The sequence below is a fragment of the Allomuricauda sp. M10 genome (genome assembly GCF_020782875.1).
Lineage (GTDB): Bacteria > Bacteroidota > Bacteroidia > Flavobacteriales > Flavobacteriaceae > Flagellimonas.
On the sequence record NZ_JAJGBN010000001.1, the window covers coordinates 516,711 to 574,381 of the forward strand.

The following is a 57,671-nucleotide window of genomic DNA, read 5'->3' on the forward strand; positions in this document are numbered from 1 at the left end:
CTGGTACCACTAGCTTTTCTGTAACTTCGGCTGGAACCTATTCTATTTTGGTTGAAGATGCCAACGGCTGTCAACGAAGTGCTTCGGTGGATGTACAGGATATTCCACCGCCCGTTTTCAATATTGTGGAGCAAGATGCCAATTGTGGTGGTGCCAATGATGGTAGGGTTACCGTTAACGTGACCAATGGATTTGGCTACGAAATTGAGTATAGTATCAACAATGGGGCTACTTTTCAGATAAGCAATGTGTTTTCCAACTTGGCTCCAGGTTCCTATAATGTGGTATTGAGGTATGAACAAGATTCTTTTACCTGTACTACTGCACCCCAATCGGCAACGATTGGTACACCTTCTACCATTACGGCCACAGCTACTCCAAATACAGTTCCTTCCTGTACCAATGAAACTGGTGGACAAATTACTATTTCCGGGGTATCCGGTGGAACGGCACCTTATGAATACAGTATAGGTTCCGGTTTTGGTACCAACCCGGTATTTCCAAATTTGGGTGTGGGAACCTACACGCCAATGGTACGTGATGCCAATGGTTGTGTACAGACCCTTCCTGATGTGGTGTTCAATACCTTGAACAAGCCTACGGACCTTGCTTTTAGCATTTCTAGTTTGAACTGTATCACCACCACGGCTTCTGTTGATGTTTTGGTAACCGGTGGAACAGGACCTTATACTTATGAAATTATCGCTCCAGCGCCTAGTGCCATCAACAATGGGAACAACAGTACCTTTACGGGATTGGGATTGGGCACTTATACCTTTAGGGTAACGGATAATGTGGGTTGCTCCTATGATGAAAATTATGCCATTACCGATATCAGCTCCATTGGAGTTGCCGCCCAACAGACCAAGGTGGTTACCTGTGTTGGTGATTCGGATGGTGAAGGACGATATTTGGTGGATGGATTTAATTCAACCTACAGCTATAGCATCGATGCTGGTCCAGTTTTCTCAGGGCAAAGCAGTGGTATTGTACCTTTAACTGGATTATCAGCGGGTAGTTATGTCATTTCCGTGACCGATGAAGAAACCAATTGTACCGATACAGCTACTTTGGTCATCGAAGAACCTTCAACTGCTTTTGCCATTTCTAGTTTGGATGTTACCGCCATGAGCTGCCAGAATGGAAATATTGGTGCCGTGCGCATCAGCACCGTTGGAGGCTGGGGAGGTAATCGCTATACCCTGATTCAACCCGATAGTTCCGTGCGTGGACCTAAAAATGGTAGCACATTCTCCAATCTTTCACAAGATGGAACCTATCAAGTTAGTGTAACCGATGCCAACGGATGTACGGTTACCGATAGTTTTACCTTGACCCGTTTGGATGCTCCAACCTTGACGCTTGACAATGGAGCTTCGGATTTCTGTTATGACAATTTTACGGCTTCTACTTTAGTAGTCAATGCTTCAGGTGGATTGGCGCCTTATCAATACCGAATCAATGGCGGCGCTTTGGGAGCAAGCAATAGCTTTTCTGGATTAACCCCAGGTACTTATACGATTGAAGTGGTGGATGCCAACGATTGTAGGGACACGGTTACGGCTACCATTGCACCTCAGGTTATTGCAAATGCTGTTACCATTCAAGAGTTGGATTGTGCGGGACCTCCCGGACAAATCCGGGTGAACATAAGTAATGGCTATACTTCTGGTGGCAATTATGATATTTATGAAGTAAGTATCAACGGGGCACCGTATACTTCGGACAATAACAATATTACAGGGACCTCCTTTGTGTACAGCATACCCAATGATGGCTCCATTATTTCGGACACCACATTCCAGTTTATGGTAAGGGATAGCCGCGGATGTACCACGGAATCCAATATTGTGACCATTTCACCGCCAGAGACCATTGCCGGTTCTGCTGTAGGAATCGATACCCAATGCGGGGATAATACCAGTGGTATCGTACAATTGATACCCGATACCACCCAAGGGGTACCTCCTTATGAATTTAGTAACGATAACGGAGCCACATTTGGAAGTCAAAACTTCTTTTCTGGTTATGGACCCGGTACCCATGGTGGTTTCGTGATCCGTGATAGTAGAGGGTGTGTGAGCCCAGAATATACCGTAACCATCGGGGCCAGTGATCCTTTGGATGCCACTGCGACCCCAACCAATGCCATTTGTTCTGCTGGGGCAGTGAACGGTTCCATTTCTACAACCATCAACAATGGAGTAGCACCGTTTGATTATATTTTATTGGATGTTGCCGGTAATTTGGTGGCTTCCTCCACAGGAACAGCAAGTACCACGGTGAACTTTCCAAATCTTCCTTTGGGCAATTATACCGTAGTGACAACTGATGCTTCAGGTTGCGAGGATCGTGACGAAGTGATCATCGATCAAAATCAGTTGGATTTGATTCCTTTGGATCCAGATCCTTCCATTTGTTCCGATACTTCCTTCCCCTACCGTGTACAAGCAACAGGAGGAACGGCACCGTACGAATTCAGATTGGTTGGTGAACCAACCTTTAATCCTGCTACTTCAGGAGGTGATACCTATGACTTTACCGGTCAGGTGGTTCCAGGTGTTACCTATTTTGTTGAAGTGAGGGATGCCAATGGCTGCACCTATATTGAAGAAATTGATCCTATTGGACCATCCAATCCAGTTGCGGTGGTTGCTACCACAACAGCGGCATCCTGTAATGTTTCGGGTAGTGGTTCCATCGATTTTGAAGTTAGTGGAATATCCGGAGCTGGGAATTTTACGCTCACTTTACAAAATACCGACACGGGCGCAACTGTTTCCGGACCTACTAGCTATACTGGCGAAACAATACCATATAATGGAACCTTTAACGGATTGGCCCCAGGTAATTACCAAATAGTGGTCCGCGATGATGTAAATGGTTGTAGCGGAAGTACCTTGGTATTCATCAGCTTTAGCTCGCCATCCATCACCATTGATAATTTTGTGGAAGCAACCTGTAATGCAGGAGCTTTGGTCACCGTAAGGGGATTCGGGGGAACGGCACCTTTCAATTATGCCTATGTACCTTCAGGAAGCCCTGCACCGACTGTTTTTGCAGCAGCAACCACTTTTGAAATTCCCGGTCCTTACCCTACGGATTATGATTTCTATGTTCAAGATGCCAACGGTTGTACGGCGCTGACCACATTGACCGTGACACAGGAAGCAGGTGTACCTAATCCCGTCATCGATGTGATAAACCAGTGTACCGCAACCAGTGGTTACCAAATTAATATGGTTTCTCCCTTATCCACCGGATCTGGGCTACCCGACGAAACATTCCAGTACAACATAGGTAGTGGATTCCAAACAGGGACCACTTTTATAGTACCCAATCCTGGAACCTATGTGATCACCGTTAGGGATGGTAATGGTTGTACCAATACGGTCACCGCCGAAGTATTCGATTTCTTTGCCATTTCTGCAGATGCTACTTCTTTCCCGACCTGTAATGCTGGGGATGGAGTGATCACCGTGAACACCACAGGTGGTAGTGGCAATTTTGAGTTTCAACTTAGGGATGCCGGTACTTTGGCCAATATTGGGCCTGCACAGAGCTCCAATATCTTCAATAGTGTATTGCCAGGGGATTACAATATTTTGGTTACGGACCTTAGTTCCAATACTTTCCCTTTGTGTTCCGATGAAGCCATTGTAAATGTATCCACAGTAAACAGCCCTGTGATCACGGCAACTCCAAGCAGCGATGTAACCTGTTTTGGAGCGGATAATGGAACCATTTCGGTTGAATTGCAACCAGGAAGCGATACGGATACCCCATTGAGCTACATTTTGTATGTTGGGTCTACATCAACTATCGTGGCCGGACCGCAAGGTTCTCCGGTTTTTGATGACCTTCCTCCTAATATATATCAAGTTGAGGTGGTATCGGACAGGGGTTGTACCGATCGTTCAAGTAACATTTTGATTGATGAGCCAACAGAGTTGATGGCCAATGCCGTGAACACCCAATTCAGTTGTAATCCGTCCAGTAACCAATTCAGTACGGCTACGATTACCATTTATACCGATACTAATGGGGATGGCTCGGGAGCTGCTACAGGAACTGGTCCTTACACCTATAGTATGAATGATGGTACCCCACAATTTGATGGTACCAACTTCCAGACGAGCAATACCTTTGAAGTCATTGACAATGGTACCAACCAGACCATTATTTTAACAGCAAGGGATCAAAATGGTTGTGAGGAAACGTCAACGGTGACAATCAACACGCCGACGGATATCACTTTCAGTTATAATGTGAACCAAATTACCTGTGATGCTTCGGGAACCGGCGTTGCCCCGGGTTCCATCGATATCATCATCAACGAAGGTCCTGGAAACTACGAAGTGGAAATCTTGCCTTTGGGCTCGGAACCTGCAAGAAGTTCCGGTGGTACCGATCGCGTTACTTGGGATATCGCTACCCCAGGGGATTACATTTTTGCCGTTACCGATGTGGGCAGTGGCGGATGTACCTATTTGACCACAACCATCAACATGCCCGAATATAACAACATCGAGGCTATCATTGCTGAAGTACAACCTGTTACCTGTTTCAACGGAAATGACGGGGTAATCAGTTTGCAGATCAACAATTATAGTGGCGTTTATAATTATGAGGTATTCAGCAGAAACAGTTCAGGAGTTGAAACTTCTACCGGTGTGACGGGTACTTTTGATACCAATGCGCCGATAAATACACCAGAATTAATCCCCAATGTGCCCGCAGGTAACCTTGTGGTACATATTGAAGCCGTAGCATCACCATTCTGTGATGAGATCAGTAATGTGGTAACCGTTAGATCTCCGGACAGAGCATTGACCGTGAGTGCTGTCCAAACTTCTCCGGTAACCTGTAATGTTCCTGGTTATGGAGAGATTACAGTTGCTGGTGACGGTGGTTGGGGAACCTATCAATACCAATTGATGGATTCTGTAGGGAATATATTGGTCGATTATCCAAATACCAATCCCGTGTTCGAAAACTTGTCGACTGATACCTATACCATCAATGTTAGGGATTTGAGGGGATGTGAATCTTCTACAAACATCAATTTACCATTGCCAACACCGATTGCTGCGGATATCCAAATCGTGCAACAATTGGCCTGTAACAATGATAACAACGGTATCATTGAAGCCTATAACGTGGGTGGAGGACAAGGTCCAGGCAATTATTTGTACCAGTTGAACCGAATTACTGATGGTACCAATAGTGGGCTTCAGACTATCCCAACATTTGCCAATTTGTCGGCAGGGGACTATACCATTACCATTTTTGATGGATGGAACTGTAGTTTTACCACCGTACCGATCACTGTTCAGGATCCTGAAATTGTGGTTGCGGAATTGGTGGAACTTCAACCTCCAGGTTGTGGGGATTTGGGTAGAATGGAACTTATGGTTACCAATCCGGAGCCAGGGGTGGATTACTTCTATCGCAGATCGGGTACTTCTGATTCCTTTATTCCCTTTGGGGCTGGAATGACCAGCGTGGAGATTGCTGCGGATATCACGTTGGATCCAGGTCCTTTCCAATATGATGTGCAAAATTCCAACGGTTGTCCTTTTGAAAGATCCAACCAGATTTCGTTGGATCCTGCCGCACCTTTGGTCATTGCCTTGGATTTGACCAACGCGACCATCAATTGTGCCGGGGAAGCAACAGGTATCATCCGTTCGGAAGCTTTTGGAGGTATTGGTAATTACATTTATACTTTGGTGAATTCGAACACATTACCACCCAATGCCTCAACCATTGTCAGACCAGCGCAAACTTCAGGTATTTTTAGGGAATTGAATCCAGGAACCTATTATGTATATGCAGAAAGTGGAGGATGTACCGCAATTTCCGATCCAATCGTCATCGACCCAAAACCACCTTTGGTATTGGAATATTTGGAAGCCGTACCTGTAATGTGTGCCGGTGATGCCAACGGACAGATTATTATTGAGGCCAGTGGAGGTACTGGGGCCATCCGATATTCCATTTCTGATAATTTGAGTGAGTTTTTTGAAGGAAACGACCCGAACAATCCCAATAGAAAAATCTTCAACGATTTGGCTCCCAGAACGTATGACATCATCATTCAAGATGATTTGGGCTGTACCATCACCAGAACCGTTGAGATAACCCAACCCATGGAATTGTTGGCAGGGGTAATTTCCACCACTCCGGAAACCTGTATGGGCGATGGTGACGGAACTATGACCCTTCAGGTGTCAGGCGGAACCGCGCCATATTACACTAGTGTTAACTCTGCGGAGGATGCCGATTTTGTGCAAAACGATACCATGTTCTTCGAGAATCTTCAAGGTGGTGAAACCTATGTGATTTTTGTAAGGGATGCCAATGGATGCCAGACCAATGTGGTGGCCGAAATAGGCATTGGTGTGGATATTGTGGCCGAACCTGTTGTGGAATATGGCTGCGAAGGAATCTTCCCGAATAGTACCACCACCATCAACATTGCGGATAGTTCGCAACTTTCAGATCTTCTCTTCTCTTTGGATGTGGATGATGTGGAAATGGCTACCGATCAGCGCGTGTTTGGAGATCTTCCTGCTGGCGAACATACCGTCTACATTTATCACGCCAACGGATGTGTAACGTTTGTGGAGTTCTCCATTGATGCATACGAACCATTGACTTTGGAAGCCATCAAAACAGGGCCAAATGAGGTGACCGCCATGGCCACGGGTGGATTTGGAGGCTATGAGTATTTCTTCCAAGGGGAATCCTACGGAGAAGTGAACGTGTTCAACATCAATGTCGATTCCAATATCAGCATCATGGTGCGAGACCAAAATGGTTGTGTGGCCAATCTGGTTATGCCGTTCAATTTTGAAGGGATGCCTACAATGCCGCCGTTCTTCACCCCGGATGGTGACAACCTTAACGATTATTGGTATCCAGGAAATAGGGAGTATTTCCCAGATATCGATGTGATTATCTATGACCGTTATGGCAGGGTAGTGGCGCGTTTGGATCAAGTGAAGAAATGGGATGGTAATTATGATGGAAAACCTTTGCCTACTGGGGATTACTGGTATGTGGTAAATGCCAACGACAGGGAAAAGCAAAGATTTGTGGGCCATTTCACCTTGTATCGTTGATAGAAGGCAGTTATGATAGGACAGTTGTCATTTTTTACCGTTTTTGCGCCAAGAATGCCATTGTAAACTGATTTAAATCATAGTATATCAGGTATTTGTGATGTAGTTTAGGTTGCTTGTGGATAATGGAGCTCTAATTTCCCTTTCGTAAGTATTTAACTTAAAAACAAAGATCATGAAAAAGCTATTGTTAGTTCTTTTTGTGATGGGAATTGTAGCGCCTATGCAATCTCAAATCATTAAGACAGAGGAATTGTCAGAGGTAATTGTGTATGCCACGAATTACAAGTATCTGAACAATATTGATACCAAGGAGGAGGCATCCATTCCTGTGGAAATGTTAAGACGTAAAGTAGCAGCTTTTGATGTTAAGGAATCTGGGTATTATCAAGATGATTACGATGTTTATAATATCGAATTCTACATTCCAGAAGGTAAGATCCTAGCTGCATATGACAAGGACGGAAAAATTATCCGTACTGCCGAAAGATTCAACAACATTAACCTGCCCAATTCTGTAAAAGAGGCCATTTTGGAAAGATTCCCAGGTTGGACCATCACCAAGGACACTTACATCACCACGTATTATGATAAGAAGGGTGTCACTAAAAAATACAAATTAAAATTGGAAAACGGGGACAAGGTGTTGCGGGTGAAAATGGATGAAACCGGTGAGTTTCTATAGCCGAATAGGTGAGGTTGATTATTATGAACCATAAGACAAACGAAACGAATGTAAATGATAAAGGTTGGGAGAAAATAGGCGCCCCAGCGTTATTCTTTAATATGGTAGGCATCAATTATGGTAAATAGAAATTTAAAAATTTATTGAATGGCCCAACGAGCTAGCTCATTGGGCCATATTTTTTTGGACCAGTTCCAAATCCAAGATTTTTTTGAGGAGAAGATTGAACTTACATAAGCGACAAAAGTTTTAAAAGGTCTGGATAGAAATCTCAACAAAATTTTTATTTTTGCAATCCGTTTTCGGGATGTGGTCCTTCGGCAAGATCAGGATAAACTGCACCACTGGTTACAGTTATTCTTGGGCAAGTTCAAAAGCCACGATCATCAGAAAACGAATTTAATAATCGGGATGTGGCGCAGTCTGGTAGCGTACACGCATGGGGTGCGTGTGGTCGCTGGTTCGAATCCAGTCATCCCGACGAACCACTAAATAGGTGGTATCAAAGCACTGTCAACTGACTGATTGACAGTGCTTTTTGTTTTTATTGCATTCAATTGAATTCATTTAAAACCATATAAAAGGTGTAGAGTTCGGTGAATGGTTCGGTACGTTCATTGTGCATAATTTAGATAGCGTTTGACGCTGTTCATGGGTGTTTTGCAAACCTGTTTTGTCAAACCCGAAAATTATGTACTATGCGCAATTCCAACACTTTAAAAGTACTTCTCTTCACGCGGGACATTTCAAATAATCCCCAAAAGTTGACCATTTATGCCCGTATTACCGTCAATGGGAAAAGGGCGGAAATCAGTTTGAAACGTTATACCTCAGTGAATGAATGGGATGAAAACAAAGGAAGGCTTCATGGCCTGACCCACAAGGCCCGTTTATTGAACAGCTATCTTGATGAGGTGTATGCCTCAATCATGGACACCCACAAGGTATTGTTGCGAGAAGAAAAGGTAATCACAGCCCAAGCCATTAAGGCCCGCTATCTAGGACAGGACGAGCAACATAATACCCTACTTGAACTTATCGAGTACCATAATAAAACCCAAAAGAGTGTACTTCGCTCGGGAACGATGAAGAACTATTATGGGACCAAAAAGTATCTACTACGTTTTTTGGAATCCAAATACAAACTCCCCGACATCCGATTGAAACAATTGAACTATAAGTTCATCACGGATTTTGAACACTATCTATTGAACGGCCCACAACTCCAAAAGGGAAAGAAATGTACCAATAATGGCGCTATGAAACACTTGGAGCGTTTAATGAAAATGGTCAAGCTGGGCGTTAAGTTGGAATGGTTGGACAAAGACCCTTTCATTAACTATAAGCTTAGATTTCATAAAACTGAACGAAGTTATCTTACTGAAAGGGAACTTAGGCGCATTGAAGAAACTGACTTCACTGGAGCAGGCTATGAAAAGGTCAAAGATGTATTCCTTTTCGCCTGTTATACTGGCCTATCCTATATCGATGTCCGGGAACTTGAAAAGAATCAACTTGTACTTGGTATTGATGGAAACCAATGGATCTATACCAAAAGGGAAAAAACATCAGAAAGTGTAAAACTTCCCCTATTGCCCAAAGCAAAAGAAATCATTGAAAAGTATTGGGACAGTCCAGAGACCGATACTAAAATACTACCTGTGCTCTCCAACCAGAAGACAAACAAATATCTAAAAGAGATTGCCAAGGCCTGTGGTATTTACAAGACCATATCCTTTCATTCAGCCAGGCACACTTTTGCAACAACGGTAACCCTTTCCAATGGAGTGCCGATAGAAACCGTTTCAAAAATGCTCGGCCATACCAAACTGTCCACTACCCAAATCTATGCCAGAGTATTGGAACATAAGATAGGAGAGGACATGCAAAACCTTATAGAACATATGCAGACCAAAAAAGCAGCCGAAGGATGATCAGGTTGTATTTATTCGGTCCCGCTTGCGGGACGAAGGAATAGCAAGAGGGTGATGCGCAGATTGCGCCATCACGGTTGTTTTCGGGTCTTCAACAAGTTGAAAACCAGTTAATTGAATGGGTTTTGGAATACTGTGCAAAAACAGGGGCTACAGTAGACTTTTCCCAAATCTACAGTAAACCCTTTGGGAAGCCCTGTAAGCACTGGAGATTTTTGACGAAAAAATTGACGCAATTTCACTAAAAAACAAAATCGTACCTATGGAAAAGCAATCAACAAACGGTAGAACAAAGAAAGGAAGCGGTGGTTATTCCAATATTACCATAAAGAAAGAAACGGCCACACGCTTTCGCAGCTATTCCAAAAAGTTCAACAAATCCCATAGTGAGGTATTGGATGGAATGATACAATACTTCAAGGAGAACAACCTTGACCCTTTTGGAGAGGGAACAAAGATTATCCTTGAAAGCATCAAAAAACTGGAGCGTCAGATGATGAAAAAATTTGATAGGCTCATCGCCATTATCAAGAACATGGAAAAGACAAGTATCCGGCCCACCTATGAAATGGTACTTATTCTTTACGAGGCCTATGTAAAGGATGGGAGGAAACCGAGACGGGAACCCGTCAAGATACAGGAAGAACGAATGGACTTTTTGGAGCCAAGGAATACCGTTCCGAAAACAGAGCACGATAGAATGCTGCAAGAATTCAATGAATATAGAAAGCATTGTAATAAAATCCTCAACAATGTGGAAAAGGTGGAGCCGATGTTGGGAAAGCCATATCTAAAGATCAATATGGGCACCGGGGATTTTGAAAGTTTGAAGTCTCAATTAAAATAGTGCCCATGTACCTTACCATCTCAGCACAGAAAATGGGCAGTACCTACAACTCCAGTGTAGGGAACTACGTGGACTATCTGGAAAAGGAAAACGAGGATAGATTACCCGAACCAAGGGAAGAATTCTTTGACCAAGAAAATGACAGCGTAAGCCCTGAAAAGGTGATGGAGGAAATCGATGCCAATACGGCCAAACTAAGGCAGAAAGATCCGAAGTTCTATTCCATTGTGGTCAGTCCCAATAAAAGGGAACTAAAGGCGATTGGCAATGACCCAAACATGCTCAGGGAATATACAAGGAAGCTCATGGAGGACTATGCCAAGAGTTTCCACAGGAACCAAGAGGTCAAGGCCGAGAACTTGAAATACTATGCCAAGATCGAACATGAACGCACCTATCGTGGCTTTGACAAACAGGTTCAGGAGAATGCACCTTACAGAGGTGAAATTGCTAGGCTCAGGAACGAGATACGGAAAGTGGAGCGGGGAGAGTCCATCGGCAATGTCAAAGAGCTTGAAAAGAGTATCGTAGAGCAAGAAAGATTGGCCCCACACAAACAGAACGGACAGTTAGTGGCCGCAGGGATGAAAAAGGAAGGGCCACAGACCCATATCCATATCATAGTAAGCAGAAGGGACATTACTAACACCTATACGCTTTCCCCTATGGCCAAGCACAAGGCATCCGAAGTGGAACTGAACGGAAAGACCGTCAAAAGAGGTTTTGATAGGGACAGCTTTTATCAAGCAGCAGAAAAGACCTTTGACAGGACAACAGGGTTCAAGAGGAACTATGTGGAATCCTATGTTGGGAGAAAGGCCCATGCCAAGGAACCGGGGAAGTTCTTTGCCAAGGTGATGGGATTGCCCACTAAGGAAAAGGACATGGCCTTTAAACTTCTTAAAACGATGGGCGTCAAAGCACCAAGTTTACCGACCAATAAAGTGCAAATGGCGGCCAAGATCATCAAGGCTCTTGGAAGGGGCATTGATAAGGCCAGAGGTGCAGGTGAGGACATGGGCTACTGAAAACCAAAAAGTAGGTTGCGCCCTATCGGGTTTTTGCTATACGCTTATCTACCGGAACACTACAAAAACCCGACAGGATCCATGCGCAAAAGTTGAGGGTAAGATTTGGGGTTATTTTTTTCTAATTTTAAACAGTTCGGTTCTAAGGAAGCTTGCAGTCATGGACCGGTTTCATTCAATTTGTTCCAAATGAAAGGTGGTCTGTAAATAGGTGTTTCTACTTTTGGGATCTTGTTGTTTTTCGAAGGAAATATGTGAGATGACACCATAGTTTCCCTGACCCTCTAGGCCATGGGCTACCTTGAGGATATCCGGAAAACCACCTTCCAATGTAAACTGGTAGGTCTTGGTGGTTATCGGACCATCAATGATTATATGGGGTACTTTGAAATCCAAAATCTTGATTCGATGTTCCATTCCTTGTTGGTTCAGGAAATGTAAAAGACTGTTTTGGAGGATGGTCGGTTCAAGATCCATTTGTTCGAACTGCAAATCGAGGGAGGATTCTTTTTCGGAAAGCTGATCCAATTCGTGGAACACGTTTTGGGCCAAAACCTTTTGTTCTTCTTGATTTTTTTGGTCTTTCCATAATTCAAATGTCTTGCTTATGGCAAGGAAATAACTAGCCACCAAAGTCAGTATGAATCCCAGTATCAGTATTTTATTTCTATTGTCCAGTCGCATCTAGGGCAATTTTTAGGAGGAAATGGTCCGTATTTGTAGTGGTATACTCGTATCCCTGGATTTCAACAGCTCCGATTCCATCCATTTGTTCTAGATTGGCCGTCCATTCCGAAAAGGCCATTTTATCCTTTGTGAAACCGGAAACCAAGATTTGACCTTTTTCCAATGATATTGGTTTTTTTTGCTGGATTGGTCGTAGCAAGGGTTGGTAGTCCAACACTTCCAGCAGGACCGTTTCCGGTATACTACTGCCGATTTGGTCCAAGAACTTGGTTACATGTGTGTTGTTAGATCCCAGAATGGAGGACAGTTTTTTTTCCTTATCCAAGACCCTGGCCTTTACTTTTTGTACAAGTTCGGCCTGTTGTTCCAAATCAATGGGGCCTTGTAGGTCCGTGCTTAGTGACCTGTAATGGGAAAATACCAGAAAATTAATGATCAAAATAGTCAGGATGGAACCAAGCCCCAAACATAGCCCCATTTTATAGAACCGCCCATTTTTAAACCTATTCGCCAATATGGAATTGATCCCTGACATGTTATGTTTTTCATTGGAGGGAAAAAGGAACCTTAAAATACTGGCAAAGCCTAAAAGGTGCACTTTTGGCAGCTCCAAGCCCTGAACATCCATTTTCTCTTTGTTAAGGACTGCAATATGTTTTAACGGTTGATTTTCATTGGTACCTTCTCCAAGAATGAAATTGGACCCTTGAATGGGAAGGCCATGAAAGGGAAGAACGAGCTCGATATCCGATATTCCCAAAGAAACGTGGGTTGGAAATATTCCATATCCTTCAAGTTCATCCAAAAGAGTATCCACAATGGTCTTTTTTGTTATGGAAACCATCCGGAAGGAATGGGAATCGAATACTTGATAGTAAAAAAGTTCCATATCCAAGTTTGGAAACGCCTGATGGACCGAATGATCAGGAGTTCCAGTTGCTTCCATTGGAGCCGCTTTGGTCAGTACCTTTCCAGTATTCAGAACAACTTGAAGTACATAGTTTTTTGCGATGCTCTTTGATAGCTCCTCGAATGAGACAAATGTCTTGGAGGACATTATATCCAGTTCACCTTTTTTGCGCCGTAAATGAAGTAGGGCAAAGTTGGTCTGACCATTTACCTCAAAGATTTCCAATCCCTGATAAGTATTGCCTTCCATGATATTTTTGACCCAGTTCTTCAAAATCAATAGATTACGGTGGGTTTGATCAATATGGTCAATTTTTGTTTGGTGTCCTCACGCTTACGTTGGCTAAAAAGCCATTTGATCACCGGTATCCTGGCCAACAGGGGAACACCGCTTCCAGAATCATTTTTGATCTTTTCCTCCAATCCACCCAAGATGGCAAGGTCCTGGTTCTGCATACGGATGATGGAGCTGAATTCCCTAGATGTCAATCCCGGCGGTGCATCCTCCTCAATGCGTTCCCCACTGAAATCGGATTGGATTACATTGATGTCCAAGGTTACCTGGCCATTACCGGAAACCAAGGGTTTGATACTTACACCCAGTTCAGCATCGATAGGCGCATAGTTCCTGATCTCGGAGGTGGTAGGTACTTGGGAGCCGAAAAAATTCTGGTTGGTGATCACGTAATAGGTGGTCTCCCCAATAGACAGATTGGCCCTATGTCCGTTAAGGGTTGAGAGCTTGGGAGTAGATCTAATTTTGATGTTTCCGTTCTCCTCGAGAGCTTTGATCGTGGCAAAGAATTCGGGCACCACTTTTCCAATGTTGAAGGATCCGAAACCGTCAAACCCACCAATCACTTTATTGACAGTTTTTGCACCCAAGGTAAGATCGGTTCCTGGGAATAGGCTGCCCTGTGTTTGTGCCGGTTCATCCCCGATGCCCCAACTGATACCCGTTTCCACGGTGGATGACCTACGTACCTCGATGATCATGACCTCGATCAGGACGACCGGTACCGGTTTGTCAATTTCGGTGATGAAACTTTTAAACCTCTCGATATTGGCGGAAGGGCCACTTACAAAAAAACTGTTGAGTTCAAAATCAACACGGATGTCCAGTTCCGATTTGATTTCATCAGGAAGTATACTGACCAATGCCTCGGCCGTATCCGTATAATTGCCAAACCCTTCATTTCTTGTATTGATGGTCCTTTGGTTGTTCAGGTTTTGTCCCCCGTTCAATCCATTGCCCTGTCCGTTACCATAATAATTGATGCTGCCTGCAGTTGTTCTTCCAGCGGTCCTGTATCCTCCGGAATAGGAGGACGGGTCGCTTAATAGTTCCACAGAACGATGCATCATTTGGATGATTTCAACTTTTCGGACACTGAGTTGGTCCGAGGTGCCAAAAAAATAGATATTGTTCTCTTTTTTGAAAGTAAAACCAGTACCTGCTATAGCATTGGCGTCATAGTTGGGATTGCTCTGTGGACCAGTTCGGGTCCTGCCATTTTGGGAAATGTCAGATACAAGGTTAGTGCTGCCTTTGAACTGTCCCTCGAAAATGAGTGACAAAAGATCGTCAAAGTAAATATGCTTGGCATTGAAGGTAACGGTCCCGGCCTCCTCCAAAGGCGTGGCCGTATAGATGTCCAGATGAAGATCCTGTCCCAAAGCCCCGATGATATTGGCGATCGGTGATTTATTGAAATCTACGTTCAGAATCATGTTCACTGTGTCCAGTACTTCATAATACATCCCTTTTTGGCCCAATTTAGGGTTGATTGCACCATCTTTGCTGTCCATGGCACTGAAGAGAAAGAAACCGTCCCTTGATTTGGAATGGGCAAGGCCATTGAGATCCGCAATTTTTTCCATGGCCAGATCAAACTCGACATTGTTCAAGTAAATGTTCAGGGGCCTACTTTTTAGGGAGTTGGCATATAATAGGTTTTTGCTGGATATATCCATGATCTTTCTAAAGACCTGTTCCAAGGGAATATCGTTGACATCAAGGGAAATGGCCTGATTTGAAGGGTCCATTTCTATTATAAATGATTTTTGTTCCGGTTCTGGCTGTGCTGGGACATATCTTTTGATGGATAGTATACTGCCGGTGAAATCGATGGTAAGGTTGTATTCCTTGCAGAGAAAAACAAGCAGGTCGGCAACCGTTACATTGGAGAAATTGTTGACAATATTGATGTTGGCGATATCATTGGCAACGCTAAGATTGAGGTTATGGACCTTGGAAACGGCAATCAAAAAGTTGGGAAGGGAGACGTTGGTCACATTGACCTCCAACTTAAGGGTTTCATTGTAGGCTGGATAATCAACAGATAAGACCTCCAAATGGTTCCTGATGTTTTGAATCCTGTCGCCGCTATATTGGGAAATTGCCCATTGTGCGAATAGAAGAAGTACAATGTATATGGTTTTTTTCATTGGTCAGTTGCTTAAAAGGGAATAGATTTCATCGATTGAGGTAATCCCTTGTTCCACTAGGGCAATGGCATTAGTTTGAAGGGTCGGAATGTCCCTTTCCATGAGATATGGTCCAATGTCCAATTGATTGTCCTTTATCGGAACTTCCAGATCCTTGCCTACTGGAAGAATCTCATAAATGGCCTTACGCCCTTGGTAGCCGGTGTGGTGACATTCATTGCAACCTACCGCGACATGATGAATTTGCAAAGACTTTGGAATGCTATAATCCAACGGAAAATTACTTGGTTCAATGGGCCTTTGTTCCTTGCAATGAGGGCAGAGTTTCCTCACCAAGCGTTGTGCGACGCTCATGTTCAGGGTGTTGGCAATCAAAAAAGGTGGGACCCCCATGTCGATGAGCCTCGAAACGGTGGCCCAAGCTGAATTGGTATGGATGGTGGACAGGACCAGATGCCCTGTTAAAGCGGCCCTGATGGCCATGTTGGCCGTTTTCACATCTCGGATTTCGCCTACCATGATGATGTCGGGATCTTGCCTTAAAAAAGTCCTTAAAGCACTGGCAAAATCCAACCCGATATTTTCTTTCAACTGCACTTGGTTGATTCCTTCCAAGGTATATTCAATGGGATCTTCGATGGTCAAGATATTGGTGGCCCCGTCGTTCAATTTTTTTAGTGTGGCGTACAGAGTGGTGGTCTTCCCGGATCCGGTGGGGCCTGAAATCAATATGATCCCGTTAGGTTTTTTGATACCTTCCCGATACCGCTGCAGCTCCAAGTCGGTAAGGCCCAGTTCGTCCAGTTCAATGTCGCCAGTGTCCCTGCTCAGTATCCGAAGGACCAGTTTTTCCCCATGGAGGGTCGGTAGGGAGGAGACCCGTATGTCGAAATCTTCCCCTTTCGTGGCGATAGTGATACGGCCGTCCTGAGGCAATCGTTTTTCTGAAATGTCCAGATTGGCCCGTATCTTGATCTTGTTGACCATGGTGGGATACTCCGATATCGGGATCGCATAATATTCCAAGAGCTTTCCATCCAAGCGCAACCGGACCCGGGATTTGTTTTCATAAGGTTCAAAATGGATGTCACTGCTCCCTATCGCCTTGGCTTCCAGTAGAATCTTCTCCAAAAAATCGCTGGTATAGTTGAACTGGGAGGACCGGTCGTCTTGTCGCTGCCTATAGTTTGTAGTCAGATACTGTTGCAGTTCCGCTTTTTCACAAGGTTCCAATACCACTTTGGCATCCAATACAATATTCAGTTCGTTCAACAGCTCATTGAGGGTATCGCTATCGGTTTTCAGGTGCAGGCCGTTTTCATCCTGTGAAATGGGTACGATCCTGTAGTGGAACGCTTGGTCCGCCGTTATGCGCTGTTGTAAAAAGGGTGGTATTTTAAAGGAAGGGTGTTGCATTTAGTAGGTATATAGTGATGGGGTAGTAGGCCAATAGGTTAAAAGGAAGACCACTATAAGGAACATGCCCATGTAACCTGCCAGGGGCACGGTTTCCATTTTATGGAACAGGTTCATTGTTAAAAAGGCGGCCAAAGCAAAACAGACGGATCCCACGAACACATAAATAAAGGTTAGGGTTGGAAATCCCAAGGCCATGGCATACATGAAAAATAGATCTCCCGTTCCAAAACTGACATCCAGGAATTTTTTTCGGAACACAAGCCTGGTCGTGGTCCATAAAATCAGGAGGACACAGCTCACCAAAACGAAGTTCCCCAATACTGATATGAGAAATATGGAAATAGTTGACCTATAGAAATGAATCATGGCCAAGAGCAGCCCGATCAAGGGAAAAATGAACCAGGTCACCTCACGGTCCTTCAAATCTTGGAAGACCATGGCCCCACAGGCCATCAGTGTAAGTATTTGGAGGATCAATATCAATCCTTGATGATTTGTTTTGGGTTGCCACTCTCATCGATTTCCCAAACATTGAAGACCCCGTCCCCATCAAAATCCGTTATGGCCTCCGCGCGGGCCTTGAACGAAACATTGTCCGCGGATAATATTTCATAGATATAGTTGGCGGTCCCGTTTTCCTTTACGGTCTTGGGGGGAACAAAATCGAGTTCGTTGACATCCGGTGTGAACTTGCTGTACATATACCGATAGGTGGTCTGGGCATTGTACAGGGCCTTTAACTGGGTCTGTGCCTCTATACTCTTTGCCTTGGAGATCAAGGGCATCAGATTAGGTAATGCCAATAGGAGCAATATACCGATGATGGCAAGTACTATAAGGGTTTCCTGTAGGTTTAATGCGCTAACTTTTCGGGTAAGTATAGGTCGTACCATATAGCATCAATCATGATTTGGTGTTAAGGATAACTAATAAAAAGAAAGATTATTATATAAATAATGTAAAAAAATAATACTTTTTATTAAAGTAATGCAATTCATCGAAAATCTTAAAAAGCCCTAAAATATTTAAAATAAAGCTTATATAATTGCGATGTAATATCAACTCCCCAAGTTCAGAAATTACGTATTAAACAATAACCTACTATACCATGCACAACACTCTTCACTCATTGATGGAGTATTTATCTTTTTTAAAGATTCCTCTGTCGGCAATTGTATTTGAATCAAACAATGTATTGAGGCCTTTTGTTGATGAACAAAAAGGAAATCAATTGATGTATTTGATAGGGGCATAAGGAAATCAGTAAATATCCATAGGCTGAAATTCCCGCAACTATTCAATTATGTCTACACAGGAAAGGCATACCCAATTCCATTACAGTATTAATTCATATCGTACAAATAATGAAACCATTTACAAAGACGGGTAACTTAATCTCTAAGTTACTGGTGCCCACTTTTTTGTTGACCTCGGTTTTGACAGCAAAACTTTATGGTCAAGGTACAATCTCGGATGAGGATATGTATCAAGGGGAAATCAATCGAATGACCCAGATACCAACTTCGCCTGAAGCCGCTGCTTTTACAAAGTATGGCGACACCAAAGTAAGTCTCTATACGGGAACTCCCCAGATAGGGGTGCCCTTGTACACATATCAAGGTCGTGAATATAATTTGGATTTTGCTTTATCTTATGATGCAAGCGGAGTCAAGGTGGAACAAAGTGCCGGTGCTGTAGGTCTATCTTGGTCTTTGCAACCTGGCGGAAGGATAACCCGACAGGTGAATGGACTCCCAGATGATTATACCGTGGGTACATATCAGACACTGTTCAATAATTCAGGGGTCAGGGATTCGATGGACCTGTATCTTTCCGTTCCTGGTATATTTTCAGATAGTCCCAGATTTGCCAGTATAGCACAAGCACAGAACTTCCTTTATTTTATGTATGATATCAATCTGAACCAAATAGACGCCCAAAGGGATGTTTTTAAGGTGAATGCCGGAAACCTCAACGATACCTTTGTTTTTGACTTTGTAAATGGGCAACATGTCCCCAAATCGTTGAGCAATCCAAGGTTAAAGATTGAACCTACCACTTATGCCAGTAGTAATATCCAATCATGGAAAGTGACCGATGAGGATGGCACGGAATATTATTTTGAAGCCGAAGAATTGACCTATCGTGAAAATAATGATGTGGATGCTGGTAATCCCATGGGGGATGCAAGTGTCACCTATATTTCGTCATGGTTGCTTACCAAGATCATATCGTCCAATAAAAAGGATACCTATGAATTCTTGTATAAAAATGAGGGGTATGGTCCCTTTGAACAATTTGCCACAGCATTTGGTAACAATATTGTTACCATTGACCCTAATCAAACCTACTATAATTATTATTCAGGTACAGGGAGTGTAAGTGCGGTTCGATCCAATAATCAACCTTTATATCTTACACAGGTCAAACACAATGGCAATACCATCGCCACTTTGGCCTATGGCGACCGATATGATTTGGATGATACAGCTTCGAATTCCAGATTGACAAGTATAAATATCCAAGATCGGTTGGCCAATCCTATCCGTTCCGTGGTTTTCCATAACAATAATTATTTCAACAGGGACGGACAAACACTCACCCAATTGGCGAACCATACTACAAAAGAGTATTATGATATCCGTTTGAAGTTGGACAGTGTCGAGGTAAAAGGTGCACAAGGATTGTTGTCACAAATGTACTCCCTTGAATACCAGAGTCCGGACGATCTACCATCACGTTTCAGTTATGCCCAGGATTATTATGGATATTACAATGGCAGCAATACCAATACGACCTTGATTCCACACTTGGAATTATCAGGGAGAACCTTTGAGGGGGGGGATAGGGAGCCCGATTCCGCCAGTGGTCGGGTAGGGATATTGACCAAAATAGCCTACCCCACCGGAGGGTATACGGATTTTGTTTACGAACCCCATACGGTTTATACCATAGAAGAATCCAATACCACCCTTACACCTTTGCAATTGTCATTAAATGCAAGTAGTACCACAGATCCAGATCTATACAGGAATGACGAAGGGCAGTTGTGTGATGATGAGTTTGAAGGCCGGGATCCGAAAATAGTTATCAAAAAGTTTTTTGCCCCACAAACCGGTAATTACAATGTAAACCTGATTGGAAATTCCAGTGAAGTGGATGCCTATATTGTGGATGTCTCCTTAGGTACCGAAAATTATTCCAATTACTGTGAATTTTTCAATGATCAGAACGCACTTTGGGTCGAAAACGCCCCGAGCAATACCGTGTATCTTGAAACAGGGAAACTGTACAGGGCCTTGTTATTGTTGGCCAAAGACAACACCAACCAGTACAATTCGGCCTATTTGTCGGTTACCAAGGATACGGTTGTCTATACGCCGATCAACAAAAATATGGGAGGCAACCGGATCGCCAATATTTCCGATTACTCCAAGCAGGGGGTGCTGGCCAGTAAGAAGGAATACGGATATGGGGGTTCCCAAAGTACAGGTATCCCCAATTACCAGCCTACTGTTTATGAAATTAGGGCAGCAGATACTGAAACGGAAAAGGTAGAACAAGTAGTGCGGTACGGTACTTTTGCTACTGGTGACGAGCCACACGTGGTCTATTCCAAAGTGACCGAATCCCAAGTAAATGGTTCGGGGGTGGAATTGGGAAAAACGGAGTATACCTTTTTTGAGGGAACCAAAGGTTCGGTACCCATGACAACACCTCCCTATGAGAACAATTTTTTTCCCGATCTAAGGCCGGGCCAATTGCAAAAAAAAGAGGTATTGGACGATAATCTACAGATTCTCGAGCGGGACAGTACCAATTACTTTGAAACAGTGGTCAGGCCGATCAATATAAATTCAATCGTGGTTCGTACTGATCAGGATAGGTATGAAAAATTGGTTTTTTTAAAGGAGAATAATGACAATGGCTATTATGTGACTTTGGAATACTTGCCCAATTTTGATTGTGATGCTCCACCGACCCCAGACCACCCGGGATTATGTCAACTACCTGACTACATTGCGGATCCTGTTGGCAACGGTTACTACGGTTTTATGGACAAAAAATATGCTCCCTTCAGTATTAGAAAAACCTTTGCCAATGGAGCTTATGGAGGAGTAAACTATGTAAGAAGGGAAAAACTGTTCGGAAGTGGCAGCCTTGAAAAGGTTGTTGCGGAAGAAATTACCGAATACGACGATTATTCAACAGGAACCAAATACCTGCCTGCCTCTAAAACCACTACCAACAGCATGGGGCAGACCGTTAAAACGGAGTACAATTATCCCCATCAGAATCAAGTTGTTGGAGACCAAGCCTTGGTCAGCAAAAATAATTTGGTGGAAGTAACCAGGACCGTTGAAACGTTGGAGCCAGGAACGGTTGATGAAGAAAAGTTACGGGAATATTCCAAAACATACGGTGTGTTCGGCAGTGCGGTGTTGCCTTCGGAGATGAAGCTGGCCAAGGCGGATGAAAGTGAGGAAATCATGTACGACCTTGATTTTTATGCAGGCGGAAATATTAAAGAAGTACACCGACCCAATGGCCCAAGTACCTTTTACATATGGGGCTATGATGATACCTATCCCATTGCCAAGATAGATAATATGGAAGCTGGCGACATTACGACTACCATCCAAACCTATATTGATGCAGCCGTGGCCAGTTCTGATTTGGATGATGACCGTTGCCACACTACCGGTTGTGCGGAACAAGACCTATTGGACGACCTTCAGGTTCTACGAAACAATCTACCACCAAATGTGTTGATGACCACATATACCTACGATCCGCAAATTGGGGTTACGACCATAACGGACACCAAGGGGTATACCACCTTCTTTGAATATGATGGGCTCAGTCGCTTGATCAACACCAAGGATGAGGATCTCAACCTACTGAATGAATACCAATACCATTTTAAAGGACAGAACTAAACACGCCAAAAATGAACATTTTCAGCAAAACCATTAAAATACAGCCAGTTTTACTAACCGTGCTTGCGACAATGCTATTTTTTACTGTAAACAGTCGTGCACAAGGTGCCAGTTCGCCTGAAACATTGTTGATAGGCTCATGGATATTTGCCCAGGCACCCTCTTTTTCCTCAATGGATCAAGAAGACAGGGAACTAATGGAGTCCTCTCCCCAATTGAAGGCTAGCGTACAGACGAGCTATCTGAACCGAATTTTGACTTTTTCATCAAATGGACTGTTTAGCCAGACCGATAGATCTGGAAAAACATTGGAAGGGACATGGTCTTTGCAGGGGCAGACCTTAAATATTCAGAGTGCAAGTGGAAGCATATGGACGCTACTGGTTGTTTCCCTGGGCCCTGACCAATTAGTGGTCCAACAATCCGCCAAGGGAGAAGCACGCCCCATCCTTCCAGTCATTTACTTTACAAAAAACCAATAACATGGATTTGATTGAAAAGACAATACCGATGAAACCAAGCAAGGCAATGGCACTCTTGATATTGTGCTTTGCCACGATCTCCACTGCATTTGGCCAGTATAGCATCAGTGGCTCTTCCAGTGCTATACAAGGGGAGACCCATACCTATTCTGTCAACATAAGTGCCAACGATGTGGCCTATATAAATTGGTATACTTGGAATGGTGAGACCATCTCGAATGTTACCATTACCACTGCGGACTATACGTTTAACAATTCAGGTCTGTCAAAGCTTAGATGTCAGGTTGCGGATGAGTACAACAACATCTACATGCTGGCTAAGAATGTCAGTGTTTGTGCTACGTTGGTGTCCGGTGGTATCAATGGGGCACAGACCATCTGTTCTTCTGGAAACCCTTCCACCTTAGGGAGTTCCTCTTCTGCCAGTGGGGGGGATGGCAGTTACGTTTACCAATGGCAATATTCCGCCAATGGTAGCAGTGGCTGGACCAGTATCAGTGGGGCCACCGCCACCACCTATGATCCCCCAAGCGGTCTAACGGCCAGCCGCTGGTACCGAAGGAGGGTCACATCCTGTGGTCAGACCAAATATACAGGGACTGTAAAGGTGACCGTGGGAAGTGCCCTTTCCGCAGGAACTATCAATGGGGCCCAGACTATCTGCTACGGAGGTGACCCATCCACTTTGGGCAATGCTACCTCGCCTAGCGGGGGAAATGGGAGTTACACCTACCAATGGCAATACGATAACGGGGGAGTTTGGACCAACATCAGTGGAGCCACTTCGTCTACTTATAATCCTCCTGCAGGATTGACAGAAATCCGCTTTTACAGGAGGCGTGTACAGGTCTGTTCCGAGACCCAATATTCCAACATTGTTAAGGTAACGGTAAGGCCCGATCTGGTGGCAGGGGTGATCAATGGGACTCAGACCATTTGCTACAGTGGTAATCCTTCCACCTTGGGCAATGCCACATCGCCTAGCGGAGGGGATAGCAGTTATACCTACCAGTGGCAATATTCGGCCAACGGCAGTAGTGGGTGGACCAACATCAGTGGTGCCACTTCCTCCACGTATGATCCACCGAGTGGGCTTACGGTAGACCGTTGGTACCGCAGGGAGGTGTCTTCCTGTTCACAGACCAAGTATACCTCAACGATAAAGGTTACGGTAACGGAACCCCCGATATGGTATGCCGATGTCGATGGTGATGGGTTTGGGGATGCCTCCAGTACTATAGCGTCATGCACCCAGCCTTCGGGTTATGTGTCCAACAATACCGACGCCTGTCCCTACGAATATGGACCGACCACCGGGTGCGACTACACCACGGTTTCCCTGAGCGACGAGAACTATGTCTACTCACGTACCTACCAGCAAGCCATGGTCAGTTCCGCCAATATAGACCAAAACAGCGATGTGCTGGAAAGCGTGGCTTATTATGATGGCCTGGGACGCCCCATGCAGCAATTGGCCATCAAAGGGTCGCCCACTGGAAAGGACATCGTGACCCATGTGGGGTACGATGCCTACGGAAGGTCAGAGAAGGAATGGTTGGCCTATATGGCCACCAGTGGCACCATCGGCACGTACCGATCAAGTGCCGAAGCGGATACGGATACCTATTATGTGTCCAACTATGGTTCGGAAATGGGCACTACGCCCAATCCGTTTTCACAAAAGGAGTTCGAGGCATCACCGCTCAGCAGAATACTCAAACAAGCAGCGCCCGGAGAGGCCTGGCAACTAGGGAGCAACCATGAAATTGGATTTGACTATGACGTGAATGGTATCGATGAAGTAAGGCTCCTCAGCGTGACCACCAATGTTGTGAACGGTATCTATGACCCTTCATTGGTAGATGGTTCAGGAACTGTTTATTACAATGCGGGGGAACTGCTCAAGAACATGGTCAAGGATGAAAACCATGATGGTACCACCAGCAAGTTGCATACCACCGAGGAGTTCACGGACAAGAATGGCAGGGTAGTGCTCAAGCGAACCTATGCCCTAGTGAATAGTTCCGAGGAGGCCCATGACACCTATTATGTGTACGATGACTTTGGCAACCTCACCTATGTGCTCCCGCCCAAGGTGGATACTTCCGATGGGGTCTCGGCTGCAGAGCTCTCCGAACTCTGCTACCAGTATACCTATGACGAAAGGAACCGTTTGGTGGAGAAGAAGATCCCGGGCAAGGGATGGGAATATATCGTGTACAACCAACTGGACCAACCCATCATGACCCAGGACGCCCTGTTGAACGCGCAAGGAAAATGGTTGTTCACAAGGTATGACGCCCTAGGCCGTGTGGCTTTTACGGGCATGGTGAGCGGAGGTGCCAGGGATGCACAACAGACCGCGGCCAACAATGTTTCCATATCATGGTCGGAGCAGGCCACGACCGCCACCACTGTGGACGGGGTGTCCCTGTACTATGACACTAACGGGTATCCGGCGTTGGGCTCTGTAACGGAACTGCATACCATTAATTATTACGATGGGTACAATACCTCTAGGGACGGCATTGCCAAACCTACGGGACAAGTATTGAACCAAGATCAGGCCACGAACGTTACCGGACTCCCCACGGCTGCCAAGGTGCGGGTGCTAGGGACCACTAGTTGGATCACCTCCCTCACGGTGTACGATAAAAAGGGCAGGGCCATCTGGATACAGACAGACAACCCCTATTTGGGCACCACCGAAGTAATGAAAATGGAACTGGACTTTGTGGGCAAGGCCAAACAGAGCCTGAGCGAACATACCATGAGCGGTAATGCCACCATCACTGTAACGGATACCTTTGCGTATGACCATACGGGCCGTTTGGTACTGCAGGAACAGACCTTGGGCGGACAGACCGAGACCCTCTTCCTGAACAGGTATGACAATCTGGGCCAGTTGGTTTCCAAGGATGTGGGAAATACCTTGGGAGATCCCTTGCAGACGGTGGACTATGTCTACAACATACGGGGATGGTTAAAACAGATCAACGATCCAAATACATTGGGAGGGGACCTGTTTGCCTTTGGGATCAACTACAATTCGGTTGCCCATGGCGGTACGGCACTGTTTAACGGAAACATTGCCGAAACGGAATGGCGTACGGCCAACACGGATAATGCACTGAAATGGTACCGCTATACCTATGATGCCCTGAACCGGATCACTTCAGCCACCGATATATCGGGGAATTATGATGTGTCCAACATCACGTATGACAAGATGGGGAACATCAAGACCCTCACAAGGGATGGATGGCAGAATGGTAATTACCCCAATATGGACGTGTTGGTCTATGGTTACGACAGTGGCAACAAATTGTTGCAGGTAACGGATAATGGGAACGATACCTATGGTTTTAAGGACAGTGCCGTGGATGACCAAGATTTTTGGTACGATACCAATGGTAACCTGACCAAGGACGACAACAAGGAAATCACCTCCATAAGCTACAACCATCTGAATCTTCCTACATTGATCAGTACAGCTTCGGGAACTATTTCGTATGTTTATGATGCCATGGGCACCAAGTTGAAAAAGACGGTCTCCGTGGGAAGTTCTGTGACAGCCTATGCGGGCAACTACATCTACCAAAACGGTACGTTGCAGTTCTTTAGCCAGCCCGAAGGGTATGTGACCCCCGATGGTATGGGCGACTATGACTATGTGTACCAGTACAAGGACCATTTGGGCAACATACGCTTGAGCTATGTGGACAATGCGGGCACGTTGGAAATCGTGGAGGAATCCAACTACTACCCTTTCGGCCTTAAGTACAAAGGGTACAACGAGGTTACCTCTTCCTTAGGAAACGATCTGGCGCAGAAGTGGAAGTACAATGGTCAGCAAACCGAAGATGCGTTTGATCTTAACGTAACCGAAATGACGTTCAGACAATATGACCCTGCCATTGCAAGGTTCAATGTCATAGATCCTGCTGCAGAGGTGGCAAGAAACTGGACACCATATCGATTCGCATTTAATAGTCCGATGTCGTTTAATGACCCCTTAGGGTTATGGGAGAGAAACGCTAAAGGGGCTTGGCAAACAAATGATACAAAAGATATTGAACGTTTTATGAGTATGTTGCAATTTGAGAGCGATTTCTATGGTGGGGCTGATATATCGCAGATTGATACGTTTATAGGTGAAGAATTCCATGGGTCTGGAGGAAGACTAAGTGATGGAAGTATCCTTTTGGACAATGAAAATGTAACTATCAATAGCGTAGGTCGCTCTGCTGGTTTTAGTGCAAGACAGGTGGATAATATAAATCAACAAACAGAAAAATATGGCTCTCATATTTGGAATCAGGGAACTGGAGAAAGTCAACATTGGGCATATTCTTACAGCTATTTTAGAGAACGTAGCTGGCATCAAAATGGAGGCGGATTTCCAGGACTTGAGTTGAGTGGTGAGGCCATGGATTATGCATCTAAGTTTTTAAATAATTCAAAAGGGTGGTATAGTCTAAGTCAAGGAAAGAGATATGGAAATAACTTCCATGGAAACCAATATACCGAGAAACGAATTAATGTTCAGAATTTTTCAAAATGGTTGAACGCTGGAGGTAAGGTTATAGGAGCCTATGGTCTTTATGACACTTATGGAGAATGGAGTAGTGGCAAATTATCAAATGCTGGTGCTGCATATATAGGTGGTGTGGATGCAGCAGCTCTTGGAAGTAAAGGGGCATCTGCTCTATATATCGGGGCTTGGTCACTTGGAACAGGAATAGGTAAGACAATAGTTGAGAGCAACTGGTATTTTAATACATTTCAAGATAGACCCAATTGGTAAAGTTTATGTATAATTATTTTTTTGGTTTTCTTTATAAATATTATGATAATACTCCAAAAGGGGACAAATCTAAAGCCCCCTTTCTTTCTGCCATTCTTGTTATATCAGTTCTGTTGGGGCTTAATTTTCTTACTTTAAGAGATGTGTATTTGTTTCAAATAAAAGGAATAAGCGTTTCTCTTCTAAATTATAAAACTACCATTGTATTATCTCTCCTGATTCTTTTTAACTATATATATTTTAGGAGTAAGTATAAAAGAATATTAAAAGATTATGATGGAAGGAATAAAGTAAAAAAGGTGCTAAGCCTTCTATACATAATCATAACTGTAAGTTTAGCAGTTATCACAGCATATTCTGTTAGATATAACTTACCTTGGTGGAGATAATTGCAAAAACTATGGTTTTCAAAAAAAGGCAAATGCTAATAGTCTTAATCAGTTTATTATTTGCGAGTTGTAATGAAAGTCCTTCTTGTAAAGATTTTAAAGAGGGTAATTATAATATCGTATCTGAAAATGCTCTTTCGGATTTTGCAGTAATAAGGAATTTGGACAGTCAGATAGAAACAAATGAATATGGAGATAAAACCTATTATTCGATAGAATGGATAAGCGAATGTTCCTTTATCTCCATGTTTGATGACACTAAAATGGTGTTGAATGATGAAATGAGAATGATCAATTCTGATGGAGGTCTTGTTGTAGAGCTTTTGGAAGTCTTGGATGATGATTGCATTTCTTATCAGTCATATGTTAAGAACTTCAAGGAACTAAGTCTTAGAAAGGGTAAGTTTTGTAGAATAGAATAGAATAGGTAATGTAGCAAAATAATTGTTTTACCTAAGCACAATAATCAACAGCAACTCTTTTTGGGTTGCTGTTTTGTTTTTACAAGCTTTATTCCTTTAAGTGTTGTTATTTGGAAGCGTTTGTTTCTTTTGGGATTCATGGTAGGATAATTAATTTATAGAATTGATTTTTCTAATTAGATCATCTACAATAATATGCTCCGTTTCATTGAACTTATCAAAATCACTTTGTGAAATTCCTTCAAGATGATTTAAAATAAAACTTTTCCATTCAGCGAAAAGAATGCCATTGGGATTCCTTCCTGGATTAATAAAAATAGGAGAGTTGGTTCTTCCAAGTACATCATCCAAAAATTGGTAATGTAGTAAACTAGTTGATTTTTTAATTTTAGACTGTAAACAATTAAAAACCAGCAACTTACACTATGTGCTGTTACTGGTTTTTATGGTTATGGGCCATCCTATGAACACTTAAAGACCGGGAGATACCATAAAATAAAGTTTCTTTGAACCCTTATGTAGTAAATGGGTTGATGGAAGAAAAATGCCCCAAGTGCAATGGACAGTGCGTAAAATACGGCAAACAAAATGGGAAGCAACGCTATAAGTGCAAGCAATGTTTCAAGCTTTTTAAGCAACAATATGTATACCGGGCCTATGGGAAGAACATGGACACATGGATCAAGACCCTTCTTAAGGAAGGTTGTGGTGTTAGGAGCATGGCCAGGATCTTGGGTATTTCCACCAAGACCGTGCAGTCCAGGATGTTGAAGATAAGCAAGGACATTGGACCTCCACGGGCCTTCAATTGGGGAGGTGTGTACGAGGTTGATGAGATTTGGAGTTTTATTGGAAACAAATCCAATGTTGTTTGGGTCGCCTACGCATTGGAAAGGGAGACAAAAAGGGTTGTTGATTTTATTGTGGGCAAGAAAACCAAGGAAAACATACAGCCGTTGATCAATACCTTGCTCCTTCAAAATCCAAACCGGATATATACGGATAAATTGAACATTTATCCTGGCTTGGTTCCAAAGGAAATCCACGGTCGATCCAAATATGGAACCAATCGTATAGAACGCAACAACCTAACGCTGCGCACCCATATTAAGCGACTTGCTAGAAGAACCATATGTTTTTCAAAAAACAAGAGCTATCTAGTGGCACATCTAAGGATATATTTTTGGGGATGACCAACTATGGTAGTAGGCCCATCATAAGCCACATGCATATCGTGGCCTTAAAATGGAACGGTTCATAGAAAAAGATTTTAAACTTGAAAGAAAAATCTTATTTTCGAAATACGACACCAATCAACCATACCTTGAACCTACGACCATTACTGTGTACCCTCGCCTTGTTTTTAACATGCACCTTTGGTGCAAATGCCCAGTTGGAGGCATCCATCTGGTATTTTGGAAAAAATGCAGGACTTGATTTTAGAAATGGCTCGCCCGAGGTGCTGTACGATGGGGCGTTGGATACCAAAGAAGGCTGTGCCACCATATCGGATGCCAATGGCAGTTTGATTTTTTACACGGACGGCATAACGGTATGGAACAAGAACCATGCAGTCATGCCCAATGGGACTGGCCTCTATGGACATTTTTCTTCCTCTCAATCCGCTATCATAGTACCCAAACCAAAAGACTCGGACAGGTATTATATTTTTACTTGTTGGCAAACAAGCGGCATCAATTATTCCGAGGTTGATATAATGGCCAATGGGGGATTGGGAGTAGTAGTTGACAAGAATTCCCCATTGCTGCCAATAGTCAATAATCTTCCAACATTTGTGGCCGAAAAACTTACGGCGGTGAAACACGTCAACGGAACTGATATTTGGGTGATTGGTCATGGTTATAGAAACGACCACTTTTATGCATGGCGGGTCACCCCTGCCGGAGTTGATGCGAACCCAGTGACAAGTATAATAGGAACCGACTTTTCGTCCACAGGGGCCAGTACAAAAGACCCCACAGGATATTTAAAGGCCTCTCCAGATGGTAAAAAACTGGCCATTTGCCATAACAGTGTTTCAGTAGAGCTCTTAGATTTTGACAATGCAACAGGTACAGTCAGCAATCCGGTACTACTCGCTGAAAACAGATTGTTCTACGGAACCGAATTTTCCCCTTCGGGTCGAATGCTCTATGTCTCTGAAGAAAGGGGCAATGTATATCAATATGATTTAAATGCAGCTGACATTCGCACAAGCGAAATAAATATCAGTGGAAATGAAAGAAATTCAGGGGCACTTCAATTGGGGATCGATGGTAAAATATACTGTACCAATTACGGTGAAAATAATTTGAGCGTGATTCACGATCCAGATGTTTTGGGAATAGGGTGCCAGTACGAATACAATGCAATTGATCTTGGGGACCGATTGGGCTATTTTGGTCTTCCACCATTTATCCAATCTTACTTTTACTCAGGAAGGATTTTTTCCGGAAATGTGTGTTTGGGACAACCTACAGAATTTAAACTGGGTGATGTAGAATCCATTGTTTCCGTTTTATGGGATTTTGGTGATGGTCACATCTCTAGTGATGAAATGCCCATACACACCTATTCAACAACGGGACAGTTTATGGTAACCGTAACAGTGAACACGACCAATGGAACCAACATCCTTACCAAGGACATCATTATAAATGATATGCCCGTGGCCAACAGGCCAACAGATATTGTGTACTGTGATGGAGGTGATTTTTTGAATGATGATATTATTATTTCCATTAAGGACAATGAGATTTTAAATGGTCAAGATCCATCAGTTTTTAAGGTAAGGTATTATGGCAATGAATTGGATGCGCTGGACGATGAAAATCCATTGCCCCACAAGTTTAATAGTAATGGACAAAATGCCACAATCTATGTAAGGGTATATAACGATCAAAATAATGAATGCTATGCAATCACCAATTTTAATGTAATGGTAAAGCCACCCCCTGAAATTCCGTTGAAAGATTACTATGTCATTTGTCCAGATAGTCCGGAATTGATTTTAGATGCTGGAATATTTGAAAGTTATGTATGGGAAGATCAAAATGGCAATGTCGTTGGAAATTCCCAGACATTGAATGTAACAGAATTGGGAAACTATACCTTGACAGTGACAGATAATCAGTACGGGACCACCTGTGCAAATTCCATAGATTTTGAAGTATTGTCCTCTGGCGCACCTGAGAGTTTTAGTGTAAGTACAAATGGCCTATCAGATGAAATAATTTTGACCATTGATGTTATAGGAGCTGGAACTTTTGAATACTCAATTGATGGTTTGGACTACCAAACTTCCAATCAATTTAAAGTATTGCCAGGGAAATACATGGTTTATGTGAAGGATCCTTTAGGGTGTAGAACATTGAGTAAAGAAGTAATGGCAATAGGATATCAGAAGTTTTTTACTCCAAATGGGGATGGTGCTAATGAGACATGGAACATAATTGGAGGGGAGATGTATCCAGAATCTCAGTTATATATATACGATCGGTACGGTAAGTTATTGGGCCAATTCTCACCATTATCCTCTGGCTGGGATGGCAATTTTTTGGGAAAACCTATGCCTTCCTCAGATTATTGGTTCAAGTATGTTTATGACAATGATAAAACATACACCGGACATTTTTCCCTACGTCGGTAAATTATAAAAATTAAGGTTTTTCATACAACACGAAGCCGAAATTTACGTTAACTACTTACCAGAATCTTAGTGAATGAGACCTACACTAACCATGATGCTGTTGGCATTGGTACTTCATGCCTGTGGCCCCATGCACCAAATGCAAAAAGTGGAGTCCCCTTTGCCCATGATCGGTTCAATGGGTAAACAGCGATCCGGATTGTTCAAAAAGGATTTTCAAAAAGTGGGAGAACCTATCCTGGCATCCGCCATTGCCATATCCGTCCGATCGGTCCCTTTTACTTCGAGTATGCTAGGAAAATATACAAAGTACCGTGAAAACCAAGGGCTACAACCTTTGGTCATGGAAAAGGATACCACCAAAACCAAAAGGCTACGCTATTTTGAGTTGACTATCACAGATGTGATCGGGCTGGCAAAAGCCTTGAACAGTGTGGATAACGAGGTCCTGTTAAAATACCTTCAGGAGGACTCGGATCTGGTGCTCTTGTCCCAGATTTCCTTTATGGCCGATACCGAAACAGCCCAAAGGATCGAATCGGTGGACCATTTGTATTTGGTCACGGATACGAACGGGGTCCTAGCGCTTCAGACAGGGAATGCCCGGACCGATTATCCAATCAGCGCATCGGTATTAGAGACCTTTGATTTTGAAACGGCAGGTTTCTGTTGGAAAAAGGACAAAAGGGGCAAGTTGCAAATTGCCCACATCCTTATGGACGGGGGTACTTGTCCCGGGGATACTGAAGGCAATCCCAAGAAATTGGACAAAACACCTGACTATCTAAAGCTATGAAGATAAAAACAACCCTTTTTGCCATGATCCTCTTTGTCGGTTTGGCAAGTTGCGAGGATATTTTGGAAGTGCCTGATATTTCGGACCAGACTGTAATGATTTTGGCCCCAATAGAAGGGAGCGTACTGGAGGACAACGCCGTGAATTTCAATTGGGAACCTGTGGGGGAAGCCACGGGGTACCAAATTCAGATTGCCACGCCCAATTTTGGGAACGCTACCCAATTGGTACTGGACAGTATTATGGAAGTGGATACGTTGGGCTATGTGACCACCCGAATGGGACAGAGCCTTTTCAACGGCAACTATGAGTGGCGCATAAGGGCCTTCAACAGTGATTACGAAACACCTTATACCGTGAATGCCTTTCAGGTGAACGGGGACGAGGACCTGGACCTTACCCCTCCCAACACCCCACAGTTGGTGGCACCGACCAATGGGGCTTCACAGACGGAAACGACCCTGGATTTTTCATGGACCCGTGAAGATGTTCCCGGGACCGCGGAGCGGGACAGCATCTTTATATATTCCGATGAAAGCTTGAGTGCATTGGTTACCAAATCGTTGGGCGCCAACAAAACCTTTTCCACCACAGTGGCAGAAGGAACCTTTTATTGGTATGTAAAGGCCTATGATGCCGCAGGCAATGAGAGCAGTGCAAGCACTACGTTTAATGTAACGGTGGCGAATTGAGCAAAAATGTAAGGACATATGTGCTTTTGGGCCTGGTATTGATCATATGGGGCCTTATCGGATACAAGGTGGTCAAGGCCCTGTCGCCAGAAGAGGAGCCTATGCCAGAATTAAAACCAGTTGTTTTTTCACCCAAACCCACAACCAAGAAAGATACTTTTAGTTTAATGGCCAATTACAGGGATCCCTTTTTGGGTACGCTGCCCAAAACGGAAAGAAAACCTATAAAAAAACAGGTGGCAAAGCAACTGGTTCAAAAGCGCAACATTGTGTATTCGGGATCGGTCTCGCAATCAAATTCCGGGAACAGTATGTTCTTTGTGACCATTGATGGACAGCAGCACATCATGTCCCAGAAGGAGGAAGTGGATGGGGTAAAATTACTGTCGGGCAATGGGGAAAATATCAAGGTCCGTTATTATGGCACCACGGAAACCATATCCCGTGCCCAATGATCAAATTGAAAAAAATAAAGGCAGGGGCACTTCAGTTTATCCTCTTTATCGGGGCCATCATAGCCGTACTGTTAATGGCCTTTGTGATGATCAGCCACAGTCATACCCTTTTTAACAAGAAGACAGACATCACCATAGCAGTGATCCAGGCCACTGATAAGGGCATGGACGGCTCTTTTGACCAACCCTTCGAAGTGGGAAAGACACGGGAGCTTCCCGAACACGACCCGTTGGGAATAGAAACCAATGTCCAAAAAGACTATTGGGGGCTTTTGGAAAAAAGAGAGGTGACTTCAAAAAAAGGGAAATTGAAGTTTACCAAGATCGGGTTGGTGGGCCTCCGAGAGGAAAATCGATATGCCCTTTACCTTGAGGACAACAACCGTCCCATGGTCATTGCAGGTGATGCAAAGATCTCTGGAGATGCCTTTTTGCCGGAACGCGGCATAAAAATGGGAAACATACAGGGTTTCGGATATACAAAGCCACAATTGGTGTACGGTAGGCGACAACAAAGCAGTTCTCGTTTACCCGAATTGAACCAAGAAGTGGTCCGGCAACTGGGTCAATTGACCGGTTTGACCAAGGGCAATACCATTAGCTTCAATAAAGGAGAAATCATCAAAAATAGTTTTCAGGAAGAAACCCAGATTATACAAGGTGCTGTTATCGAATTGGAGAACATATCATTGGTGGGGAATATTATGGTATGGGCATCCCATGAGATCACTGTGCAGCCCACGGCCAATTTGAGGGATGTGGTATTGATTGCGCCACAAATCAACATTGTCGTTGGAACCAAGGGTAATTTTCAGGCTTTGGCGAGTAACCAGATAAAAGTGGGCCGTAATTGTAGCCTGGATTATCCATCTGTTTTGGCGGTAGAAAAGAAGGGGAAATTTGAAAAGTCCGCCAACAAACAACAGGAGCCGTCATTGATTATGGAACAGGGTTCCAGTCTATCTGGGATCGTACTTTATTGGGAGGAAAACGATTCGGAAGGCTATGGTGCAAATATCCAGATCCAGGAAAATGCAAATGTCAATGGGGAGGTGTATTGCCAGGGCAGTCTGGAGCTCAAGGGAAATGTATACGGAAGTGTTACCACAAAATCGTTCACCGCCCTGGAAAAGGGGAATGTCTATCAAAATCATTTGTTCGGAGGGAACATAGATGCAAGCCTCTTGCCCCTGGCCTATGGTGGGCTTGTATTTAAGGATAAACCTGCAAACCAAGTGATGAAATGGTTGTATTGAAAAAGATAAAGGCATCTACCTTGATGGAGACCTTGGTGGCCACGGTATTGATCGTGATCGTTTTTATGATGGCCAGTATGACATTGAACTCATTGTTTGCCAATACGGTTGCCAGCAATACCAATGAAGTGACGCAAGAGTTGTTGTTTTTGCAGTATCAATACGAGAATGGACAATTGGAGCTTCCCTATTTTGATGAACTAGGGAATTGGGAGATCAAAGTAGAGGAACAGGAATGGAAATCCAATGGGAAGATCAACTTTTCAGCGGAACACCTTTCAATAAAAAAGGAAGTCACTTTTAGTTTGGTAAAATGAACAGGATGGACCAAAAAATAAAGGCTTTTACTTTGAACGAAATGCTCGTGGTCCTGTTGATTACCAGCTTGGTGGTTGGTATGGCATATAGTGTTCTTCGGTTGGTACAGCTACAAATGCAGGGCATTTCGGGCAATTATGAGCGAAACACGGAACTGAACTTGTTAAGACAAAGCTTATGGGTCGATTTCAACCAATGCGATAGGATTTGGTTCGATCCTTCCAAAAATGAACTTGTAATGGCAAATGAGTTGAAGCAGACAATTTATCTCTTTCAGGAAGACGAAGTGATCAAGGATAGGGATACCTTCTCTGTCAAGATAACGTCCTTGGACAGATACTTTAATGGAAAGATGACAGGTTTTGGTGAAATCGATGCCCTGGATCTGTACACTTCCAAGGAATTGGGGGATAAGCGAATATTCGTTTTCAAAAGAAACGCAACAACCACATATATGAACCAATAGGATGGGATTCAAACTGGAACATACCTTGGAGACAAAACCGACGGATTCTTCCATTGGTAAGGGTTTGGATAATCTTTTGAAAAGGGAGATAACCCTTTTTGGTTCCTTTTTCAACAACAAATACAAGGAGGAATTTTATGGTGAACTGGCCATTTTATTGAAGGCCGGTGTCCAGTTACGAGAGGCTTTGAACTTGCTACAGGAAAACCAGAAGAAGCAGACATTCCAGGAATTTTATGGCCAAATGGTCATGGAACTTGACAAGGGTGCAAGTTTTTCAGGGCTTCTAAAATCAAGAAAGGAATTTACGGAGTATGAGTTCTACTCGGTACAAATTGGGGAGGAGAGCGGTAACCTACCTACCATATTTTTCGAGCTGGCCTCTTTTTTCAAACAAAAGAACGAACAACGTAGAAATTTGGTCAATGCATTGACATACCCCTTGATCATTTTGAGCACAGCGGTATTGGTTGTCATTTTCATGCTCCGCATGGTGGTGCCCATGTTCGAGGACATTTTCAAACAAAACGGTGTGGAATTGCCTGTAATAACCCAATGGATCATCGCGGCTTCCAACTTTATCAAAAGTTATGGACTACTTTTAGTTTTAGCGATAACCACATTGGTATTACTTAGGAAACCCTTATTGAAGAGGGAAGGTGTAAAACGAAGAAGGGATTATTTGTTGTTGAGGGTACCTTACCTTGGCAATTTTATACGTTCTGTTTACTTGACACAATTTACCCAAGCTGTGGCATTGTTGACCTATTCAAAAGTTCCTATGTTGAACAGTGTTCAGATGGTCAAACGTATGATCGACTTTGTCCCGTTACAGGAGGCACTTAGTACAATGGAGCTAAAAATAATGAAAGGTGTCTCTTTACATGAAAGCCTGAAAGGGAACAAGGTTTTTGACAACAAGTTAGTCTCTCTGGTCAAAGTCGCCGAGGAGACCAACCAAACAGAGTACATCTTTGATAAATTGCATCAACAATATGCCATGGAAGTACAGCAAAAATCGAAAATGCTGTCCACAATAATGGAACCCTTGATCATTGTGGTCATTGGTATTTTTGTTGGAGTGATTTTGGTATCCATGTATTTGCCGATGTTCAAATTGAGTACGGTTTTGGGAGGGTAATAAATTAATGAACAAAACTTTTACTCATACTTTAAATAAAAATAGCACATAAATTTTTCTTTACTGAAGGCAAATAAATCCGTTTTAATTAGTTGAGAATGGAATTGTAGTGCTTCTTTCTGGTTTACAACAAAAAGCAATCATATGGATGGTTCTGTCATCAATGTGCCCTCAATCATATGGATTCAAAAAGTTTGAGACTTATTGCACTTTGACTAGCATTTCTTGGATAGCATCTATTACTAAATTGGGTTCATCTTTCTGAATGAAATGTCCACTTTTTTCGGTAGAAATTATTTTCGTTTGAGGAACTAGCCGTTGAAAATCCCGATATAGTTTTTTTTGGATTTCTATTAATTTTACTTCGAAAGGGTCATTTTCATCGACCTTATTTGATTCTAGCAAAGTAATCGGTATATCTGTATTTATTGAAAAGGTTTTGAGAATGGAATCGTGTTCTGGATAAGCTTTGATCTCCATTTGAAATCCTTTCGGGATTAGTTTAAGTTGTGCATTTAGTGTGCTATCCGCAATAATAATTTCTTCTTGGGTTTGAAGTTTTCTCAGTTCCTGCTCAAGAAATTCACTTCCAGGGTCAATCAGTACAAGTCCGGCCACATTTTTTGGATAAGTATAGAGAAAATAGCGAGCAACATAACCTCCCATGGAATGACCTACAAAAATCATTGGAATATCAATTATTCCTTCTTTTTCTAACAATTCCCTTAGTTCTTCGGTCACATTTTCGAGGGTTCTAGGAGAATCAGTGAGCTCTGATTTTCCTATTCCCAGTCTGTCGTAGGAAATAGTTTTGGTGATTTTGGAAATTTCATTTTGTACTTCATTAAAATCTTTTAAGTCACTCCCTCCTCCATTAAGAAATACGACAACTGGCTCTCCCTCACCTGCTGTAAGAACATATTGTTGTCGATTTTGGATTTCAAGGTAATGGTAATTTGGCTCCTTTCTACAGGAACAGAATAGAATTAAGACGAGAAAGAGAAATTCAATGGGTTTCATATCATTGGAAGAATATGATTATGACGAATACAATGTACATTTGTTAGTATGCTACCTTCACTTTCCATAATGATTGGGCAATCCTATCCTCGATTTTAAAATTTACTACACTTTTGAATGTAATCTCATAAACCAATTTTAAATAGGCTTAAACACGAATAGTTTTTATTAAATTTGAGTTGTAAAACATCCATAAGTTTTGCCACTGAATGTACTGTTTTAATTACAGTTTAGAGTTCGGTTAATCAGTTTTAGGACACTGTATAAAGTGCTGACTATAAGGTGGTTGAAAATACCTCTTTCTTCCAGTCATCCCGACCAAAAAGCCAAGCGATATGCTTGGCTTTTTTATTATTACCTAAAATAAAAAACCAAAAAAAGAATGGCTGTTAAAAAGGGTGTTTAACCATTGATAAAATCCCATTGCATAATTTTGGATTGATATCCTTGCGCTACTGGCAGTTAAAACCTGTGATTGTTAGCTCTTGGAACAAGCTATTTTATTGACGATTTTCCAATTGTTGGTTTAAAATAGATATCTTGTTTATAATTAAGGAGTTCGTGTGAGTGGATTTAAGGATTTTATAAAATCAAGGACTCCATTGGTTTGATATGGATGCTGTTCATAAAGATAATTGTGGTTCTGTTTCAGGGTATGAAATGAATCTACTTACAAGAATAATATAATAATATGGGTTTATTTTAAAGTGTAGATGTATAAAGTAAACCTTGACCAGAATCTATTAAATAGCATGTAATAAACCATTTGGATTTTAAATAGGAAATATAATTTGACCATGTAGAACCTTTAAAGATTCATCGGAAATGAAAACAAAACAGCCAAGATCATATTTTATCATTCTCTATTTTGTGTTTATAGGTTCAATCATAGCTCAAACTGCTGAATCCAAATCGGTTAGGGTGAGCGGTACCGTATTGGACCCAGAGCATAATCCCGTTAAAAAGGCCATTATCTATTTGGACTCGGTCAATACCAGGATGAGAGCCGATAAAAAGGGCCGTTTCGAAATTGACTTGAACAATGATGACAAAGTTATCATGGCATTTTCCCCGATTTATGGAATCCAATCCGTTGATTTGGATGGAAGCGAAGAAATACAGATTGTTTTTCCTGAAGACGGCCCTATTATCACCGAGGATAAATTATCGGAACTTGGGTTCGATACGAAAGGAAAAGCACGGAGTAAAAGAGAGCCGAAAGATTATAGTAAATACCTGGATATGTATCAATTGATTGCCACGGAAGTTCCGGGTGCCCAAGTTAATGGTACCAAAATCCGATTAAGGGGTAATGCACTGAATTCAGTGAACAGTGGGCAGGAACCCTTATTGATTGTAGACGGTACAGTGGTAAGCTCCATAGATTATATCATGCCCAGGGATGTGGCTTCCGTTGAGGTGATTCGTGATGAAAATGCCTCACTGTATGGGACTCGCGGTGCAAATGGAGTAATTGTCATAAAAATGAAAAAATAGACTGGGTTCAATAAGTTTTTATACCCGTATCACGCAACGAAATATGAAAGTGACATCTAATTCGTAAAAAGAGAACGTATGAAACAGTTGTTCGTTGCCCTTCTATTATGCCTTGTTTTCAATTCCTGTGACAATGAAGACGACCTTAAAGGATTTGATCAGGATGCTTTTCCCATTGAAGGCACTTGGAAATTGACCGCAGCCTACATTAGTGCCGGAGGCCCACAATACTGGACAGATGTTGAGAATGGGGAAGAAATTGAATTCCAAGGGAATGGAAGTTTTTCTTCCGACAGATATCCAGAATGTACTTCAGGTAATTTTTCTGTGGATGAAGGAAATCTTACCCTTGAATACGATTGTGAGGGGTTCGAGACGGGCACGGAAAACGAAGAGGGCTTGATTACCTATACGTTGGATTATGGCAAAAATACGATCCTTCTTACCCCAACCAGTATCATTTGTATAGAAGGATGCAGCTATAAGTACGAGAAAGTGGATTAGATTCCAATAACAAAAGCCTCAATTTTTCATACGGGATTTTTAAGTGTTGATTTCTGTCCCCATAAAATTTTCCCCCAATCCCCAATAAAATTCTTTAAATCCATAATTCTATATCCGTAATACTTCAGTTTACCCCAGTATTCAGTAGATTTGGGAAAACCAAACTATTCTACTGACTCATGCAAACCAACTTCCGCTTTTCCCTATTCTTTTTTTCTTTTATTTTAACCACTATAACATTTGCACAGGATTTTGATGCTTTTCAATACCGCACCATTGGCCCGGCTCGTGGAGGTCGCGTAACCACCGTAACGGGAACGGCTTTGGAACCTGGTACTTTTTATTTAGGTGCTTCCGGTGGAGGAGTATGGAAAACGGAGGATTACGGCACTTCGTGGTTCAATGTTTCCGATGGGTTTTTTGAAACGCCGTCCATTGGCGCTATCGAGATAGCGGAAAACGATGCCAATATTGTATACGTGGGCACGGGTTCTGATGGTATCCGAAGCAATATCATTGCAGGAAAAGGGATGTACAAATCCATAGATGCCGGAAAAACTTGGGAACATATTGGTCTGGAAAACGTGGGCCAAATTGGTGCCGTTGAAATTGACCCTACCAACAGCAACATCGTATGGGTAGCTGCCATTGGAAATGCTTTCAAATCCAATCCAGAAAGAGGTATTTTTAAAACGTCTGATGGCGGCAAGACTTGGGAAAAAGTATTGTTCGTTTCCGATGAGGTCGGTTTTGCCGATTTGGAGTTGCTTCCAGGTAACCCAAACGTGGTCTATGCAGCAGCATGGAAGGCTCGCAGAACACCGTGGACCATTGACTCAGGTGGTGAAAATAAGGATGGGGGTATCTACAAATCCGTAAACGGTGGAAAAGATTGGGTAAAATTGGAAGAAGGTTTGCCAAAAGGACTTATCGGTAAGATAGATTTGGCTGTTTCCCGTGTTGATTCTCGAATTCTATACGCCGTCATTGAAGCACCTGACAAGGAAAGAGGACTTTACAAATCCATTGATCAAGGCAAATCGTTTACTCATGTTTCCGATAATGAAGATTTGGTGAACAGGCCATTTTACTATACCAACCTAGAGTTAGATCCTACCAATCCCGACATCATTTATTCCAATGCCAACCCATTGATAAAATCTACCGATGGTGGTAAAACATGGAAAGAAATGAGTGTTCCCCATGGTGACAATCATGATATTTGGCTCAATCCCAATAATCCCGATCTGTTGATTCAATGTAACGATGGGGGAGCCAATGTTTCCCATAATGGAGGAAAAACATGGTCTACCCAATTTAATCAACCAACGGCTGAAATTTATCAAGTGGCAGTGGATGAGCAATATCCCTACTGGGTCTACGGTGCACAGCAGGACAATACCACCATTGCCATTCCAAGCAAAGCTCCCAGCGCCACCACAACCCCAGGAACGCCTATCATGTTGAATGTGGGTGGGTGCGAAACAGGCCCCGTGATCCCGATGCCGGGCAACCACTACATGGTGTACAACAACTGTAAAGGACGTTTTAGCGTGTACAGTAAAAAAACAGGGATTGATCGTGAATACTCCATCGGGGCTTCCAACATTTATGGTCACAATCCGAAGGATTTAAAATATCGTTTTCAAAGGGTGGCGCCCATCCACGTGTCGCCATTCGATGCTGAAGTGGTGTATATGGGGTCCCAATTTCTGCACAAGACCAGCAACGGGGGTAAAAATTGGGAGATCATTTCTCCTGACTTAACTGCCAACGAACCTGATAAACAGGTTATTTCCGGTAATCCGATCACAAGGGACATCACGGGTGAAGAATATTACAGCACTTTGTATTCCATCAGAGAATCCAAGATTGTCAAGGGCACCATTTGGACGGGTTCCAACGACGGGGTGATTTCCGTAACCAAGGATGGTGGCAAAACATGGAAGAACGTTACACCTAAAAAATTACCCAAAGGAGGAAGGGTGGAATCTGTGGAACCTTCTCAATTTAACCCTGCAAAGGCCTACATTGCCGTGGAGCGACATTTGTTGGGAGACAATAACCCCTATTTCTATAAAACGGAAAATTATGGTGAAAGCTGGGAATTGATCAGTACGGATTCCAATGGAATTCCTTCTGATTATTTTGCCATTGTACTTCGGGAAGATTCTGTTCGCGAAGGATTATTGTACGCAGGTACGGAATACGGCATGTTCGTTTCCTTCGATGATGGAAAGAGTTGGAAGAAATTCCAGCAAAACCTTCCAGTTGTGCCGATTACGGATATCATCTTGTTCCGTGGAGATTTGATTTTGAGCACCATGGGTCGTGGTTTCTGGATTGTGGACAATATCACTTCACTGGAAGACCAAAACATGACCAGTTTAGGAGATGCAGCAGTGTTGTTCAAGCCTGCCAATACTATCCGTTATGATAGTCCAAGAGGAGGCGATTTCCCTGATTACCCATCTACTAGTGTGTTGATCGATTACTATTTGCCCAGCGATATGAAAAGCGGGGTACAATTGGATATTCTCGATGTTCAGAACAAGGTGGTGGCTTCGATTGTTAGCGATTCAACAAAGTTGAAATCAACCAAGGAAGAAGTAGAGGACATGGGTCTGAGCATGACCTTTGTGTATCTCGATAAAAAATTGGAGACCAAAAAGGGTATCAACCGATTCGCTTGGGACCTGCGCCAAAAAGGACCTTGGGACAAAAACAAGAATAGAAAGTTTAAAGGCGGTCCTGTGGTACCTCCGGGGATGTATAAGGTAAAACTAACTGTAGGCGATTCCACTTTAGAACAGCCTTTTGAAATTTTGATCGACCCTAAACTCCAAGATGACGGGGTGACCTTGGACAACATTTTGGAACAACAGCAATTGGTTTTCAAGGTGATAGATTTGTTGTCCGATGCCAAAATGCTTCAGGATAATTTGGAGAAGAAAATCAAGGAGCTTGAAAAATCCAAAATTGGAGATGCTAAACTCGATCACTACAAATCCATATTAAAGCAATTGAAAAACGAGGAAGGTGCCTATCCACAACCTATGATGGTAGGGCAAATTTCGTATCTCTATTATATTTTATCGGGAACCGACAAGGAACCTGGCCAAGAAGAAAAGGATAGATATTCCGAGCTATTAGGTCAGTTTACGGAATTGAAACAAAAAGCGGGCATCTGACCCATAAGATCATGATGCCGACTTTTTTTGAAGGTTGGGTCTGATCGTCCAAAAACGAAGTGCGCGGTCAAAATCCCTTAATCGGTGGTTTTGGCCGTTTTCTTTTTCATTATCTGTGGTTTGGGTAGCATTTTCAGTGGAGTTCCTCACAACTAAAGCCATTTTTTTCCAATAAGGTTGATATATTTTGCGCCCGTACATGCTGGGTTTCGACCCGGAGAATGTTATCACAATCCTCCAGGTCAAAATTCCAGTGTCCGTTTTTGTCGATCAATTGGTTCAATAAAGGCTTCAGGGTTCTAACATGACCCTTGCCCAAAACCGAGGTCTTAAAAACTAAAACGGTCTTCATTCTCTTACTTTTTATCTTTCGTAGAAAAATGGAGGTTCAATGTTCAAGGAACGCAGGTAAACATAGGCTTGTCCCCTGTGGTGGATCTCATTGTCGATGAAATAGAAAATGGATGATTGAACGGTTCCTTCATACTGTCCGAAAAGTTTAATGTTCTCCTGAAAACGCTCCAAGCTCAATTGGTTCCAAAGCTGGTTGATTTCTTCCGTGGATTCGTCCCAAAGCTGTAATACTTTGGATTTATCATTGCCAAAATCAATTTTTTCATCCAAGGCATTGGTTTTTCCACCTGCAATTTCCCTAAGTCCAGGTACGGCAATCGCCAAAAGTTCGGAAACTATTTCAGAAAATGGCCTCATACCTCCAATGCTATGGTTGAAGAACTCCTTTTCTGGGAAAGCTTCGATCACACGTCGGGTCAGTCCTCGGTGTCCTTGCCAGTGTTCCAAAAGTTGGGCAGGTGAAATAACTTGATCCATTGTTTGCTGTGTTGTTGCTGTTTTTTCCATGATGTTGTATTTAAAGGATTTTAGAATTTGAATCAAAGGTAGAAGGGGGGTGTGACAGCCCTGTGTCAGTAGAAAAAAATGAGGTCGAAAAAAAATAATATTGACAAACAGTTGTCACTGTCCATAGGTAATATTGCTTGAAAATAAAGGACATACATAGCGTTGTCCTGTTTAAATCAATGAAAAATGAAAAGGAAATCATCTCATGGCTTTGGGCTTAAGTCCTATCTTTGGGAGATAGCCTACGCAATTATGGGAATGGATACCGTTAAACGTTTTGATAGGATTGTCGCCATCTTGATTCAGTTACAATCCAAAAAGATTGTAAAGGCCCAGGAACTGGCCGACCGTTTTGAAGTTAGCCTTCGCACCATTTATAGGGATATCAGAACGTTGGAGGCTTCCGGAGTACCCATTGCAAGCGAAGCAGGAATCGGGTATTCTATCATGGAAGGGTACCGATTGCCCCCGGTGATGTTCACGCGTGAAGAAGCAGGTAGTTTTGTGGCTGCCGAAAAGTTGATGCAAAAATTCACCGATAAATCACTCGGGGCGTATTATGAATCGGCCATGTTCAAATTGAAATCCGTGCTCCGAGGCAGTGAAAAAGATTGGGTGGAAGCCTTGGAAAACCAAGTTTCCATAGTGCCAGGGCAGGAATTATTCAATAAGGAAGTGCCTGATGCCCTTGAAATTTTGTTTGAAAGTATTGCGGAACGAAAGCAGGTCTTTTTACGATATGAATCCCTTCGGGAAGACGATCCTTCGGAAAGGAAAATAGAACCGGTGGGCCTTTTCCATGAGAACGGCTATTGGTATATTTTAGGGTATTGCCACCTCCGAATGGATTACCGTCATTTTAGAACGGACAGGATACATCGGATCAAACGGACACAGGAACCTTTTGCCCTGGAGCATGGAACGTTGGATGAACACCGGGAGAAAAGGGAAAATGTGCAAAAGACCAAGGTGAAAATCTTGGTGGATAAGACCGTGGCCAAATACATCCGCAATGGAAAAAAGTATTACGGATTTGTTTCTGAAAAAGCCACGGATAAAGGGGTGGAGATGACCTTTATGTCCATGGATATGAACAACGGTTTTGCCCGCTGGTACCTCATGTTTGCCGATTATGCTACCATTCTGGAACCCGAAGCCCTCAAACAAAGGGTGTCGGATATCCTTCAGAAAAGCCAGGAAAGATTGTTGGGTTGATGAGGTGAATTAGGTTCGCAAGATTCGGGTTTTGAGCCCTAGGATATGCTCCTACATTTGCTCCAAACAATATAGATGATGACAAGTCAAGCAGAATTCAACTACAACCGGATTGCCAAGGCAATTGCGTTTATTCAGGAGCATTTTCAGGAGCAACCCTCTTTAGGAGAGATTGCGGAGACCATTCATGTAAGTCCGTATCATTTTCAACGTTTGTTCACGGAATGGGCAGGGGTGAGTCCTAAAAAGTTCATGCAGTACATCAGTGTGGAACACGCCAAACAACTATTGAAACAAAAAGGGACCACCTTGGCCGATGCCGCATGGGAAACGGGATTTTCCGGTACGGGCAGGTTGCACGATCTTTTTGTGGGCATTGAGGGGATGACCCCAGGGGAGTTCAAAAATGGAGGTGAAAATCTACATATCAATTATAGCTTTGCCGAAAGCCCATTTGGTAAAATGATAGTGGCCTCCACCGAAAAAGGTATTTGTCACATGTCTTTCATGGAGGATGCACAGCTCGCCTTCAACGAACTGAAATCTAGATTCCCCAATGCCCAATACCAGCAATTGTTGGACAAACATCAGCAAGATGGACTGTTCATCTTTCAGCACGATTGGAGCAAACTGGACCAGATCAAACTGCATTTGAACGGCACTCCTTTCCAATTGAAAGTTTGGGAAACCTTGCTCAAAATTCCAATGGGAAGTTTGGTCACCTATGGTGACATTGCCCAAAAGATTGAGAAACCGAATGCTTCAAGAGCAGTGGGGACAGCCATTGGGAATAATCCCGTTGCATTCTTGATTCCCTGCCATCGTGTGATCCAATCCACTGGAAAAATTGGAGGCTATATGTGGGGCAACACCCGTAAAACGGCCATCATAGGTTGGGAAGCAGCACAAACGGATACTCATCCCGAAGCGTAATACAGAGATAAATCTTATTGGTCATGGAAAAGATTTCAGAGCGCATCAAGCAACTGGATTGGGACATTATTGGGGAAAGTTTGCACAACAAAGGGTATGGTTTGATTTCCAATCTATTGTCCGATGAAGAATCGGAAGGATTGAAAAAGCTGTATGTTAAACCGGATGGCTATCGTAAAACGGTGGTCATGGAGCGGTACCGCTTTGGGTTGGGAGAATACAAGTATTTTGATTATCCCTTGCCGGAGATCATTCAAACGTTGCGGACGGAACTATATCCTCATTTGGCACCAATGGCCAATCTTTGGATGAAAGCCTTGAAAATGGATAATCAATTTCCCAGTACCCATCAACATTTATTGAAAGATTGCTGGCAAAACCATCAAACCAAGCCAACACCCTTGATTTTGAAATACGGAGCAGGTGGATTCAACACCTTGCACCAAGATTTATATGGTGATGTTTATTTTCCCATGCAGGCCGTGCTATTTTTGAGTGAACCTACTGTGGATTATACTGGTGGAGAGTTTGTGTTGACTCAACAGACGCCCAGGGCGCAATCCAAAGCCATAGTGTTGCAACCTAAAAAAGGGGATGTGCTGCTTTTTACCACGAACTTTAGACCGGTTCAAGGGAAAACTGGGTATTACCGTGTGAACATGAAGCATGGAGTCAGTGAGCTTCATTGGGGGGAGCGTTACACTTTGGGAATCATTTTTCATGATGCCATCAGTTGAGATGATACATCATGCAGATTTAAGTGATGATGAAGTTAGAAGTAAGATCAGGTATGGGGAAATCCAATTTGGAGGCAACAGCAAGTTGAAGATTTATGGTACCTTGAAATGTAAATCGGGCAAACGGATGAAAAGAGAAAACCGCATTTTCTTTTCTTCGGAAAAAGAAGCTATTAGCTTTGGGTATCGACCCTGCGGGCATTGTATGAAAGGATTATATAAAAAATGGAAGAATGGATTTGTTCAGCAATGAGGTGGACCACAATTACAATTGGTTGCCAAAGGATGGTACGGTAAACTACTATGGCACCATTATGGATTTTGAGGAGGCCAATGCCTATTACCAACAATTGATGGAAACCATTGCCTGGGAGAACGACGTGGCCGTAATTTTCGGTAAACGCATCGTGACCAAACGGAAAGTGGCTTGGTATGCCGACCAGCCTTTCGATTACACCTATTCCAACAATACCAAGAAAGCATTGCCTTGGACCAAGGAACTTTTGGAATTGAAAACATTATCAGAAAAACTCACTGGAGAAACATTTAATTCCTGTTTGTTGAATTTGTATCATTCTGGGGAAGAAGGCATGGCATGGCACAGTGATGCCGAAAAGGAACTCAAGAAAAATGGGGCCATTGCCTCATTGAGTTTTGGTGCGGAACGGAAATTTGCATTCAAACACAAACAGACACATGAGAAAGTGGGTTTGGTTTTGGAACATGGGAGTCTTTTGGTGATGAAAGGTACTACCCAAACCTACTGGTTACACCGCTTGCCCCCTACCAAAATGATAAAGGCCCCAAGGGTGAATCTCACCTTTAGGGCCATAAATAGTCATTGAGTTTAGATTTTAATTGTCTGCCCCGTCTGCTTTGGCGCGATCAATGGTGTATTGTGAAACCTCTCTTCCTTGTTCTGTTCCTATAAAAGCATCAAAACTCCAATGTATGCCACCATACACTCTAGAAATGGCTGCTTCTTCTGCCCATCCACGTACTTTGGCCGCTTCATCGGGGAAAATATAGGCCAATACCTCTGAGGCTGCGGCAGAGAACACACTGTGCCCAGAGGTATAACTCGGAAAGTTCGGTGTGCCTGCAATGGTCTCAAAATTTTCGATCATTTGTATAGGTCTGGGATAATGATAATAGTATTTGGCATCCCAACAACTGATCCCGGAATCCATGATGGCCATATTCATGTAGGCCAACGTTCTTGTAGTCTGTAGTGGGTTGAGTTTGTGTTCCACGATCATTTCGTTAGCAATGCGGTTCCAATGCCCAGGTGGGGTATAGGTGCCCAATCCGTCTTGCCAAAAATTGGCAATTCTACGGTGTTCATCGGTCATGTTTCGTGCATAATCCTTGAGTAGTTCAACATCATCCAAAAATTCTTGGGAATCCAACTGTGGTGGTGGAATGGGGCGAACGCTTTCCACATCATCAATGCTCCACATGGTCACTTTTCCGAAGAGAGGCGTCAGGCCTACAGGACGAGTCGGGATTTCCAAATTGTCCCATGCCCAACCAAATCGCTCATATGCAGCTTGTTTAATGGAATCGGATACTGCTTTTGGTGTCTGGGCATTTTTCATGCCATCATTGGAAGCCCTTGCCAATCCAGTGGCAGAAACGGCATCTCCGATGACAAGTCCAGCATCAATGTCACTCGACACATATCCTCCAGAAAGCAAGAGACTTTCCAAGTTTTCATCTTCCATTTCTTGGAGATATTCCGCTTCAAGAGGAAACATGGCCGTTAAAATTTTTCGTGAGGCCCTTGCAATCACGGCTCCATCGGATGGGTAGGAGGGAATGTTGTTTTCCTCATAGGCATACTCAATATCCTCATCCAATTGGTAAGGAGCGGCCCTGTTATACTCGTATTTATAATGCCAAGCTGTAATGAGTCCATCAAATTGGGCCACGGACATGTAGGCAAGTGCCCTGCACGCATAAGGTGGGTGCGCAAAAGGAAAAGCTGGTGGGCCTTCAGGGTTGGCAGGATTGGGCAACGTATAGGTGCCATCGTCATTGGGGCCAGGAATCAGATTGTATTTGGCAATAAGCTCCAATGCAATCTCATTCCAGCGGATGGCTGGATTATTCGTCCAATATTTTATAGCTTTTTTCTGCTCGTCGGTCATATTGGCCATGGCTTCTTTCACTTCAGCAAGCTCATCTTGATAGGCTTGTGAATCCGAAGCATCGGGCGCATCCACGGCAATGGCAGCTCCTGAATCCTCCAAAACAGGGGTCCAATCCCCACCATTTTCATTGAGTTCGGTAAAACTGTATCCTTCATAGGGCAAATATCTTGGCATGTCCTTTTCGCAAGAGACTAAAACGACAAGGCCGAAGGCCGAGATAAGGGTTAGTATTTTATTGCGCATCTTGTTCATCGGTTTGTTTTTTGATTACGTTGAATTGGTAGGTGATCCCAAATCCGGTATTGCTCATTTTTGGTGCATTTCGTCCATCCACAATTCGATTGTGGTAGGCCACTACTCCCAATCCCTTTATCGATTTAAAAAAGTATTGGGCGGAAAATCCGACTCGATCAAATTCAACCTTGTTGGTAGGTTGAGCGGCATTGTAGGCCCTGATATCATCCCCGCTGGTCGAATTCAGGCTAAAGTAACTCAGTTCCAGTTTCAAGGAGTTGTCGAATAACCATTTACCAAAGATTCCTTCATAGGTCACGGCATTGGGCACATCCATCCAAGCGGTGTAATAGCTTCCATTGTTGTAGTAGTAATCGCGTTCCGCTTCGGTATAGCCTCTCCAAAGATGAGCCAATGCGGCTCGAATATAAAAGCCATTGTTCCATTGGTACTGGCCAATCCCACGCAATAAAAATTCTGGCGCACCCGAACCAATACTATAAGGTCTGTAATCGGATAGGTAGTTGGATATGGGTGTGGAAAAACCAGCTGTTACAAGGGCTGAAAGCCTGCCATTTCCCACTTCTTCCCGAAAGGGCCTGTATTTTACCGCAAAACCTATATCCTGAAACCCCCGTGCCCCTGTGAATTTACCTCCGTTGGGTTCAGAGGATTCTGTACTGACATAGGGTAGGCTGATGTAAAAATTAAGGTTGTCCAAAATGCCAATGGCGGCCATGGGCATGATCATGTTCTGATCTACCGTAGCAATGGTTTCGTTGGACCGGAGTTTGGTACCTTCCCAATACCTATCAAAAGATCCCATATCGTAGGAAAAAAGTACGCAAATATTTTTGGATGGCATCATCAAACCATCAGAAGGGGTCTGTGCTACGAGGGAATTGGGCAAAACCATATAGGTCAATCCCAAAAGCAAGGCACATAAAGTTGGGGCCATCTTTTTTTTGTGCCGAGGGCACCCGTGGCGAAATAATTTTTGAAATGTCATGTTAAAGTTCGGTTGTGATTTACAAGTATTTAATTATCAGTTTTTTGAGGGAATTTTTAGTTTGTGTGATAAATCATTCGGGGCTAAAATAGTATCATGTAAAATCACTTGCGATTAAGGTTAGGCCAAGAAGCATTATGGAAAAGACAAACAGGTTGTCCAACGATTAAAAAGGATTATGGAAAAGTAAATTTCCTGATGATCGTCATCAAATTGGATTAACGAAAGCCAAACCCGGTATAACTTTTTATGTGAAGAGTTGCCCCAGGCACCGGAATACTTTTAGTTTCTGATGGTCAAGAAAATGGATAGTTTTGTAATTTACAGGAAACAAAAGACCTTTGATCTCTGGCTAAACAAAACTCAATGCTCAAAAATCTTCTTAGGATTGTACTTTTTTTAGTTCCCATTTACATTTTTGGCCAAAACCTGTTGCCTCCCATTTATAACTATCGGTTGTCAGAATACAAGGGGGCGAGCAAGAATTGGGATGTTTCGGCCAATGCCAACGGAGAATTGTTCGTGGCAAATAATAAAGGATTGCTTCATTTTAATGGGGAACAATGGACCCTGAACAAATTGCCCAACAATACCATTATACGTTCGGTTGAATGTATTGGTGATAGGGTCTATACAGGATCCTATGAAGAGTTTGGCTATTGGACCAAGAATGAAATAGGGGAGTTGGAATATACCTCACTCACTCAAATGATCAAGGATCATACGTTTACCAGTGAAGAATTTTGGGAAATCTACCCTTCCAAGGATGGGAATGTGCTTTTCCGTTCCTTCTCCGCCATCTATTGCTACAAGGGGGATAAGATAGTAGTGGTAGATCCGCCCCATGTGGTTACGGATATTATTGAGTACAATGATAAATTGATTGTGGCCGGTGGTTCCCTTGGACTTTTTGAGGTAAAGGATAAAGAACTGGTACCATTGCCCAACCAAGATTCCCTTTTAGGTAAAACGGTGACCGATATGGTGGTTTTTCAGGGGAAGTTGCTTGTGGGGACCAAATTGAACGGCTGTTATCTGTTCGATGGTCAAAAAATGCAGCCTTGGGAAGATAAAATCAACAATGAACTCAAACAGCACCAACTGAACAAAATGGCCATATTAGGGCAAGGTCAAATGGGTTTTGGGTCCATTAAAAATGGAATTTATATCTATGATATTGCCACAAAAAGATATCAGGTCCTTAATCGTGAAACAGGACTGGAAAACAATACGGTCCTTTCCATCTTGCAGTTCAACGATCAATTATGGTTGGGGCTTGATAACGGTATTGCTCGTGTAAAGCTCCACAATCCCATTACCTATTATACGGATTACTCAGGTACCTTGGGCATGGTATACGATGTGGCCAGCTACAACGGTAAACTTTTCTTGGGGAGCAATACCGGGGTATTTTATTTTGACGGCGGTATTTTGCGTTTTGTGAACGGCTCCCAGGATCACGTGTGGGATTTGGTGGAATTGGAAGGCGATCTGATCTGCGGTCACAATACAGGCACTTATAAGGTTACCGAAAATGGTTTTCAGCAATTGAGTACAGTTGCGGGAGGGTATGAGATCATCAAAGTGCCGGATCACGAAGCTACCTATGTACAAGGAACCTACAACGGTTTGGCAAAGTTTGAAAAACTGGACAATGGGGAGTGGCATATCCAAAAAATACAAGGGCTTGATTTCCCTGTGAAACAATTGTGTTTTGAAACCCCGAAAATTTTATGGGCGGCCCACCCTTATAAGGGATTTTATCGCGTCCATTTGGATGATGGGTATGAACGCGTCAGCTCTATTCAGCAATTTGATGAAGAAGGTGCCCCAAGTCCATATAATGTGAAGATTTTCAATATTAAAAACCATATTGTACTCAATAGTGAAGGCAATTGGTACCGATACAACCCAATAGGGGATACCATTGTTCCTTTTGAGGAATTCAAATACTATAAGAACAAGGAGCTTTTGTTCTTTGATGAGGATTATTATTGGTTTGTGGATTCGGACAATGAGAAGGCCATCATCCATACCGATTTGAAGGGTGATAGTTTGGTCATTGCAGATGTTCCTTTAAGGGAAAGGCTGGCACCTGACTCCCAAAATGTGGTCAAGATCAATGACAGCACTTCCTATATTACCTTAACGGACGGTTTTGCCAAGATCAACAATGAAAAGCTAGGGAAACAATATACTGGAGTGGCATTGCCAGCTCCCGACATCATTGTATTAAAAGACCAAAAAAATATTTATCCCGCAACGGCACAAGAGATTAAAGTGCCAAACAGATGGTCGCAATCCCTTACTATAGAAGTGGCATCGCCGCTTTATATCTCGCCACATTTTTATTACGAATTGAACGGCCCAAAGCAGTATTCCGAGTATTCGGAGAACGGTTTCATCAATTTCCAGAACCTGCCCTTTGGGGACTATGCATTTAAGGTGTATACGGTAGGTATGGACAACGAATTGTCAGAGGCCAGTACCCTTGAATTTTCAATAGCTCCCCCTTGGTATTTTTCCTGGGCCAGTTTAGTGCTTTATGCAGCAATTGTTGTGTTGGCGATCTATTTGGTGAGACACTACAACCGTAGGAAATTATTGCGGAAACATTTGGAACTCCAAGAGCAAATGGAGAAGGAGCAGCGGGAACGAATGGCAAAACTTGAAAAAGAGGAATTGGCCAAGGAGGTAAGGTTAAAACAGAATGAATTGGCCAGTACTACCTTGAACATTGCCAAAAAGAACGAAATGATTTTGGAACTCAAGAATATGCTATTGGTGAACAAGGACAAATTCTCCAATTCACAACGGTATAGGGCATTCATCAAAAAATTGAACAATTCCATTGAGGATACCGAAGATTGGAAACGGTTTGAGGTAAATTTCAAGGAACTTCATGAGGATTTCTTCGAACGACTTCTAAAAGCCTACCCTTCATTGACCCCAAAGGATCTTAAATTGTGTGCATATCTTAAAATGAATCTTTCCACAAAGGAAATCGCACCGCTTATGGCTATTTCGGTCAGAGGAGTAGAAATACATCGTTATCGTTTAAGAAAAAAGCTGGAAATCGACAGTTCTGATAATCTTTCCAACTTTCTGATCACTTTTTAGGTTGAGAAAGTCCCCGTCAACTGTTAAAGCGGGCTCCCATACGATTACATCATTACTACATCACTATGTTAATTTTTTTTACATCTTTTAACTCCATACTACTGCAAATACGGTGAAATAAGGGGTTTTGGGAGATATTTAAATGATGTATTTATTATGTAATGCCTCTGTAACTCAGATACCTGACCCTTTATTAATTTAGTAAAAATCTAACTCTATTTTTGCACAATTATGAAAATTAAAAGCAAACTATTGCTAATCTCGTTTTTGTTGTTTCAAGTGGGACTTTTCGCACAAAACAATACAACGATTTCGGGAACGGTGTTTGATGATCAGGGTCAGCCTTTGCCTGGCGCCAACGTCGTGTTAAAGGGTACTACTACAGGTATCCAAACCGATTTTGATGGAAACTTCACATTGGACAATGTGCCTGGGGATGGAATTCTGGTGTTTAGTTACATCGGATTTACAACCCAGGAAGTACCTGTGAACAATCGAACGATCATGGAAGTAAACATGAGGCTGGACACACAAAGTCTGGACGAAGTGGTGGTCGTTGGGTATGGTACACAGAAGAAAGCGGACCTTACCGGTTCCATTGTAACCGTAAATTCGGAGCAAATTGAAAAAACACCAGCAGCCAACCCTGTTCAATCTCTACAAGGTAAAGTGGCTGGGGTACAAATTGTAACAACAGGTTCTCCCGGTGCTTCCCCAACGGTAAGGGTTCGTGGTTTGGGAACCTATTCCGATGCCACCAATATCTTATATGTGGTGGATGGGATGTTCTACAGCAACATCGACTTTTTGAACCCAAACGACATTAAATCGATGAACGTGTTGAAAGATGCTTCATCTTCAGCTATTTACGGGGTTCGTGCTGCCAACGGGGTTATCATTATAGAAACCAAATCGGGCGCTAAGAACAGAAAACCACAGATTGAGTACAATGGATACACAGGGGTGCAGCGTGCTCAGAATGTATTGAAAATGGCCAATGCCGAGCAGTTTGTAACAATGGCTGTGGAATCAGGTTCCACTGCTGATGTGCAATTTGTTTTGAATGCCATGCAACGTTATGGTAGGAGCAGGGTGAATCCTAATGTGCCTAATGTGAACACAGACTGGTATGATGAGATCATCAGGGATGGCCTGATCCAAAACCACAGCTTGAGCGTGACTGGGGGGACGGATAATGTTTCCTATTCCTTGGGTACCAACTACTTTGCCCAAGAAGGATTACTCGACATGAAGAACGAATACGAAAGGTTCAACATCCGATCTAAATTGGATGTGGATGTTATGGATAATGTTAAGGTAGGTGTAAATACGGTGTTCAGTAACGCTACCCAATACACCCCTGAAGATTCAGCTTGGTTCAAAGCGTATTTTGCGGTGCCCATTCTACCAGTATACGATGATTTAAATACTGACGCTACCCCAATACGGTATGCAAATGCACAAGCTTTAGGATATAGGGGAACACAAAACCCGTTCCCTGACATGAAATATAACGATAATAGGCTGAAAATCAGAAAATTGTTGGCCAATATCTATCTTCAAACCGATTTGATCAAGGATAAGTTGACCTTCAAGACAACCTACAATGTTGATTTTTCCGCATTGGAAGAGCGTTATACCAACCTTCCTTACAATATGGGATTTGGCGACCAGCGTATTTCTTCCATCAACAGGAAGCAGAACAATTATTACAACCAAATTTGGGATAACATTCTGACCTACAACGATACATTTGCCGATGATCACAATGTGACCGTAATGGCAGGTGCGTCTTACAGGGATGAAGCGGCCAATCGATTTGAGGCCACCGGTAGTGATATTGTGGGAATCGATTATGAGACTTCTTGGTACCTTGATTTTGCCGATCCCCTTTCTTTCAACAATAATGTGGAAGAAGCAAATAGTAGGATATATGGTCAATCCTACTTTAGTAGATTGTCCTATAATTACAAGGACAAGTACTTGTTGTACGGAACCTTCAGGGCAGATAGATCTTCCAAATTTACACAAGACCAATGGGGTTATTTCCCATCTGTTGGTGCGGGTTGGGTTATTTCCCAAGAGCCGTTTATGAAGGACAACAATATCTTTGATTTCTTGAAACTAAGAGCCGCTTGGGGTCGTTTGGGTAACGATAACGTAGCTGCCAGTGCAGGTGCCAATACGATTACCAACACTACCGTGGATTTAGGCGATACTCCAGTTACCGGTATCACCGCAACCAGTACCTATACCGATTTGACTTGGGAGCTGGTGGAAGAGACCGATTTTGGTATCAACATGAGAACTTTCAACAACAGATTGACCTTGGAAGCCGATTACTATATCAGGGATACCAAGAATGCCATTATGCCGGTCTATATCCCGATTGCGAACGTAACGGTGAGCAGAAACTCTGGAGTGATTCGAAACTCCGGTGTGGAGGTTGCCCTGAACTGGACCAATGACATTACTCCTGATTTCAATTATACCGTAGGGGCCAACTTCACCACCGTGAAGAATGAAACCATGGAAATTGAGGATGAAAGAGGTTATATTGATTCAGGTTCGGCTGAGTTTCGCCAAAGAACCATAGTAGGCGAGCCTTTATATGCCTTCTTTGGATATGAAACCACAGGTGTTTACCAAAACCAAGCCCAGATAGATGCCGATCCGGTTGCGCAAAACGCTATCGCGAATGGTCAGGATATTGAACCTGGTTATTTAATCTATAGGGACAGAAACGGTGATGGATCCATTACCGATGATGATAGGACCGTATTGGGATCGTTCTTGCCCAAGTTCACTTATGGGGGAAATGTCGGAATTAACTATAAGGATTTTGGATTCACTTTAAACTTCTACGGACAAAGTGGCAACAAAATCTTGAACAGAAAGCGGGGAGAGATCATCTTTACCAATGACACAAACATGGATGCCGATTTGGCCAAAAACCGTTGGCATGGTGAAGGGACCAGCAACAGCTATCCTTCTTCTGCAGGTCTAAGGGACAGTTGGAACCAAAAACTCAGCAATTTTTGGGTAGAGGATGGAGATTTCTTCCGTATCCAGAACATTCAATTGGCCTATACTTTAAGAGGTGAAAAATTGAAAGGTAATGCTCCCGATATCAAGTTTACCCTTACAGCGGAGAGACCATTGACCTTGTTCAATTATAACGGATTCAACCCTGAGGTTTCCGATGGTGTGGACCGTCAAACCTATCCAGTGCCAGCTATCTACACAGTAGGTGTTAATGTTAAACTGTAAAAAAATTGAAATGAAAAATAGTATGAACCCAGTATATAAATTGGTATTTGTCATGATGGCCATGCTTTTTGTGCAGTCGTGCGATGACAAGTTCAATGACATTGAAGGTCAGCTGAATGCAGATGACCTGGATTACTCAGCAACCGAGGACATGGTTCAAGCGTTGGTGGGAGCCTATAATATTTTCGCAACCCGCGGTTGGGAAGAGCCTTTGCTACTTTCTGTTCGTGGTGATGATGTGAATGCAGGAGGTTTGGGAGACCAACAACCCTTTGCCGATACGGATAACTTCGTTTACGATCAAGGGTATTGGATGTACAATTCCCTTTGGAACCTTCACTATGGGGATATCGTAAGTTTGAACACCGAGATCAGTCTTATCGAGAATTTCCAAGCTTTTGCAACTGAAACAGATGTAGCAAAAGGAGACCAATATATCGCCGAGATTAAGGTAATGAGGGCTTGGTTGCACTTCAACCTGGCAAGGGTTTGGGGCGATGTATTCATCATCCAGACCAACCAGCCCGATGCGGAGATTGCAGACGGAACAGCTTCCAAAAATGAGGTAATGCAGTTCATTTCCGATCAAATGGATGAAGTGATTCCATTGTTGCCTAACATGAGGCCCAATGAAAGAACCGACATTCCTGGTGGGGTAACCCGTTACACTGCCTATGCCCTTAAGGCAATGGCTCATTTGGAAATGGAAGATTACCAAGGAGTTGCTGATGCAGCAGGAGCCATTATCAGTTCCAACAAATTCTCCTTGTATCCAGATTATTACAGTTTGTTCAAAAAACCAGGAGAATTGAGCGATGAAAGCTTGATGGAGTTGCAATTCTCTGATTATGGATCTAGCACAGGGGACACTTTTTATCACCTGTATGCTCCGTTCGGTCCACAAACTTGGACTCCGGCTAGGGCCAATGCCTCTGGTGGATGGGGATTCTATGAGCCTAGTATGAAATTCATCAAGTTTATGTTGGACAGAGGTGAAACCGAGAGGTTGGAAACCAGTGTCATCTTTACC

General features: G+C 43.1%; 41 protein-coding genes and 1 tRNA gene (2 of these 42 cut by a window edge). 30 read left to right on the plus strand and 12 right to left on the minus strand.

The window, feature by feature from the left end:
* The 6 genes from LKX84_RS02485 to mobB all read left to right on the plus strand — a co-directional run.
* A protein-coding gene (locus LKX84_RS02485; protein ID WP_228235537.1) for a T9SS type B sorting domain-containing protein crosses the window boundary here: on the plus strand, positions 1-7,127 show its 3' portion. The gene continues 1,183 nt to the left of window position 1, outside the view; the window shows 7,127 of its 8,310 coding nt (coding positions 1,184-8,310); its start codon lies beyond the left edge, outside the window; its stop codon occupies positions 7,125-7,127.
* Between the two features lie 175 nt (positions 7,128-7,302).
* The gene (locus LKX84_RS02490; protein ID WP_228235538.1) at positions 7,303-7,812 is read left to right on the plus strand and encodes a nicotinate-nucleotide adenylyltransferase; all 510 of its coding nucleotides are present in this window, start codon (positions 7,303-7,305) and stop codon (positions 7,810-7,812) included.
* Between the two features lie 407 nt (positions 7,813-8,219).
* Positions 8,220-8,293, plus strand: a tRNA-Pro gene (locus tag LKX84_RS02495).
* A 217-nt stretch (positions 8,294-8,510) separates the two neighbouring features.
* On the plus strand, positions 8,511-9,746 hold the full coding sequence (locus LKX84_RS02500; protein WP_228235539.1) for a site-specific integrase: 1,236 nt from the start codon (positions 8,511-8,513) through the stop codon (positions 9,744-9,746).
* A gap of 262 nt (positions 9,747-10,008) precedes the next feature.
* A complete protein-coding gene (locus tag LKX84_RS02505) occupies positions 10,009-10,593 on the plus strand; it encodes a BfmA/BtgA family mobilization protein (RefSeq protein WP_228235540.1) in 585 nt (194 codons plus the stop codon).
* A 5-nt stretch (positions 10,594-10,598) separates the two neighbouring features.
* Positions 10,599-11,621 (plus strand): MobB family relaxase, encoded by a 1,023-nt coding sequence (gene mobB, locus LKX84_RS02510; RefSeq protein ID WP_228235541.1) that lies wholly within the window; start codon positions 10,599-10,601, stop codon positions 11,619-11,621.
* Positions 11,622-11,792: 171 nt separating this feature from the next.
* On the opposite strand, the gene LKX84_RS02515 is transcribed toward mobB, so the two are convergent.
* From LKX84_RS02515 to LKX84_RS02540, 6 genes are read right to left on the minus strand one after another with little or no spacing between them, the layout of a single operon-like run.
* The gene (locus LKX84_RS02515; protein WP_228235542.1) at positions 11,793-12,305 is read right to left on the minus strand and encodes a hypothetical protein; all 513 of its coding nucleotides are present in this window, start codon (positions 12,303-12,305) and stop codon (positions 11,793-11,795) included.
* Positions 12,289-13,467, minus strand: a complete 1,179-nt coding sequence (locus LKX84_RS02520) for a hypothetical protein (protein ID WP_228235543.1) — start codon at positions 13,465-13,467, stop codon at positions 12,289-12,291. Before LKX84_RS02520 ends, LKX84_RS02515 begins: the two co-directional genes overlap by 17 nt.
* Before the next feature lie 26 nt (positions 13,468-13,493).
* Positions 13,494-15,665: a type II secretion system protein GspD gene (locus LKX84_RS02525; RefSeq protein ID WP_228235544.1), complete on the minus strand. Its 2,172-nt coding sequence runs from the start codon at positions 15,663-15,665 to the stop codon at positions 13,494-13,496.
* Between the two features lie 3 nt (positions 15,666-15,668).
* The gene (locus LKX84_RS02530; protein ID WP_228235545.1) at positions 15,669-17,081 is read right to left on the minus strand and encodes a GspE/PulE family protein; all 1,413 of its coding nucleotides are present in this window, start codon (positions 17,079-17,081) and stop codon (positions 15,669-15,671) included.
* The gene (locus LKX84_RS02535; protein WP_228235546.1) at positions 17,082-17,567 is read right to left on the minus strand and encodes a hypothetical protein; all 486 of its coding nucleotides are present in this window, start codon (positions 17,565-17,567) and stop codon (positions 17,082-17,084) included.
* Entirely contained in the window at positions 17,564-17,977 is a 414-nt protein-coding gene (locus LKX84_RS02540; RefSeq protein ID WP_228235547.1) for a type IV pilin-like G/H family protein, read from the minus strand. The genes LKX84_RS02535 and LKX84_RS02540 overlap by 4 nt, the downstream gene beginning before the upstream one ends.
* 471 nt (positions 17,978-18,448) lie before the next feature.
* On the opposite strand from LKX84_RS02540, the gene LKX84_RS02545 reads away from it, so the two are divergent.
* The 4 genes from LKX84_RS02545 to LKX84_RS02560 all read left to right on the plus strand — a co-directional run bounded on the left by LKX84_RS02545 (position 18,449) and on the right by LKX84_RS02560 (position 28,124).
* Positions 18,449-22,024 (plus strand): hypothetical protein, encoded by a 3,576-nt coding sequence (locus LKX84_RS02545; RefSeq protein ID WP_228235548.1) that lies wholly within the window; start codon positions 18,449-18,451, stop codon positions 22,022-22,024.
* An 11-nt stretch (positions 22,025-22,035) separates the two neighbouring features.
* Positions 22,036-22,506, plus strand: coding sequence for a hypothetical protein (locus LKX84_RS02550; RefSeq protein ID WP_228235549.1), 471 nt, complete (start codon positions 22,036-22,038; stop codon positions 22,504-22,506).
* A 1-nt stretch (position 22,507) separates the two neighbouring features.
* Positions 22,508-27,313 (plus strand): DUF6443 domain-containing protein, encoded by a 4,806-nt coding sequence (locus LKX84_RS02555; protein ID WP_228235550.1) that lies wholly within the window; start codon positions 22,508-22,510, stop codon positions 27,311-27,313.
* Between the two features lie 379 nt (positions 27,314-27,692).
* The gene (locus tag LKX84_RS02560; RefSeq protein WP_228235551.1) at positions 27,693-28,124 is read left to right on the plus strand and encodes a hypothetical protein; all 432 of its coding nucleotides are present in this window, start codon (positions 27,693-27,695) and stop codon (positions 28,122-28,124) included.
* Positions 28,125-28,274: 150 nt separating this feature from the next.
* Here LKX84_RS02560 and LKX84_RS02565 read toward each other — a convergent pair whose 3' ends face one another.
* On the minus strand, positions 28,275-28,475 hold the full coding sequence (locus LKX84_RS02565) for a hypothetical protein (protein WP_228235552.1): 201 nt from the start codon (positions 28,473-28,475) through the stop codon (positions 28,275-28,277).
* A 155-nt stretch (positions 28,476-28,630) separates the two neighbouring features.
* Between LKX84_RS02565 and LKX84_RS02570 the strand changes: the two genes are divergently transcribed.
* The 9 genes from LKX84_RS02570 (at position 28,631) to LKX84_RS02610 (ending at position 36,897) form a co-directional block, all read left to right on the plus strand.
* A complete protein-coding gene (locus tag LKX84_RS02570; RefSeq protein ID WP_228235553.1) occupies positions 28,631-29,317 on the plus strand; it encodes an IS1 family transposase in 687 nt (228 codons plus the stop codon).
* Between the two features lie 131 nt (positions 29,318-29,448).
* The gene (locus tag LKX84_RS02575; RefSeq protein WP_228235554.1) at positions 29,449-31,773 is read left to right on the plus strand and encodes a T9SS type B sorting domain-containing protein; all 2,325 of its coding nucleotides are present in this window, start codon (positions 29,449-29,451) and stop codon (positions 31,771-31,773) included.
* A 73-nt stretch (positions 31,774-31,846) separates the two neighbouring features.
* On the plus strand, positions 31,847-32,569 hold the full coding sequence (locus LKX84_RS02580) for a hypothetical protein (protein WP_228235555.1): 723 nt from the start codon (positions 31,847-31,849) through the stop codon (positions 32,567-32,569).
* On the plus strand, positions 32,566-33,261 hold the full coding sequence (locus LKX84_RS02585) for a hypothetical protein (RefSeq protein WP_228235556.1): 696 nt from the start codon (positions 32,566-32,568) through the stop codon (positions 33,259-33,261). The genes LKX84_RS02580 and LKX84_RS02585 overlap by 4 nt, the downstream gene beginning before the upstream one ends.
* Positions 33,258-33,716, plus strand: coding sequence for a hypothetical protein (locus LKX84_RS02590; RefSeq protein WP_228235557.1), 459 nt, complete (start codon positions 33,258-33,260; stop codon positions 33,714-33,716). The genes LKX84_RS02585 and LKX84_RS02590 overlap by 4 nt, the downstream gene beginning before the upstream one ends.
* Positions 33,713-34,972: a hypothetical protein gene (locus tag LKX84_RS02595; protein WP_228235558.1), complete on the plus strand. Its 1,260-nt coding sequence runs from the start codon at positions 33,713-33,715 to the stop codon at positions 34,970-34,972. Before LKX84_RS02590 ends, LKX84_RS02595 begins: the two co-directional genes overlap by 4 nt.
* Positions 34,960-35,289 carry a hypothetical protein gene (locus LKX84_RS02600; protein ID WP_228235559.1) on the plus strand — a complete coding sequence of 110 codons (330 nt, stop codon included), beginning with the start codon at positions 34,960-34,962 and terminating at the stop codon, positions 35,287-35,289. The genes LKX84_RS02595 and LKX84_RS02600 overlap by 13 nt, the downstream gene beginning before the upstream one ends.
* Positions 35,290-35,294: 5 nt before the next feature.
* Positions 35,295-35,756, plus strand: coding sequence for a type II secretion system protein J (locus tag LKX84_RS02605; protein WP_228235560.1), 462 nt, complete (start codon positions 35,295-35,297; stop codon positions 35,754-35,756).
* Position 35,757: 1 nt separating this feature from the next.
* A complete protein-coding gene (locus LKX84_RS02610; protein WP_228235561.1) occupies positions 35,758-36,897 on the plus strand; it encodes a type II secretion system F family protein in 1,140 nt (379 codons plus the stop codon).
* Positions 36,898-37,098: 201 nt separating this feature from the next.
* Here LKX84_RS02610 and LKX84_RS02615 read toward each other — a convergent pair whose 3' ends face one another.
* Complete coding sequence (locus LKX84_RS02615; RefSeq protein ID WP_228235562.1) at positions 37,099-37,917, minus strand: alpha/beta fold hydrolase; 819 nt, start codon at positions 37,915-37,917, stop codon at positions 37,099-37,101.
* 825 nt (positions 37,918-38,742) lie between these two features.
* Here LKX84_RS02615 and LKX84_RS02620 point away from each other — a divergent pair.
* From LKX84_RS02620 to LKX84_RS02630, 3 genes are all read left to right on the plus strand, one after another.
* A complete protein-coding gene (locus LKX84_RS02620) occupies positions 38,743-39,414 on the plus strand; it encodes a TonB-dependent receptor plug domain-containing protein (protein ID WP_228235563.1) in 672 nt (223 codons plus the stop codon).
* A gap of 78 nt (positions 39,415-39,492) precedes the next feature.
* Positions 39,493-39,918, plus strand: coding sequence for a lipocalin family protein (locus LKX84_RS02625; protein ID WP_228235564.1), 426 nt, complete (start codon positions 39,493-39,495; stop codon positions 39,916-39,918).
* Between the two features lie 179 nt (positions 39,919-40,097).
* On the plus strand, positions 40,098-43,109 hold the full coding sequence (locus LKX84_RS02630; RefSeq protein WP_228235565.1) for a WD40/YVTN/BNR-like repeat-containing protein: 3,012 nt from the start codon (positions 40,098-40,100) through the stop codon (positions 43,107-43,109).
* 133 nt (positions 43,110-43,242) lie between these two features.
* On the opposite strand, the gene LKX84_RS02635 is transcribed toward LKX84_RS02630, so the two are convergent.
* Positions 43,243-43,461, minus strand: coding sequence for a hypothetical protein (locus LKX84_RS02635; RefSeq protein ID WP_228235566.1), 219 nt, complete (start codon positions 43,459-43,461; stop codon positions 43,243-43,245).
* An 11-nt stretch (positions 43,462-43,472) separates the two neighbouring features.
* Positions 43,473-43,970 carry a DinB family protein gene (locus tag LKX84_RS02640; RefSeq protein WP_228235567.1) on the minus strand — a complete coding sequence of 166 codons (498 nt, stop codon included), beginning with the start codon at positions 43,968-43,970 and terminating at the stop codon, positions 43,473-43,475.
* 252 nt (positions 43,971-44,222) lie between these two features.
* Between LKX84_RS02640 and LKX84_RS02645 the strand changes: the two genes are divergently transcribed.
* The 5 genes from LKX84_RS02645 to LKX84_RS02665 all read left to right on the plus strand — a co-directional run bounded on the left by LKX84_RS02645 (position 44,223) and on the right by LKX84_RS02665 (position 47,700).
* Positions 44,223-45,185: a helix-turn-helix transcriptional regulator gene (locus tag LKX84_RS02645; RefSeq protein WP_228236073.1), complete on the plus strand. Its 963-nt coding sequence runs from the start codon at positions 44,223-44,225 to the stop codon at positions 45,183-45,185.
* A 78-nt stretch (positions 45,186-45,263) separates the two neighbouring features.
* Positions 45,264-46,118 carry a methylated-DNA--[protein]-cysteine S-methyltransferase gene (locus LKX84_RS02650; RefSeq protein WP_228236074.1) on the plus strand — a complete coding sequence of 285 codons (855 nt, stop codon included), beginning with the start codon at positions 45,264-45,266 and terminating at the stop codon, positions 46,116-46,118.
* Between the two features lie 23 nt (positions 46,119-46,141).
* A complete protein-coding gene (locus LKX84_RS02655) occupies positions 46,142-46,855 on the plus strand; it encodes a 2OG-Fe(II) oxygenase (RefSeq protein ID WP_228235568.1) in 714 nt (237 codons plus the stop codon).
* A gap of 1 nt (position 46,856) precedes the next feature.
* On the plus strand, positions 46,857-47,108 hold the full coding sequence (locus LKX84_RS02660) for an Ada metal-binding domain-containing protein (protein ID WP_228236075.1): 252 nt from the start codon (positions 46,857-46,859) through the stop codon (positions 47,106-47,108).
* Positions 47,089-47,700 carry an alpha-ketoglutarate-dependent dioxygenase AlkB family protein gene (locus tag LKX84_RS02665; RefSeq protein ID WP_228235569.1) on the plus strand — a complete coding sequence of 204 codons (612 nt, stop codon included), beginning with the start codon at positions 47,089-47,091 and terminating at the stop codon, positions 47,698-47,700. The genes LKX84_RS02660 and LKX84_RS02665 overlap by 20 nt, the downstream gene beginning before the upstream one ends.
* A 9-nt stretch (positions 47,701-47,709) precedes the next feature.
* Here LKX84_RS02665 and LKX84_RS02670 read toward each other — a convergent pair whose 3' ends face one another.
* A complete protein-coding gene (locus LKX84_RS02670) occupies positions 47,710-49,251 on the minus strand; it encodes a phosphatase PAP2 family protein (RefSeq protein ID WP_228235570.1) in 1,542 nt (513 codons plus the stop codon).
* Entirely contained in the window at positions 49,241-50,200 is a 960-nt protein-coding gene (locus LKX84_RS02675) for a transporter (RefSeq protein WP_228235571.1), read from the minus strand. Before LKX84_RS02675 ends, LKX84_RS02670 begins: the two co-directional genes overlap by 11 nt.
* Positions 50,201-50,617: 417 nt before the next feature.
* On the opposite strand from LKX84_RS02675, the gene LKX84_RS02680 reads away from it, so the two are divergent.
* The 3 genes from LKX84_RS02680 to LKX84_RS02690 form a co-directional block, all read left to right on the plus strand.
* A complete protein-coding gene (locus tag LKX84_RS02680) occupies positions 50,618-53,371 on the plus strand; it encodes a LuxR C-terminal-related transcriptional regulator (protein ID WP_228235572.1) in 2,754 nt (917 codons plus the stop codon).
* Positions 53,372-53,602: 231 nt separating this feature from the next.
* The gene (locus LKX84_RS02685) at positions 53,603-56,641 is read left to right on the plus strand and encodes a SusC/RagA family TonB-linked outer membrane protein (protein ID WP_228235573.1); all 3,039 of its coding nucleotides are present in this window, start codon (positions 53,603-53,605) and stop codon (positions 56,639-56,641) included.
* A 10-nt stretch (positions 56,642-56,651) separates the two neighbouring features.
* A protein-coding gene (locus LKX84_RS02690; protein ID WP_228235574.1) for a RagB/SusD family nutrient uptake outer membrane protein crosses the window boundary here: on the plus strand, positions 56,652-57,671 show its 5' portion. The gene runs 525 nt beyond the window's last position; only the first 1,020 of its 1,545 coding nucleotides appear in the window; the start codon lies at positions 56,652-56,654; its stop codon lies off the right edge, out of view.

Bases quoted from the DNA above. Each gene is read 5' to 3' on its own strand.
- LKX84_RS02490 (WP_228235538.1), top strand. From the start codon at position 7,303: ATGAAAAAGCTATTGTTAGTTCTTTTTGTGATGGGAATTGTAGCGCCT.
- LKX84_RS02500 (WP_228235539.1), top strand. From the start codon at position 8,511: ATGCGCAATTCCAACACTTTAAAAGTACTTCTCTTCACGCGGGACATT.
- LKX84_RS02505 (WP_228235540.1), top strand. From the start codon at position 10,009: ATGGAAAAGCAATCAACAAACGGTAGAACAAAGAAAGGAAGCGGTGGT.
- mobB (WP_228235541.1), top strand. From the start codon at position 10,599: ATGTACCTTACCATCTCAGCACAGAAAATGGGCAGTACCTACAACTCC.
- LKX84_RS02515 (WP_228235542.1), bottom strand. From the start codon at position 12,305: ATGCGACTGGACAATAGAAATAAAATACTGATACTGGGATTCATACTG.
- LKX84_RS02520 (WP_228235543.1), bottom strand. From the start codon at position 13,467: ATGGAAGGCAATACTTATCAGGGATTGGAAATCTTTGAGGTAAATGGT.
- LKX84_RS02525 (WP_228235544.1), bottom strand. From the start codon at position 15,665: ATGAAAAAAACCATATACATTGTACTTCTTCTATTCGCACAATGGGCA.
- LKX84_RS02530 (WP_228235545.1), bottom strand. From the start codon at position 17,081: ATGCAACACCCTTCCTTTAAAATACCACCCTTTTTACAACAGCGCATA.
- LKX84_RS02540 (WP_228235547.1), bottom strand. From the start codon at position 17,977: ATGGTACGACCTATACTTACCCGAAAAGTTAGCGCATTAAACCTACAG.
- LKX84_RS02545 (WP_228235548.1), top strand. From the start codon at position 18,449: ATGAAACCATTTACAAAGACGGGTAACTTAATCTCTAAGTTACTGGTG.
- LKX84_RS02550 (WP_228235549.1), top strand. From the start codon at position 22,036: ATGAACATTTTCAGCAAAACCATTAAAATACAGCCAGTTTTACTAACC.
- LKX84_RS02555 (WP_228235550.1), top strand. From the start codon at position 22,508: ATGGATTTGATTGAAAAGACAATACCGATGAAACCAAGCAAGGCAATG.
- LKX84_RS02580 (WP_228235555.1), top strand. From the start codon at position 31,847: ATGAGACCTACACTAACCATGATGCTGTTGGCATTGGTACTTCATGCC.
- LKX84_RS02585 (WP_228235556.1), top strand. From the start codon at position 32,566: ATGAAGATAAAAACAACCCTTTTTGCCATGATCCTCTTTGTCGGTTTG.
- LKX84_RS02595 (WP_228235558.1), top strand. From the start codon at position 33,713: ATGATCAAATTGAAAAAAATAAAGGCAGGGGCACTTCAGTTTATCCTC.
- LKX84_RS02600 (WP_228235559.1), top strand. From the start codon at position 34,960: ATGGTTGTATTGAAAAAGATAAAGGCATCTACCTTGATGGAGACCTTG.
- LKX84_RS02605 (WP_228235560.1), top strand. From the start codon at position 35,295: ATGGACCAAAAAATAAAGGCTTTTACTTTGAACGAAATGCTCGTGGTC.
- LKX84_RS02610 (WP_228235561.1), top strand. From the start codon at position 35,758: ATGGGATTCAAACTGGAACATACCTTGGAGACAAAACCGACGGATTCT.
- LKX84_RS02615 (WP_228235562.1), bottom strand. From the start codon at position 37,917: ATGAAACCCATTGAATTTCTCTTTCTCGTCTTAATTCTATTCTGTTCC.
- LKX84_RS02620 (WP_228235563.1), top strand. From the start codon at position 38,743: ATGAAAACAAAACAGCCAAGATCATATTTTATCATTCTCTATTTTGTG.
- LKX84_RS02625 (WP_228235564.1), top strand. From the start codon at position 39,493: ATGAAACAGTTGTTCGTTGCCCTTCTATTATGCCTTGTTTTCAATTCC.
- LKX84_RS02630 (WP_228235565.1), top strand. From the start codon at position 40,098: ATGCAAACCAACTTCCGCTTTTCCCTATTCTTTTTTTCTTTTATTTTA.
- LKX84_RS02635 (WP_228235566.1), bottom strand. From the start codon at position 43,461: ATGAAGACCGTTTTAGTTTTTAAGACCTCGGTTTTGGGCAAGGGTCAT.
- LKX84_RS02640 (WP_228235567.1), bottom strand. From the start codon at position 43,970: ATGGAAAAAACAGCAACAACACAGCAAACAATGGATCAAGTTATTTCA.
- LKX84_RS02645 (WP_228236073.1), top strand. From the start codon at position 44,223: ATGGGAATGGATACCGTTAAACGTTTTGATAGGATTGTCGCCATCTTG.
- LKX84_RS02650 (WP_228236074.1), top strand. From the start codon at position 45,264: ATGACAAGTCAAGCAGAATTCAACTACAACCGGATTGCCAAGGCAATT.
- LKX84_RS02655 (WP_228235568.1), top strand. From the start codon at position 46,142: ATGGAAAAGATTTCAGAGCGCATCAAGCAACTGGATTGGGACATTATT.
- LKX84_RS02660 (WP_228236075.1), top strand. From the start codon at position 46,857: ATGATACATCATGCAGATTTAAGTGATGATGAAGTTAGAAGTAAGATC.
- LKX84_RS02665 (WP_228235569.1), top strand. From the start codon at position 47,089: ATGGATTTGTTCAGCAATGAGGTGGACCACAATTACAATTGGTTGCCA.
- LKX84_RS02670 (WP_228235570.1), bottom strand. From the start codon at position 49,251: ATGCGCAATAAAATACTAACCCTTATCTCGGCCTTCGGCCTTGTCGTT.
- LKX84_RS02675 (WP_228235571.1), bottom strand. From the start codon at position 50,200: ATGGCCCCAACTTTATGTGCCTTGCTTTTGGGATTGACCTATATGGTT.
- LKX84_RS02680 (WP_228235572.1), top strand. From the start codon at position 50,618: ATGCTCAAAAATCTTCTTAGGATTGTACTTTTTTTAGTTCCCATTTAC.
- LKX84_RS02685 (WP_228235573.1), top strand. From the start codon at position 53,603: ATGAAAATTAAAAGCAAACTATTGCTAATCTCGTTTTTGTTGTTTCAA.